General features: G+C 35.6%; 54 protein-coding genes, 1 tRNA gene, 1 other RNA gene and 1 pseudogene (2 of these 57 cut by a window edge). 41 read left to right on the top strand and 16 right to left on the bottom strand.

Annotated features, from left to right (window positions below; genetic code table 11):
- Nucleotides 1-286, bottom strand: the beginning of a protein-coding gene (gyrA, locus tag EGH73_RS00880; protein WP_123280248.1) for a DNA gyrase subunit A. The gene continues 2,342 nt to the left of window position 1, outside the view; the window shows 286 of its 2,628 coding nt (coding positions 1-286); the start codon lies at nt 284-286; the stop codon falls past the left edge of the window.
- A gap of 145 nt (nt 287-431) precedes the next feature.
- Here gyrA and EGH73_RS00870 point away from each other — a divergent pair, with 145 nt between their 5' ends.
- The 5 genes from EGH73_RS00870 (at nt 432) to EGH73_RS00855 (ending at nt 4,264) form a co-directional block, all read left to right on the top strand.
- Nucleotides 432-746, top strand: coding sequence for a DUF4286 family protein (locus EGH73_RS00870; RefSeq protein ID WP_123280247.1), 315 nt, complete (start codon nt 432-434; stop codon nt 744-746).
- 114 nt (nt 747-860) lie between these two features.
- The gene (locus tag EGH73_RS00865) at nt 861-3,128 is read left to right on the top strand and encodes a polyribonucleotide nucleotidyltransferase (RefSeq protein ID WP_123280246.1); all 2,268 of its coding nucleotides are present in this window, start codon (nt 861-863) and stop codon (nt 3,126-3,128) included.
- A gap of 305 nt (nt 3,129-3,433) precedes the next feature.
- A complete protein-coding gene (locus EGH73_RS00860) occupies nt 3,434-3,766 on the top strand; it encodes a HopJ type III effector protein (protein ID WP_123280245.1) in 333 nt (110 codons plus the stop codon).
- A gap of 44 nt (nt 3,767-3,810) precedes the next feature.
- Nucleotides 3,811-3,933: a hypothetical protein gene (locus EGH73_RS14255; protein ID WP_262605254.1), complete on the top strand. Its 123-nt coding sequence runs from the start codon at nt 3,811-3,813 to the stop codon at nt 3,931-3,933.
- A gap of 166 nt (nt 3,934-4,099) precedes the next feature.
- A complete protein-coding gene (locus EGH73_RS00855; protein WP_123280244.1) occupies nt 4,100-4,264 on the top strand; it encodes a phosphatidate cytidylyltransferase in 165 nt (54 codons plus the stop codon).
- Nucleotides 4,265-4,320: 56 nt separating this feature from the next.
- Here the strand turns inward: EGH73_RS00855 and EGH73_RS00850 are convergent, their stop codons facing one another.
- Both EGH73_RS00850 and EGH73_RS00845 read right to left on the bottom strand, forming a co-directional pair.
- The gene (locus EGH73_RS00850) at nt 4,321-5,538 is read right to left on the bottom strand and encodes an IS4 family transposase (protein ID WP_088263686.1); all 1,218 of its coding nucleotides are present in this window, start codon (nt 5,536-5,538) and stop codon (nt 4,321-4,323) included.
- Nucleotides 5,539-5,714: 176 nt separating this feature from the next.
- A complete protein-coding gene (locus EGH73_RS00845; protein ID WP_123280243.1) occupies nt 5,715-6,002 on the bottom strand; it encodes a rhodanese-like domain-containing protein in 288 nt (95 codons plus the stop codon).
- A 109-nt stretch (nt 6,003-6,111) separates the two neighbouring features.
- On the opposite strand from EGH73_RS00845, the gene queG reads away from it, so the two are divergent.
- The 5 genes from queG to EGH73_RS00815 all read left to right on the top strand — a co-directional run bounded on the left by queG (nt 6,112) and on the right by EGH73_RS00815 (nt 11,956).
- A complete protein-coding gene (queG, locus tag EGH73_RS00840; RefSeq protein ID WP_123280242.1) occupies nt 6,112-7,035 on the top strand; it encodes a tRNA epoxyqueuosine(34) reductase QueG in 924 nt (307 codons plus the stop codon).
- A 229-nt stretch (nt 7,036-7,264) separates the two neighbouring features.
- Nucleotides 7,265-7,945: a TIGR02117 family protein gene (locus EGH73_RS00835; protein WP_123280241.1), complete on the top strand. Its 681-nt coding sequence runs from the start codon at nt 7,265-7,267 to the stop codon at nt 7,943-7,945.
- Nucleotides 7,946-7,949: 4 nt separating this feature from the next.
- On the top strand, nt 7,950-8,420 hold the full coding sequence (locus tag EGH73_RS00830; RefSeq protein ID WP_123280240.1) for a hypothetical protein: 471 nt from the start codon (nt 7,950-7,952) through the stop codon (nt 8,418-8,420).
- A 246-nt stretch (nt 8,421-8,666) separates the two neighbouring features.
- A complete protein-coding gene (gene alaS / locus EGH73_RS00820) occupies nt 8,667-11,270 on the top strand; it encodes an alanine--tRNA ligase (RefSeq protein WP_123280238.1) in 2,604 nt (867 codons plus the stop codon).
- 191 nt (nt 11,271-11,461) lie between these two features.
- The gene (locus tag EGH73_RS00815) at nt 11,462-11,956 is read left to right on the top strand and encodes a SixA phosphatase family protein (RefSeq protein ID WP_123280237.1); all 495 of its coding nucleotides are present in this window, start codon (nt 11,462-11,464) and stop codon (nt 11,954-11,956) included.
- Here EGH73_RS00815 and EGH73_RS00810 read toward each other — a convergent pair.
- Nucleotides 11,953-12,759 carry an anti-sigma factor gene (locus EGH73_RS00810; protein WP_123280236.1) on the bottom strand — a complete coding sequence of 269 codons (807 nt, stop codon included), beginning with the start codon at nt 12,757-12,759 and terminating at the stop codon, nt 11,953-11,955. The genes EGH73_RS00815 and EGH73_RS00810 overlap by 4 nt on opposite strands.
- A 1-nt stretch (nt 12,760) precedes the next feature.
- Nucleotides 12,761-13,270, bottom strand: coding sequence for an RNA polymerase sigma factor (locus EGH73_RS00805; protein ID WP_245985352.1), 510 nt, complete (start codon nt 13,268-13,270; stop codon nt 12,761-12,763).
- A gap of 146 nt (nt 13,271-13,416) precedes the next feature.
- Here EGH73_RS00805 and msrB point away from each other — a divergent pair, with 146 nt between their 5' ends.
- From msrB to EGH73_RS00785, 4 genes are all read left to right on the top strand, one after another.
- Nucleotides 13,417-13,935 carry a peptide-methionine (R)-S-oxide reductase MsrB gene (gene msrB, locus EGH73_RS00800; RefSeq protein WP_123280255.1) on the top strand — a complete coding sequence of 173 codons (519 nt, stop codon included), beginning with the start codon at nt 13,417-13,419 and terminating at the stop codon, nt 13,933-13,935.
- 110 nt (nt 13,936-14,045) lie between these two features.
- The gene (locus EGH73_RS00795; protein WP_123280235.1) at nt 14,046-14,615 is read left to right on the top strand and encodes a fasciclin domain-containing protein; all 570 of its coding nucleotides are present in this window, start codon (nt 14,046-14,048) and stop codon (nt 14,613-14,615) included.
- 71 nt (nt 14,616-14,686) lie between these two features.
- Nucleotides 14,687-15,400: a ferritin-like domain-containing protein gene (locus EGH73_RS00790; protein ID WP_123280234.1), complete on the top strand. Its 714-nt coding sequence runs from the start codon at nt 14,687-14,689 to the stop codon at nt 15,398-15,400.
- Between the two features lie 24 nt (nt 15,401-15,424).
- Entirely contained in the window at nt 15,425-16,243 is an 819-nt protein-coding gene (locus tag EGH73_RS00785) for a ferritin-like domain-containing protein (RefSeq protein WP_123280233.1), read from the top strand.
- 314 nt (nt 16,244-16,557) lie between these two features.
- Here the strand turns inward: EGH73_RS00785 and EGH73_RS00780 are convergent, their stop codons facing one another.
- Nucleotides 16,558-16,863, bottom strand: coding sequence for a hypothetical protein (locus tag EGH73_RS00780; protein ID WP_123280232.1), 306 nt, complete (start codon nt 16,861-16,863; stop codon nt 16,558-16,560).
- A 169-nt stretch (nt 16,864-17,032) separates the two neighbouring features.
- On the opposite strand from EGH73_RS00780, the gene EGH73_RS00775 reads away from it, so the two are divergent.
- The gene (locus EGH73_RS00775; RefSeq protein ID WP_123280231.1) at nt 17,033-22,063 is read left to right on the top strand and encodes a translocation/assembly module TamB domain-containing protein; all 5,031 of its coding nucleotides are present in this window, start codon (nt 17,033-17,035) and stop codon (nt 22,061-22,063) included.
- A complete protein-coding gene (gene tamL, locus EGH73_RS00770) occupies nt 22,063-24,390 on the top strand; it encodes a translocation and assembly module lipoprotein TamL (protein ID WP_123280230.1) in 2,328 nt (775 codons plus the stop codon). The genes EGH73_RS00775 and tamL overlap by 1 nt, the downstream gene beginning before the upstream one ends.
- 52 nt (nt 24,391-24,442) lie before the next feature.
- Here the strand turns inward: tamL and EGH73_RS00765 are convergent, their stop codons facing one another.
- Together EGH73_RS00765 and dinB are read right to left on the bottom strand one after the other, a co-directional pair.
- Nucleotides 24,443-27,496 (bottom strand): DNA polymerase III subunit alpha, encoded by a 3,054-nt coding sequence (locus tag EGH73_RS00765; protein ID WP_123280229.1) that lies wholly within the window; start codon nt 27,494-27,496, stop codon nt 24,443-24,445.
- Nucleotides 27,497-27,508: 12 nt separating this feature from the next.
- Nucleotides 27,509-28,654 (bottom strand): DNA polymerase IV, encoded by a 1,146-nt coding sequence (gene dinB, locus EGH73_RS00760; protein ID WP_123280228.1) that lies wholly within the window; start codon nt 28,652-28,654, stop codon nt 27,509-27,511.
- A gap of 62 nt (nt 28,655-28,716) precedes the next feature.
- On the opposite strand from dinB, the gene EGH73_RS00755 reads away from it, so the two are divergent.
- Entirely contained in the window at nt 28,717-29,487 is a 771-nt protein-coding gene (locus EGH73_RS00755) for an XRE family transcriptional regulator (protein WP_123280227.1), read from the top strand.
- Between the two features lie 128 nt (nt 29,488-29,615).
- Here the strand turns inward: EGH73_RS00755 and EGH73_RS00750 are convergent, their stop codons facing one another.
- The 3 genes and pseudogenes from EGH73_RS00750 to EGH73_RS14065 all read right to left on the bottom strand — a co-directional run.
- On the bottom strand, nt 29,616-30,038 hold the full coding sequence (locus EGH73_RS00750; protein ID WP_148041665.1) for a hypothetical protein: 423 nt from the start codon (nt 30,036-30,038) through the stop codon (nt 29,616-29,618).
- Between the two features lie 86 nt (nt 30,039-30,124).
- Nucleotides 30,125-30,622 carry a hypothetical protein gene (locus EGH73_RS00745; RefSeq protein WP_123280225.1) on the bottom strand — a complete coding sequence of 166 codons (498 nt, stop codon included), beginning with the start codon at nt 30,620-30,622 and terminating at the stop codon, nt 30,125-30,127.
- 26 nt (nt 30,623-30,648) lie between these two features.
- Nucleotides 30,649-30,822 (bottom strand): annotated as a pseudogene (locus EGH73_RS14065) (peptidase domain-containing ABC transporter); the annotation flags it as partial.
- 166 nt (nt 30,823-30,988) lie between these two features.
- Here EGH73_RS14065 and EGH73_RS00740 point away from each other — a divergent pair.
- From EGH73_RS00740 to EGH73_RS00725, 4 genes are all read left to right on the top strand, one after another.
- On the top strand, nt 30,989-31,210 hold the full coding sequence (locus EGH73_RS00740; protein ID WP_123280224.1) for a hypothetical protein: 222 nt from the start codon (nt 30,989-30,991) through the stop codon (nt 31,208-31,210).
- A 634-nt stretch (nt 31,211-31,844) separates the two neighbouring features.
- On the top strand, nt 31,845-33,035 hold the full coding sequence (locus EGH73_RS00735; RefSeq protein ID WP_123280223.1) for a tetratricopeptide repeat protein: 1,191 nt from the start codon (nt 31,845-31,847) through the stop codon (nt 33,033-33,035).
- Nucleotides 33,036-33,080: 45 nt separating this feature from the next.
- Nucleotides 33,081-34,438, top strand: a protein-coding gene (locus EGH73_RS00730; protein ID WP_394338728.1) for an IS3 family transposase whose coding sequence is annotated in 2 segments (ribosomal slippage) — nt 33,081-33,416 and nt 33,419-34,438 — 1,356 coding nt in all. Because the reading frame shifts where the segments join, the coding sequence is not laid out codon by codon here.
- A 229-nt stretch (nt 34,439-34,667) separates the two neighbouring features.
- Nucleotides 34,668-35,159: a hypothetical protein gene (locus EGH73_RS00725; protein ID WP_148041664.1), complete on the top strand. Its 492-nt coding sequence runs from the start codon at nt 34,668-34,670 to the stop codon at nt 35,157-35,159.
- Nucleotides 35,160-35,528: 369 nt separating this feature from the next.
- Here EGH73_RS00725 and EGH73_RS00720 read toward each other — a convergent pair.
- A tRNA-Arg gene (locus EGH73_RS00720) sits at nt 35,529-35,602 on the bottom strand.
- Nucleotides 35,603-35,647: 45 nt separating this feature from the next.
- On the opposite strand from EGH73_RS00720, the gene EGH73_RS00715 reads away from it, so the two are divergent.
- The 5 genes from EGH73_RS00715 (at nt 35,648) to EGH73_RS00695 (ending at nt 42,102) form a co-directional block, all read left to right on the top strand.
- Nucleotides 35,648-36,700, top strand: a complete 1,053-nt coding sequence (locus tag EGH73_RS00715) for an ABC transporter substrate-binding protein (protein WP_123280221.1) — start codon at nt 35,648-35,650, stop codon at nt 36,698-36,700.
- Nucleotides 36,701-37,516, top strand: a complete 816-nt coding sequence (locus EGH73_RS00710) for a CPBP family intramembrane glutamic endopeptidase (RefSeq protein ID WP_123280220.1) — start codon at nt 36,701-36,703, stop codon at nt 37,514-37,516.
- A 171-nt stretch (nt 37,517-37,687) separates the two neighbouring features.
- Nucleotides 37,688-38,272, top strand: coding sequence for an RdgB/HAM1 family non-canonical purine NTP pyrophosphatase (rdgB, locus tag EGH73_RS00705; protein ID WP_376746206.1), 585 nt, complete (start codon nt 37,688-37,690; stop codon nt 38,270-38,272).
- A 54-nt stretch (nt 38,273-38,326) separates the two neighbouring features.
- Nucleotides 38,327-39,244 carry a ribonuclease Z gene (locus tag EGH73_RS00700; protein ID WP_089769433.1) on the top strand — a complete coding sequence of 306 codons (918 nt, stop codon included), beginning with the start codon at nt 38,327-38,329 and terminating at the stop codon, nt 39,242-39,244.
- 425 nt (nt 39,245-39,669) lie between these two features.
- A complete protein-coding gene (locus tag EGH73_RS00695; protein WP_123280219.1) occupies nt 39,670-42,102 on the top strand; it encodes an alpha-ketoacid dehydrogenase subunit alpha/beta in 2,433 nt (810 codons plus the stop codon).
- Nucleotides 42,103-42,109: 7 nt separating this feature from the next.
- Here the strand turns inward: EGH73_RS00695 and EGH73_RS00690 are convergent, their stop codons facing one another.
- Entirely contained in the window at nt 42,110-42,364 is a 255-nt protein-coding gene (locus EGH73_RS00690) for a hypothetical protein (protein WP_124802589.1), read from the bottom strand.
- Nucleotides 42,365-42,669: 305 nt separating this feature from the next.
- On the opposite strand from EGH73_RS00690, the gene EGH73_RS00685 reads away from it, so the two are divergent.
- The 4 genes from EGH73_RS00685 to EGH73_RS00670 all read left to right on the top strand — a co-directional run bounded on the left by EGH73_RS00685 (nt 42,670) and on the right by EGH73_RS00670 (nt 48,106).
- Nucleotides 42,670-43,179: an RNA polymerase sigma factor gene (locus EGH73_RS00685; RefSeq protein ID WP_123280218.1), complete on the top strand. Its 510-nt coding sequence runs from the start codon at nt 42,670-42,672 to the stop codon at nt 43,177-43,179.
- A gap of 25 nt (nt 43,180-43,204) precedes the next feature.
- Complete coding sequence (locus tag EGH73_RS00680; RefSeq protein WP_123280217.1) at nt 43,205-45,760, top strand: VWA domain-containing protein; 2,556 nt, start codon at nt 43,205-43,207, stop codon at nt 45,758-45,760.
- 84 nt (nt 45,761-45,844) lie between these two features.
- Nucleotides 45,845-47,236: a dihydrolipoyl dehydrogenase gene (gene lpdA, locus EGH73_RS00675; RefSeq protein ID WP_123280216.1), complete on the top strand. Its 1,392-nt coding sequence runs from the start codon at nt 45,845-45,847 to the stop codon at nt 47,234-47,236.
- 66 nt (nt 47,237-47,302) lie between these two features.
- On the top strand, nt 47,303-48,106 hold the full coding sequence (locus tag EGH73_RS00670; protein ID WP_123280215.1) for a patatin-like phospholipase family protein: 804 nt from the start codon (nt 47,303-47,305) through the stop codon (nt 48,104-48,106).
- Here the strand turns inward: EGH73_RS00670 and EGH73_RS00665 are convergent.
- Nucleotides 48,103-48,927 carry an ion transporter gene (locus tag EGH73_RS00665; RefSeq protein WP_123280214.1) on the bottom strand — a complete coding sequence of 275 codons (825 nt, stop codon included), beginning with the start codon at nt 48,925-48,927 and terminating at the stop codon, nt 48,103-48,105. The genes EGH73_RS00670 and EGH73_RS00665 overlap by 4 nt on opposite strands.
- 118 nt (nt 48,928-49,045) lie before the next feature.
- On the opposite strand from EGH73_RS00665, the gene parS reads away from it, so the two are divergent.
- Genes parS through EGH73_RS00645 form a run of 4 tightly spaced genes read left to right on the top strand, consistent with a single transcriptional unit; the run spans nt 49,046 to nt 51,852 of the window.
- Entirely contained in the window at nt 49,046-49,504 is a 459-nt protein-coding gene (gene parS, locus EGH73_RS00660) for a type II RES/Xre toxin-antitoxin system antitoxin (protein WP_089769448.1), read from the top strand.
- 5 nt (nt 49,505-49,509) lie between these two features.
- Nucleotides 49,510-49,962: an RES family NAD+ phosphorylase gene (locus tag EGH73_RS00655; protein ID WP_089769450.1), complete on the top strand. Its 453-nt coding sequence runs from the start codon at nt 49,510-49,512 to the stop codon at nt 49,960-49,962.
- A gap of 10 nt (nt 49,963-49,972) precedes the next feature.
- Nucleotides 49,973-51,070, top strand: a complete 1,098-nt coding sequence (locus tag EGH73_RS00650; RefSeq protein WP_123280254.1) for a Nif3-like dinuclear metal center hexameric protein — start codon at nt 49,973-49,975, stop codon at nt 51,068-51,070.
- Between the two features lie 2 nt (nt 51,071-51,072).
- Nucleotides 51,073-51,852 carry a zinc ribbon domain-containing protein gene (locus EGH73_RS00645; RefSeq protein WP_123280213.1) on the top strand — a complete coding sequence of 260 codons (780 nt, stop codon included), beginning with the start codon at nt 51,073-51,075 and terminating at the stop codon, nt 51,850-51,852.
- A 71-nt stretch (nt 51,853-51,923) separates the two neighbouring features.
- Here EGH73_RS00645 and EGH73_RS00640 read toward each other — a convergent pair whose 3' ends face one another.
- Nucleotides 51,924-52,739, bottom strand: a complete 816-nt coding sequence (locus EGH73_RS00640; protein ID WP_123280212.1) for a GIN domain-containing protein — start codon at nt 52,737-52,739, stop codon at nt 51,924-51,926.
- Nucleotides 52,740-52,873: 134 nt separating this feature from the next.
- On the opposite strand from EGH73_RS00640, the gene EGH73_RS00635 reads away from it, so the two are divergent.
- The 4 genes from EGH73_RS00635 (at nt 52,874) to EGH73_RS00620 (ending at nt 56,235) form a co-directional block, all read left to right on the top strand.
- Complete coding sequence (locus EGH73_RS00635) at nt 52,874-53,365, top strand: DUF4920 domain-containing protein (protein WP_123280211.1); 492 nt, start codon at nt 52,874-52,876, stop codon at nt 53,363-53,365.
- Between the two features lie 322 nt (nt 53,366-53,687).
- Complete coding sequence (locus EGH73_RS00630) at nt 53,688-54,524, top strand: 1,4-dihydroxy-2-naphthoyl-CoA synthase (RefSeq protein WP_089873884.1); 837 nt, start codon at nt 53,688-53,690, stop codon at nt 54,522-54,524.
- 77 nt (nt 54,525-54,601) lie between these two features.
- The gene (gene menA / locus EGH73_RS00625; RefSeq protein WP_123280210.1) at nt 54,602-55,537 is read left to right on the top strand and encodes a 1,4-dihydroxy-2-naphthoate octaprenyltransferase; all 936 of its coding nucleotides are present in this window, start codon (nt 54,602-54,604) and stop codon (nt 55,535-55,537) included.
- A gap of 14 nt (nt 55,538-55,551) precedes the next feature.
- Nucleotides 55,552-56,235 (top strand): metal-dependent hydrolase, encoded by a 684-nt coding sequence (locus tag EGH73_RS00620; protein ID WP_123280209.1) that lies wholly within the window; start codon nt 55,552-55,554, stop codon nt 56,233-56,235.
- A gap of 70 nt (nt 56,236-56,305) precedes the next feature.
- Here EGH73_RS00620 and ffs read toward each other — a convergent pair.
- Nucleotides 56,306-56,403: signal recognition particle sRNA small type (ffs, locus tag EGH73_RS00615), an RNA gene on the bottom strand.
- Between the two features lie 145 nt (nt 56,404-56,548).
- On the opposite strand from ffs, the gene EGH73_RS00610 reads away from it, so the two are divergent.
- The 3 genes in view from EGH73_RS00610 to EGH73_RS00600 are tightly spaced (at most 43 nt apart) and all read left to right on the top strand, a layout consistent with a single transcriptional unit that may run on beyond the window.
- On the top strand, nt 56,549-57,136 hold the full coding sequence (locus EGH73_RS00610) for a DUF4199 domain-containing protein (protein WP_123280208.1): 588 nt from the start codon (nt 56,549-56,551) through the stop codon (nt 57,134-57,136).
- A gap of 43 nt (nt 57,137-57,179) precedes the next feature.
- Nucleotides 57,180-57,425, top strand: a complete 246-nt coding sequence (locus EGH73_RS00605) for a DUF6364 family protein (protein WP_123280207.1) — start codon at nt 57,180-57,182, stop codon at nt 57,423-57,425.
- Nucleotides 57,425-57,671, top strand: the 5' portion of a protein-coding gene (locus tag EGH73_RS00600) for a type II toxin-antitoxin system VapC family toxin (protein WP_123280206.1). Its footprint extends 182 nt past the window's final position; only the first 247 of its 429 coding nucleotides appear in the window; its start codon is at nt 57,425-57,427; the stop codon falls past the right edge of the window. Before EGH73_RS00605 ends, EGH73_RS00600 begins: the two co-directional genes overlap by 1 nt.

Raw genomic sequence — 57,671 nt, 5'->3', positions numbered from 1 at the left:
AAGGTTGTGCCATTCTCACCATCGCGTCATAAACCGATCTGTCTCCATGAGGGTGATATTTACCCAAAACATCTCCAACGATTCTGGCAGATTTCAAATGTTTTCTGTTAGAAAATACATTAAGACCATACATACCGTACAGAACACGTCTGTGAACAGGTTTCAGTCCATCTCTTACATCGGGCAACGCTCTTGAAACAATGACCGACATCGAATAATCGATGTAAGAGGTTTTCATCTCGTCAACAATGTTGATTGGTATTAACCTTTCTCCTTCCTTTTGCATAAAAATTTTTAATTAATTGTAAATCAGAGGAATATACAAGCTTCTGATCTATTCAGTTTTTCTGATTTTTGTAACGGGCTAATTTACAAAAAAAATACGATTTTTGTGGTTCGAATTTATCAACAATAATCCTAAAAAATAAAAAATGAGCATACTAAGTATTACCTTCCATACTACCGAACATCAAATTGCGGACTGGGACATCTATCTTGAAAGTGAATTGCATCAAATGATTGAAAATCTTTTGGATGTAGATAAATATATATTATCAGATGTTCATTCGGAAATGCTGAATGAAGGAAAAAACACCAATCTTTTTTTGTGGTTTGATAACGATGAATTGCGCAGCCAGTTTATGGAAAGTGAACTGGTAAATCTGGCAGAGCGAATAGCAAAAAAATTTGGCAATGAGGTAATGGTTTTTCCTACATTTCTCAATCCGAAACAAAAGAGATTCTAGGAAGTTTTAATTCCTATTTATTATATCCCAAATAATTGCATTAAATTTGCACCTAAAATTTAGACGAAATACATTAATCAAAAGTACTCAATACGGAGTACAAACAAACAATTTATGAGTGCACCTCAAGCAATTACAGAGCTGATTACTCTTGCAGACGGCAGAGAAATCACAATCGAAACAGGGAAACTGGCAAAACAGGCTGACGGATCTGTTGTAGTAAAAATGGGCGGAACAATGCTTTTAGCAACAGTTGTAGCCAACAAAGAAGCCAATCCTGGTGTAGACTTTTTACCTTTAACGGTTGATTACAGAGAAAAATTCTATGCAGGCGGTAAAATTCCTGGAAACTTTTTCAGAAGAGAAGCTAGACCATCTGATCAGGAAATCCTGACAATGCGTTTGGTAGACAGAGTTTTGAGACCTTTGTTCCCTGAAGATTTCCACGCGGAAGTTCAGGTAATGATTTCATTAATTTCTTATGACGGACAGTCGATTCCTGATGATTTGGCAGGTTTGGCGGCGTCTTCAGCAATTGCAATTACCGATATTCCTTTCAACGGACCAATGTCTGAAGTGAGAGTAGTAAGAATCGATGGTCAACTTTCTATCAATCCAAAGTTCGAAGATCTTGCAAAATCTGACCTTGATATTATGGTTGGAGCGACAAAAGATTCTATCGTAATGGTGGAAGGTGAAATGAAAGAAATCACAGAAGCAGAAATGCTTGAAGCGATTACTTTTGCTCACGAAGAAATTAAAAAACAAGTAGAAGCTCAGGAAAGACTAGCACAAAAAGTTGGTAAATCTTTCCCTAAAAGAGAATACAACCACGAAAATCACGATGAAGCCATCCGTGAAAAAGTGTGGAAAGAAACTTATGATAAAGTTTACGAAGTAGCTAAAACGCCTTCTAGCAAAGAAGAAAGAGGCGAGAAATTCAAAGCGGTACGTGATGAATTCTTAGCTCAATATGTTGAAGATGCTGAAGAATTGGAAAGAGTAACACCTTTCGTAAAAGTATATTACCACGATGTGGAAAAAGAAGCGATGCGTCAGATGATTTTGAATGATAAAATCCGTCTTGATGGTCGTGATCCTGAAACAATTCGTCCAATCTGGAGCGAAATAGATTATTTACCAGGAGCGCACGGTTCTGCGATATTTACAAGAGGAGAGACTCAGTCTTTAACGGCTGTAACGCTTGGTTCTGTAAAAGATGGAAATATGGTGGACAGCGTAATGGTAAATTATGACGAAAGATTCTTCTTACATTATAACTTCCCTCCATTCTCAACAGGTGAAGCTCGTCCTTTAAGAGGAACTTCAAGAAGAGAAGTGGGTCACGGAAACCTCGCTCAAAGAGCTTTGGCTAATATGATTCCTGAAGAAAATCCTTACACGATCCGTGTTGTTTCTGATATCCTTGAATCTAACGGTTCATCATCTATGGCGACTGTTTGTGCAGGAACTTTAGCATTGATGGATGCAGGTGTTCAAATCAAAAAACCGGTTTCTGGTATTGCAATGGGATTGGTAACTGATGTTAAGTCAGGTAAATTCACTGTGCTTTCTGATATTTTAGGAGATGAAGATCACTTAGGTGATATGGACTTCAAAGTAACAGGAACTGAAGACGGAATCACAGCTTGTCAGATGGATATTAAAATCCAGGGATTATCTATGGATATTATGGAGAAAGCGCTTCTACAGGCTAGAGAAGGAAGACTTCATATCTTAGATAAAATCACGGAAACAATTGCTGAACCAAGAGAAGATGTGAAACCTCACGCTCCGAAAATGGTGATGATGGAAATTCCTAAAGATTTCATCGGAGCTGTAATCGGGCCTGGTGGAAAAATCATTCAGCAGATGCAGAAAGATACTGATACTGTTATTGCTATCGAAGAAGTTGGCGAAATCGGTAGAATCGAAATTTCTGGTGTTAGCAGAGAGAAGATCAACGAGGCGATTGCAAAAATAAACGAGATTACTTTTGTACCGGTTGTAGGTGAAGTTTACCAAGGTAAAGTAGTGAAAGTAATGGATTTCGGAGCTTTCGTCGCGATTGCCAAAGGTACTGAAGGTTTACTTCACATCTCTGAAATCGAGTGGGCTCGTCTTGATAAAGTTCCTTACAAAGAAGGCGACGAAGTGGAGGTGAAATTTATGGGTTATGATGACCGTAAGAAAATGAAACTTTCTAGAAAAGTTTTGTTGCCAAGACCACCAAGACCCGAGAAAAAAGAAGGTGAGCAAAGAGGTCCAAGACCGGAAGGGCAAAACAGATCTGATAGACCGGCGAGACCAGAAGGTAACAGAAGACCAGAGGGCGAAGGCGAGAAACCTGCCGGAGAACAAAATCCTTCTAACGAAGCTTAAGATTATTAATTAATCATATGAAAACCACCGAATTTCGGTGGTTTTTTTTATTACCGATGAATTTTAATTCTTTGGCAGCAGATTTTTTATTTTTTCTGAAAATATTCTGATAGTTTTTTATTCCTCAAACAGATGATAGAATAGATAATTGTTAATGAGTGTCATAAAAAATTATTACAAAATGATTGTTCACACTTATCGGATGAGTCTATTAATTTGGTACAGACCGATTCCCTCATTTTAATTCTTTATCACCATTGTCAGTTCTATTAACTGAAAAATGATATTTTTGACAAAAAATTGTAATGATATTAGAACAGCTAAAGAATTCTCCTGAAACGATTAATTTTAACGATGTTATTGTCTTTATAGACGAAAATTATAATTTCAAACCCGTAAGATTCGTCAATGGAACTATAGTGAATGAGGCCAATCAAAATAATGGCTCCTGTAAAATTTTCAGTTTTGCTAAAATAAACAATCTATCCGAAAAAGAAACCTTGGCTTTATTTGGCGATTTTTATAGAAATGACGTTCTCCTAAATCCTGAAGGAGAGGATCATCAAAATATCAGGAACTTTATAAAATATGGTTGGAATGGAATTCTCTTTACTGAGGATGCGTTGGAAAAGATCTAATACCTTTGGCTCACTTCTTGTAATTAAGTTCAAAATTTAAAATTATGAAATCAAGATTATTAAGAATGGCTTTGACCTGGGTAGCGCCAATTGTAATTGGTTATGTTGTTAAGAAGTTTGAAGAGCGAGTAAATACAAAACAAACTAAAAAAGCTATTAAACCATAACAATACCGCTGATTCCAGCGGTATTTTTTATAATTAATGGTGTTATATCAGCGTGAAATATTAACAAATGATTATTTTGGCTTAAATTTTGAAACTTAAAGAATAATCAATAATACAAGGTCATTATAATTATTCTTACATTTAATTAAACTATAAATTTTAACTTATGAAAAAATATTTCACTATTATTCCATTATTTTTAATTTTGGGATTACTAACAAGCTGTGAAGCAATAGAAACAATTTTCAAAGCCGGAATGTGGTGGGGAATTATCCTTGTGGTAGGTGTTATTGGCTTAGTGATGTGGTTGTTATCAAGGGGTAAAAACTAAGAAAAGCGGGAAGTTTCCTAGTCATGGTCGGAAGAAATTCCGGCCATTTTTTATGACTAAGTTTTGAATACCTTTCCGGGGTCTCCGCCTGCAAAAATGATAAGTATTTCGGTAATCATATCGCGAAGTTCCATGGCAATGCGCCTTTTTGCGGTTTTGTAGCCTAAAGCGTTGGCTTTTTTGTAAATCAGCAAAAGCATTGAGGCAATCATCGTCATGTATACCATCACTTCGATGCCATTTTTGTTGAGCGAGACCAAATGGCTCAGATTGAGTTCCTGCTTTAGGAATCTGAAGAAAACTTCAATATCCCAGCGTTTGCGGTAATAGTCAGCAATTTCCTTGCTGGTGAGTTCAAACTCGTTGGTTAAAAACCAAAACTCTTTCTTTGTTTTTTCGTTACGGATTACCACCAATCGAAAATCAGTTTCTACTTTTTCTTCGCGGTGATGCACGTTTCCACGCTTGTTTTGTACCGGGATTCCGGTGTAGAGTTTTACTTTACTGTCTTTCAAGACTCTCCAGTCATCCCATCTCTCCAAACCTTGCGAAGTGAGATAGGATTCGACTTCTTCAAACTTGCGGTTTTCTTTAGAACGGACAATGAATTTTACCGACTTTTCTTCAAATTCCTTCATCACCCTTACCGACTGCAAACCCCTGTCGATAACATAAATATTACCGTGATGTTCTTCCTTTTTTACCTGCTTTAGGATGGCTTCCGGCAGCGCATTGTCTTCTGCAGAATATTTCTGTCCGGTAAAAACCTCTGCTCCCGAAGGCAGAACACCATCAAAAGAAAAACTAAACTTCACCAATTTTTTACCGCTTTTCTGGTCGATGCCTTCCTTGAGTTTTGAGCAGGTATCGGCGACAATAGTACTGTCCACCCGGATAAGGTTGTATTTCTCTATCTCGGCTTTATCGTAGAGTTGCGAAAATCTTCCGTACATCTGCTCGTAGATTTCTTTGAAATAATTAGGGTCAATTTTGGAGAGCCTCTCCGAGATGGAGCTTCTGCGTACTTTTTCTTTCTCGCCCAAACCGAAAAGTGCTTTGAAGCCGCTGCTGTTAAATGTATCTTCAAGAGTTCTCTGGCTTAGTTTTTCATTGTCGAAGATACAGAAAAGCAAAAGGTAGAACATTTTCTTGCCATGAAGCACCTTGCTGTAATAGTCCACCTTCGTGGTTGCAGAAAGATGGCTCAAAAGAGCTTCGGGAATAAAATCCAAAACTTGTTTAAGAGAAATCTTGTGGTCTTTAAATACTGACATAAGTTATTGATTATCAGATATAAAGATACGAAATAAAACCCATTAATCCAAATTAAATCATTGAAAATCAACAAGTTAACCAAAAAAATCAAAAAATTTTAAATACAAAAAGTCGGAAGAAAAATCTTCCGACCATGACTAGGAGATTTCCCGCTTTATTTTTTTATAAATAAAAATTAGAGATTTTCAAATGTTTGGCTCAGATCATTATACCCGCCGCCATTATAAACATCGGTCATTCCTTCGGATTTGAAATAGTCCACTGCTTTTCCAGAGCGGTTTCCGGATCTGCAAAAGAAAATTTTTGTTCCGCTCAGGTTTATAATTTCCTGTTTTCTGTCTTCTAGTTCTCCCAAAGGTATATTTTGTGCTTCTTCTATATGCCCATCCATTTCTAGTTCTAGCGGCTCACGTACGTCTATAAGGTGATAATTGCCGGCTCTTAATACATCTTCTATTGCCATTTTTTTTAAATTTTAAGTTATAGAACAAAGCTAACTAATAATTTTGTTTAAAATCATATCCAAAATTAAAAATTGTTAAAAATTAAATGTCTTAATTTTGCGAATCGTAATGAATCCTAAAGAAAGATATACGCAACTTATAAAAACCAAAGCTTCTGCTTTTGGTTTTCAGTCTTGTGGGATTTCCAAAGCAACTTTCCTGGAAGAGGAAGCTAACAATCTGGAGAGATGGCTGAAAAAAAATTACCATGGCGAGATGAGGTACATGGAAAATCATTTTGATAAGCGACTCGATCCCAGGTTGCTGGTAGATGGTTCGAAGTCTGTGATTTCATTAAGCTATAATTATTTTCCGGATAAAATAATTGAAGCAGATTCGTTTAAACTATCCAAATATGCTTATGGTGAAGATTATCATAATGTTATAAAAGATAAACTCAGAAATCTTGTGGCAGAATTGCAGGAAGAAATAGGGGAGTTTTCATTCAGGGTGTTTGTAGATTCGGCGCCTGTATTGGAAAAAGCGTGGGCTAGAAAGTCTGGTATTGGCTGGGTTGGTAAGAATGCCAATCTCATTACAAAAAAAAATGGGTCATTCTATTTTCTGGCTGAGATTATCTGTGACTTGGAGCTTACTGAGGATTTTCCTGTGACGGATCATTGTGGGAGTTGCAGAAAGTGTATTGAATCCTGCCCAACACAAGCCATTATTTCTGATAAGATTATTGATGGAACCAAATGTATTTCATACGCAACTATTGAACTGAAAGAGCAGATTCCTGACTACTTTAAAGATAAAATGGATGATTGGATGTTCGGTTGCGATGTCTGCCAAGATGTTTGTCCTTGGAACCGATTTTCTGCTCCAACGCTGGAAGAAAAATTCCAGCCCAATTCTCAACTTCAAAACTTTACAAAACAAGACTGGAAAGATATTACCCAAGAGATTTTCTCCGAGGTTTTCAAAAAATCTGCAGTCAAAAGAACAAAATTCGCTGGACTGAAACGAAACCTCGATTTTTTATCTGACTAAATTTCCGTTACCGATTATCTTTTTTTCTGGATTCTTTTCGGGGCCACTTTGACTCTTAATTTTAATCGTTTGCGATATTGATGTTTTTTTGCCATATTTTGTTGATTTTATGCTAATAAAATTCAATAACTTTTCTGATAAAAACAAGAATTTTAATAATATTTAATATTTTGATTTTGTGTTCATATTTTTATTAATTTTATAGTTCGCACGTTGGGCAAATCATAAGATGAAAAAACCGTTATTATTTATCCTAAAAGTCATCGGCTTCTTACTGGGAGCCGTTTTTTTATACGTTATTTTGGGTCTGTTGATTCCTTGCATTCCTGTGCGCGCAGAAAAGACGGATGATGCAAAAACCATAGAACTCTATATTCTTACCAATGGTGTTCACACAGATTTGGTAGTTCCTGTCAAGTCAAAATACATCGATTGGAGCAGTAAGCTGCCCTTCGAAAATACCAAAGGACAAAAGACTGATTTTGATTATATTTCTTTTGGCTGGGGCGACAAAGGTTTTTATCTGGATACGCCAACCTGGGCAGAGCTAAAGTTTTCTACCGCATTCAAAGCGGCGTTCTGGCTTAGCGATTCCGCGATGCATTGCACTTATTACAAACAAATGAAAGTTGGAGATGATTGTAAAAAGATGATGCTCACTGAAAAACAATATCAGCAATTGATTCATTTCATCGATTCCAAATTTGATAAAGACGCTTCCGGAAAATATATTCTGATAAAAACAGATGCTGTCTACGGAAATGATGATGCTTTTTATGATGCGAAAGGAAGCTATAACTTTACTTACACCTGCAACACTTGGGCAAATAATGGGTTGAAAGCCGCAGGACAGAAAGCCGCACTTTGGACACCCACGGATTTTGGGATTTTTCAGCATTATAAAGATTAACTTAATGAGAAGGATTTATTATGTTCCCGGTATCCTAAGCGCTGTAATGATTCCCATTTTGTTTTGGTTTTACGGAAATCGAGAATTGCAAAAACCCATCCCTAATGTGATAGATTTAGGTTTACCACATAAAGTTCATTCGACAAGTTCAAAAGAAGAGAAAAATAGAATTTATCAAAATTCTTTTGAACCTTACAGAAGCTGGAACTACAAGAAAATCATTGTAAAACCTAATACTGCAAGACAAAATTCAAATTATTACGTTTCTGAATTAAAAAAATTACAACAAAGAAATCAAAAAGAAACAGGAATTGAGTTTATCATCAATGATGAAAATTCTTATGATGATTTTATTTCTATTTTGAATGATTGTCATATCTCAAAACAAGAAATGTACGGTGTAGATATGGATAAAACTTGGCATTTATTTGTACTTGTAAATTATAAAGACCCAAAAAAAATTGATAGAGGGTAGAGGGTATGATATCGTTTATGGAAATGATAATATAATTTATGACTATAAGGAGAGTGACTATTTTCAATGTATTCAAAAACTATCCTACCAAATTTCTCAACTTCCCAAACAAGCCTTCTATTTTATTTTTGGTTTCTTGATTTTCTTAAATATTTCAATGTTAAGTATCAAAGAATCTTTTCAAAAACATTAAATTTGCCCATCAAAAAGCTAAAAGCCAATCGCTATTAGCCAAAAGCAACAAATATGACTTCACAGCAAATAAGACAACAGTTTTTAGATTTTTTCAAAAGCAAAGAACATCTCATCGTTCCTTCGGCGCCTATTGTGCTGAAAGATGATCCTACGTTGATGTTTTCCAACTCGGGGATGACGCAGTTTAAAGATTATTTTTTAGGTTACAAAGAACCGAAAGCTTCAAGAATTGCCGATACACAAAAATGTCTGAGAGTTTCCGGGAAACATAATGATCTGGATGATGTGGGCAGAGATACTTATCACCACACGATGTTTGAAATGCTAGGGAACTGGTCTTTTGGCGATTATTTTAAAAAAGAAGCGATTTCGTGGGCTTGGGAACTACTGACCGAGGTTTATAGAATCCCGAAAGAAAATCTTTATGTGACCATTTTTGAAGGTGATGAAAAAGAAAACCTTGAAAGAGATACAGAAGCGTATGATCTGTGGAAACAATTCATCTCGGAAGACAGAATCATCAATGGTAATAAAAAAGATAATTTTTGGGAAATGGGAGCGAGTGGACCGTGCGGACCTTGTTCAGAAATCCACGTTGATCTGAGAAGTGAAGAAGAAAAATCCAAAGTTTCCGGACTTGATTTAGTCAATAACGATCATCCTCAGGTTGTTGAGATTTGGAATCTTGTTTTTATGCAGTTCAACAGAAAAGCAGACGGTTCTCTGGAAAATCTTCCTGCAAGACACATCGATACGGGAATGGGATTTGAGCGTCTTTGTATGGCTTTACAACAAAAAGAATCTAATTATGATACGGATGTTTTCACGCCTTTAATTGCTAAAGTTGAAGAACTTTCAGGTAAAAAATATACTGGAATTTTAACAGACGAAAAAGACATCGCAATCCGTGTAATTGTTGACCATATCAGAGCGGTTTCTTTTGCCATTGCAGACGGACAGTTGCCTTCCAATGGCGGTGCAGGTTACGTAATTCGCAGAATTTTGAGAAGAGGGATTTCTTATGCTTATCGATTTTTAGACAGGAAAGAACCTTTCCTATACCAATTGGTGGCCGTTCTTCAGGAACAAATGGGTAAATTTTTCCCGGAACTGGAAAAGCAGGGAACTTTGGTTACAGAAGTGATTAAAAGTGAAGAAGAATCTTTCCTGAGAACCATTGAAACAGGATTGATTAGAGTTGATAAATTAATTCAGCAGACGATTTCAGAAGGTAAAAAAGTATTGCCAACAGAAGAAGTTTTTGAATTATACGATACTTATGGTTTCCCGGATGATTTAACAAGAATTATTGCGGAAGAAAAAGGTTTAACGATTGATGAAGCGGGATTTGAACAAGCTCTTAACGAGCAAAAACAGCGTTCAAAAGCAGATTCTGCTCAGAAAGTTTATGATTGGGTTACTTTGGAAGAAAAACCGGAAAACTTTGTAGGTTATGATAAAACGGAGTCGGAAACTTACATCACAAGATATAGAAAAGTAGAAAATAAAGACGGAGAATTTTATCAGGTCGTCTTGAGCGAGTCGCCTTTTTATCCGGAAGGTGGTGGACAAATAGGTGATAAAGGCGTTCTTGAAAATGCCGTTGAAAGTTTCGAAGTTTTGGAAACTAAAAAAGAAAACGGACTGATTATCTCTTTAATCAATGGACTTCCGAAAGATGCCGGAGCTGTTTTCTATGCTAAAGTAAATGCTACAGACAGAAAAAATTCTCAAGCAAATCACTCGGTAACGCATTTGTTGCACGAAGCTTTAAGAGAAGTTTTGGGAACTCACGTTGAGCAGAAAGGTTCATTCGTGGGTCCGGACTATTTGAGATTTGATTTTTCTCATTTTTCTAAGATGACAGAAGATGAATTGGCTTTGGTTGAAGAAAAAGTGAACGCTAAAATCCAGGAAAGTATTGCATTGCAGGAATTCAGAAATATCCCGATTCAGGAAGCTTTGGACAGAGGTGCAATGGCTTTGTTCGGCGAGAAATATGGTGATAATGTAAGAATGATCCAGTTTGGAACATCAATGGAACTTTGTGGTGGGACACACGTAAAAAACACCAGCGAAATTGGACTTTTCAAAATTGTCTCCGAAAGTTCTGCAGCTGCTGGAATCAGAAGAATAGAAGCCATTTCTGGTGATAAATCGGCAGAATATTTCAAAAATCTTGAGAAACAGATCGCAGCACTTTCTCAATTACTAAAATCAAAAGATGTTGTAAGATCTATCGAGAAACTAATTGATGAAAACAGCACATTGAAATCTGAAGTGGAAGCTTTCAAAAAAGAAAAAGCAAAAGGTGAAATCGATGACTGGAAAGGAGCATACGAGCAAAAAGGTGATAAATTACTTTTGGTTAAAAAAACTTCTTTGGATGCAGGTTCGGTAAAAGACATCGTTTTCCAGCTGAAGAGAGAAATCCCAACTTCTATTACAATTATTCTTTCAGATGCGGACGATAAACCAATGATTACTGTTGGTGTTTCTGATGATCTTGCAGGTGTTTATCAAGCAGGAGCATTAATAAAAGAGCTTGCAAAAGAAATCCAGGGCGGTGGCGGCGGAAATCCGGGCTTCGCAACAGCGGGAGGGAAAAATCTTGATGGTTTGGAAAATGCGTATCAAAAAGCTTTAAATATTTAAAATCTATTAAGATTTACTTTAAAAGAGAATGTCATATTGATATTCTCTTTTTTATTTCAATTAAAATAAATGAGTGTATTGTCAAAATTATTGCATAATTTTAAACTATTGTAACCGCTATGTTATGCTTACGATAATTGGAAAGTAAGTGAAGATTACAAGAATATTCTAAAATTATTAAAAATTGCTAAATGAAAACACTTATTCTAGTGCGTCATGCTAAAAGTGACTGGCCGGAGAATGTTGATGATTTTGACCGCCCTCTTACAGAACTTGGAAAAATTAATGCACCAAAAATGGCTGAATTTCTTAAGTCCACAGGTGTAACAATAGATTCCTTCATCAGTAGTCCGGCAAAAAGAGCAAAACATACGTGCGAATTGTTTTCCACAGTTTTTAATAAGACATTTCAGACCAATGAAAAATTATACAGACCGTCTGAAAGTAATTGTCTTTCAGTAATTTTTGATGTAGATGATGCGGTCAATTCATTGGCGCTTTTCTCGCATAATAACGGAATTTCAAATTTTGCCAATTCTCTTTCGTCAGAATTAATCAATCTCCCTACCTGCGGTATAGTTGCTTATGAAATCGACTGCGACAGATGGTGTGATTTTGAAATGGCGGAGAAAAGATTTCTATATTTTTATTCTCCAAAAAAATGTCTGAACAACAATCTAGATTAGATATTGCCAATCACAAACATATTTTCCATAGTCGGAACAGCACTTCCTCCTTGTTTTTCTAGGGTAATTGCAAATGCTTGAGCATTAGGAATATTTGCTAAAGATATTTTGCTGTCCTTTTCTTCGCTATACATTCCTGCACTAACGGGTTTTCCATCGGCTATAGCCCAAAGTTGATACTGCATACCTTCAGGTGCCTTAGGAAGATCTTCAGCATTCAGGTAAACATCTTTTGTCTTTTTATCCCAGAAAACTACAGCTTTCGAATCTGCGTGTTTTTCAACACCTCTTAGAGAAACTATCATCATATCAGGATCCGTAAACATTTTTAGTTTTTGGTTCATTTTCTGATTAGCAGAATCGAGGTTATTTATCTCATTTTGTAAAGCCGTAAACCTATCTTTATTAACGGATTGATCATTCATCCAGAATAGATTTCCAGCAAGACTTACCAGAAAAAGCACTGACGCAGCGGCTGCAAAAAGTTTCCAGTTAGTGTTACCGATTACTCTGATTTCTTCCTGAGGTTTTTCCAAAGGAATTTCCGACTCAACTATTTTATTGACAATCTCTTGACGTTCATTTTGGATTTTATTCCAGACTTTTGACTTCAAATCATCAGGAGGCTTTATAGCCTGTGCGTCTGCCAGCTCTTCGAGAATCTTTTGCGCTTCCTCAAAAGCGGCTTTTACCTCTGCATTATTCTTCATAACACACTCCAAAATGCCTGCTTCCTCAGGAGAAGCAAAACCTAGAATATAAGATTCTATAATTCCGGATGATATGTATTCTTTAGTATTCAATTTATTGATAATCTTTTAATAGATTCTTTAATTTCATCAGTGCGTTTCTCATTTTAGTTTTTACAGTTCCAAGAGGTATTTTTAGCTTTTCAGAAATCTCGTTCTGAGTGTAACCTTGATAATAAGCTAATTCTATCAGCTCCTGTTTATCCGTTTCAAGACTTTTCAAGACATTCTTTATTCCTAAAAAATCAGAAGACTCATCACTTTCAGAAAGTTCTTTTGAGTTATATACGAAATCTGGAAGCGATTGGTTTTTAAGTTCGTTTTGAAAACCTTTGGATTTGAGATAATCAATGGCAGTATTCCTAGCAATGTTGATAATCCAGGTGTAGAATCTCCCTTTCATGGAATCATACTGGGCAATAGAATGCCATATTTTAACAAAAACATCCTGAATAATTTCTTCTGTATACTCTTTTGAATGAACAATCCTAAGGATAACGCCATATAACGCCCCGGAATAGTTGTCATACAAATGATGAAAACCATTTTCGTTTTTATCTTTCAACAGAACGATAAGTTGCTCCTCAGAATATTTTGTTTTAATAATAAATTTTTTTTCGATTCAAAAGTAGTAAAATAAATTTTATGACAAACCAAAACCAAATAAACTTTTGTTTCGTAGATAAATTAATAATCAATTTAATTAAAAAGATGAAAAAGTTAATCCTTGGAAGCATTTTTAATCTAACATTATCACTAGCGTCAGTTTGTTATTTTGCACAAAGCGGTAATTTCAAAATTAAAAATCCTCACTACTCCAGAACCGATACCAGAATACTGAAGGTTAGTAATTCCGAATGGAAAAAAATTCTGAAACCCAGTCTTTACAAAGTTGCAAGAGAAGCAGATACAGAAATGGCTTTCACGGGAAAATATTATGAGTTTGATGAAAAAGGAACTTATTACTGTGCTGTCTGCGGAAATTCACTCTTCCTTTCAACCTCAAAATTTGCTACAACCTGCGGCTGGCCTTCCTTTTATGAGCCTGTTCGCCGGAATAGTGTCAAATATAAAAAGGATACTTCATACAATATGGTAAGAACTGAAGTTCTTTGTGGTCGTTGTGATTCTCATCTTGGACATATTTTCGATGATGGGCCAAAACCAACTGGAAAAAGATTCTGTATGAACTCTGTTTGTCTGGATTTTGTGCCGTTAAAGAAAAAATAATAATCTGATTATCAGTTATTTATAATTTATTTTGAAAAAAATAAATCCAAAACAAATCCACTTGTCGTAGATGACTTTAAGAACAAAATATTAATTAAAAAATAAACGAAATGAACACACGTACAAAAATGGCAGCACTTGGAATGATCGCTTTATCATTCGCATTTAGCGGAAATGTCGCAGCTCAGTCTATGAAAGAAAAAACAGTAATGGTTGGAGGAGCACCAATGTATCCTTCAAAAAACATTATAGAAAATGCAGTTAATTCGAAAGATCACACCACACTTGTTGCCGCAGTAAAAGCTGCTGGTTTGGTAGAAACTCTTCAGGGTAAAGGACCATTCACAGTTCTTGCACCTACTGATGCCGCATTTAACAAATTACCACAAGGAACTGTTGAAAACCTTATTAAACCTGAAAATAAAAAAATGCTGACGAAGATTCTAACTTATCACGTATTGCCTGGGAAGTATAATGCAAAACAAATCTGGGCAGCAGTGAAAGCCGGTAACGGAAGCGCAATGATGAAAACAGTGGAAGGGAAAAGTGTTACTTTTTGGACAAAAGGTAACGACCTGTATGTGAGAGATGCCAAAGGTATGGATGCAAAGGTAACCATTGCAGATGTGAACCAGTCCAATGGTGTTATCCACGTGATTGATACAGTTCTTATGCCCTAAGTAGATGACAAAGCAGTGTAATTGTTTTATACTGCTTTTTTTTAAATAAACCAACACTAAAAAATATTATTATGAAAAAAACAATCAGCGTATCTAATCAGGGAGCAACCCTGGATACTGGCAGAAGAAACTTTTTGAAACTCAGCGGAGTTGGGCTTGCAATGGCCGGACTAGCGCTGGTTGGATGTAACGATGATGATTTGATAATGGATGATGGAAGCGGAAACGTATTTGATTTAGGAAAAGGCGATGTTGGTGTCTTAAATTATGCTTATGCTTTGGAACAGCTGGAAGCAGATTTTTACACCAAAGTTGTTAATAATTTTTACTCAGGCATTTCTAGTGTAGAGAAAGAACTTTTTACAGATCTTTATCACCATGAAGTGATACACAGGGATTTTTTCAAAGCAGCAATTAGCGGAGCTACTTCCAATGTATTGCCAACTCTGGAATTTCAATATCCGGGAGTGAATTTCAACGACAGAAACTCTGTTCTTGCGACAGCAAAAGCATTGGAAGATACAGGTGTTGCGGCATATAATGGTGCCGGAAGATATATCACAAATCCTGATTATCTTGTAATAGCTGGAAAAATAGTTTCTGTAGAAGCCAGACATGCGTCAGCAATAAGAAACATAATTAATCCAGGTTCAGCTGATTTTTCCGGAGATGATGTAATAAATGCTAGCGGATTGGATCTTGCAAAAGAACCGAAAGACATTGTAGCAGTAGCCTCAGGATTTATAAAAACACCTTTTACCTGGAAAGAAAGAGGTATCAGCTAATTATCAACATCAAAATCAATCATTATGAATATTCTTAAATTATTAGATAAACTTTCTGACGATAAATTTTTTACAAAAGAAGCGTCCAGATTAGAAACTATAACCAATCTTACAAGCTTCGGGAAAAAAGCAGCAGTTGCAGCAGTTCCACTTGGCTTGGGAGCGATGATGACTACTTCTGTGAAAGCAGAAACAACGAGCAACACCACAGCATCATCTGCTGTATTCAAAGATGCGCTTACCGATGCTTTACAGCTTGCGTTGGTATTAGAATATCTTGAAGATGAATACTACAGAATGGGATTAAGTAAGGCTAATCTTATTCCTTCTGCGGACAGAACCGTATTTATGCAGATTTCTAAACACGAAACAGCACACGTTGCTTTCCTTAAAAGTGCTTTAACTTCGTTAGGGCAAACTCCGGGAGCTAAACCAACATTTGATTTTACTGCAAAAGGAAATTTTTCCCCATTTACAGATTACAATCAGTTTCTTACGCTTGCGCAGGCATTTGAAGATACTGGTGTGAGAGCTTATAAAGGCCAGGCTGGAAATGTGATGTCGAATAAAGATGTCTTAACAGCTGCACTTCAGATTCACTCTGTAGAAGCAAGACATGCATCTCAAGTTAGAAGAATGAGAGCTAACAAAGGTTGGATAGAGCTATCCAACGGAGGAAATATGCCTTCTGCAACTAACGCTGTGTATGCAGGAGAAGAAAATACAAACCAAGCCGGATTCAATACTGCAAATGCTTTTGGAGCAGCGGCAGGTTCGGCTGCTTATGACGAAGTACTAAGCGGAAGTGATGCAGCTGCAATTGCATCATTATTTATAGCATAGCGCCCACCATAATAGTTTTTTTTGTGAATCATTTTCCGCCTCAGAACGGGAAATGATTTTTTTTGAATTAACCTTAAATTCTTTGTAAGAAATTTACAAGTTGATAATAAGCAATTCGTTGGATTTTCTGAATTGCATAGAGATGAAAGTGAGGTATATACTAACTCATAATCTGCTATAACCAAAATAGATGTTATATTTTGGAGTAAATCTATTTTTTTTTGAAATATTAAAATGGGTAAAGCCCATTGTTAAGAGGATGCAAATGGCTTATCAGCTATATATCAATTGTAAGTCTAATATTTAAAGAGAAATCAAGTAGAACTCAAATAGACTTCTGTAATAACGCCTTCGCCGATTTTGACAGTATTTAAGAAAAGTTCAAAGTCCAAACCTTTGTACAAGTCTTTAATGTTATCTAAAACAGAAATGTTTGTAGTAACATTCTCGCCGGGAAAAACAAGTTCGGTATCAATATAATTCTGAATACAAAAAAAATCTTTGTTAATAAAAGGAAATCTTAAAACACACCTGAAGCCAGACGAAAATGGTGTAGTCAGTCCGCTTTTGTAGCTGGAAAAATAGGTTATTTGCGCCTTAAAATCTGGTTTTCTTTCCATGTGGTGAATATATAAAATCTAACAAATACGAATAAAATATTCTTGATATTAATTATTAATTTTTTTAAAAATTTAAGTGATTATTAGTGATTATATAAAAGTTACCTTAATTTTAACCAATAGCATACTATTTGCTTATGGTAAAATTTAAACAAAACTACTATTAAAATTGAAACTCAACTGGCGTAAAATTCTTAGACGTACACTCATAACGCTTATTAGCATTTTTGTATTTGTTTTGTTGCTAATATTTAGTTTGCGTATACCCGTTGTTCAAAACTATGTGAAGGACAAACTAATTGTTTATCTGGAAGGAAAAATCCAAACCAAAGTAAGCCTAGAAAAAGTTTATATTGCTTTCCCAAATAGCCTTGTGATGGAAAACCTCTATCTAAAAGGGCAAAAAATCGACACGCTCCTTGCTGTGAAAAAGTTCGATGTAGGACTGGATATGTGGCAGCTGATGAAATCCAAAGCAGACTTGACATCCTTGGATCTAGAAGGTGTGAGAGCTAATGTTGTAAGAGATCCTCAGGGAAAATTCAACTTCGACTATATTATTGATGCTTTTGCAACATCTGACAAAGAGCAAGAGCAAAAACCTTCAAAACCATTTATTATTTCACTGGATAAAATTAATCTCAAAGATATTGGCATTACTTTTAAAGATCAGCAGTCCAGAAATGATATCAATGTTTACTTCAAATCCTTTGATACAAGGGTAAAGACTTTTGACCTTCAGAATAATTCTTACGCAGTAAATGATATCAATTTGGATGGTTTGAAACTAAAACTGAAACAAGATCTGATAGAAGAAGTTTCCAAAAATGTGGAACAGAAGGTTGATTCTTTGAACCAGAAAAAACCAATGCAAATAGGTCTCAACCGAATAAAGCTGACTAATTTTAATGTTGATTACGGTGATGACAACACCAAGACGTTTGCTAAAATTCTTTTCAATGAGTTAAGCACGAAAGTTAATAAATTGGATCTTCAGAATAATTATTATGATGTAGATAATGTGATTTTATCAGGTGCAAACATTAATGCCAACCTCTTCCTACCTGCTGCCAATGCTAACAGTAAAGATGAAGGAAAACTTTCAAATAAGAGTAATTCCACACAAAAGGCGATGCAACTTCTTTTAGGCAAGCTTAGCTTGGATGATGTAAAAGTGGTGTATAATAACACGGCTGTGACACCTACAAGAGCAGGAGTGGATTTTAATCATCTCAATTTTGGAAAGCTAAATGTAGATGTTCGTGATTTTGAAATGAAGAACGGAACTTTTGCTGGCAAGGTCAAATCAGCAGAAATACAGGAATCCAGAGGTCTTAATATTCAGAAATTTAATACAAATTTTGTTTATACAGAGAAGCAGGCTTACCTGAAAGATTTATATCTTCAGACACCTAAAACTATTTTGAGAGACGAAATAGTCCTCAATTATAATTCGATAGAACAACTCTCGGCCAATCCAGGCGCTGTAAAGTTATCTGCCAATATCAAAAATTCCAAAATTGGATTCGCTGATATATTGAATATTGTTCCGACACTTAGAAACACATCGCCTTTCAATAAATATCCTAATGCCATTCTGAATGTCAATCTTCAGGCTGAAGGTCTGGTAAATGACCTTTTGATACGAGATTTAAAGCTTTCCGGTCTGGACCAGTTACGAGTTGCAGCTTCCGGAAGAATTAAAAATGCAATGAATCCGGATCAGCTTTATTACGATCTTAGGATTGGTGAGGTGGCATCATCAGGCAAGACGGTATTCAATCTTGTGCCGAAAGGAACTATTCCTTCTAACATTGCTCTGCCTTCTCATTTTAGCATCAAAGGCTATGCGAAAGGAACAACTAAAGTGATTAACACAGATCTTAATCTTTATTCGACATTAGGCAATGCAGCAGTTGTGGCTAAAATGGATATGCGTAGAAAAAATCGTGAGTTGTTTGATATCAAAGCGAATTTACAGAATCTGAACGTGGGTAAACTGATTCAGAATAAAGATTTAGGAAGAATTTCAGCTATTATTAATGCAAAAGGCCAGGGTTTTGATCCAAAGATTATGTCTGCGCAAATTGTTGGTTCTGTGAGATCTGCAACTTATAAAAATTATACTTATCAGAATATGAATCTGAAAGGTAAAATTAATCGTGGTGCGTATAATGTTAATCTGGATTCAAAAGATCCGAATGCAAATTTGCATCTCGCAACTTCCGGTGTTTACAGAGATAAAAATCCAACGATTAAAATTAATGGTGATGTCAAAAAACTGGATATGAATAAGCTTGGTTTCTACAGCTCTCCGATGATTTTAGCTGGATCTATTGACGGAGATTTCAGAAGTCTGGATCCGGACAATCTCAATGGTTATCTTAATCTTCAGAATTTTGCAATCTCGGATACCAAAGAAGTTTACCCCGTTCAGGAAATAAAACTCAATGCGCTTTCTACAGCAGATTCTACGAAAATCAATTTCAATTCTCAGATTGCAGATTTGGAGCTAAAAGGGAAATATAAACTAACGCAGATCTTCGGTGCGTTGTCTCAGACAGTGAATCAATACTATCAATTTCAAAAACCAGGTAAATCAAATAAAATTGAGGCTGGTCAATATTTCACGCTCAATGCGACCATTAAAAATGATGATCTGATTAGGAAGTTTGTTCCTGAACTGAAAAGTTTTGAAACCATCAATGTTACAGGAAATTATAACGCCGATTCCCAGTTAATTGAATTGGACGCCAAAGTCCCTCAGGTTATCTACGGAACTAACACGCTAGAAAATACGAATCTTCAATTGACCAATCAGAATCAGGCTTTGCAATATAATTTAGACGTTGCAAGTCTGAAAAGCGAGAGCTTTGCTTTGAATAAAGTTAATATTAATGGCGATGTGGCCAATAATATCATCAATTATAACATCACAACGAAAGATGAAAAGGATCAAACGCAGTTCCTGATTGCTGGTGATGCCAAGTCAATGAACGACATCACCGAAATTTCTCTAAAACCAGACGGTTTGAAACTGAATTATTTGGATTGGAACGTGGCTGAAAATAATAAAATACAGATTTTCGGTCAGGGAATTGTGGCAGATAATTTCAGATTGTCTAATGCTGGTGCAGAAATTTCTTTACAGTCCGAAAGTAGTTCACCAAAAAGTCCGCTGAATGTCACTCTGAAAGATTTTAAAATTGAAACGATTACGGAGATCATCAAAAAAGATTCGCTTCTTGCCAAAGGAACCATTAATGGAACTGCCCAGTTAAAAAATCTTACCAAAAATATGACCTTCACTTCTGATATTGATGTGACTGATTTGTTCGTATTTGGAAGTCCTGTTGGTAATCTTGATATTAAGGTCAATAATCAGTCAGCTAACTTGCTGAATGCTGATATTGCATTGACAGGTAATGAGAATGATGTGAAAATTCTGGGTAATTACAATACCACTTCTAGCAGCTTTGACCTGAATCTGGCGATGAACCAGCTTCAGATGAAAACGCTTCAGGGCTTTACGATGAATGCGATTACCAATACGGAAGGTTATCTTTCCGGCGCTCTAAAAATTACAGGAACGACTGATGCGCCAAGAATTATTGGTGATGTCAAGATGAATAATGTAGGAATGATGATTGCCAAAACAGGCAGCGATTTTAGAAATATCAATGACAAAATAGGATTTACCAATCGAGGTATTGAGTTCGATAACTTCAAAATTAATGATAAGGATGGTAATTCGCTCAAAATAAACGGACAGGTTCTTACGCAGACTTACAAGGATTTTGCTTTCAATCTGGATATCAACGCCAAAGATTTCAAGGTGGTTAACTCAAAAAAATCAAACGATGCTTTGATGTATGGCATTTTGTCAATTGATGCGGCGCTGAAAGTCCGTGGTAATCTTGATCTGCCAAAAGTGGACGGCCGATTGGCTGTTGCGGATGATACAGATTTTACATTTGTTCTCCCACAGTCTACGCCATCATTACAGGAACGTGACGGCATTGTTGAGTTTATTGATCAGGATCAGATTGCACTTAACAAAACCATTACAGCGGATTCTTTAAACGCTCCAAGCAAAATCAAAGGAATGGATGTGAGCGTGAATATCGAAGTTAGTAAAGAAGCTAAGATGTCTTTGTTGATTGATAAAGCTAATGGCGATTTTGTTAAATTACAGGGAGAGGCCGAACTGACTGGCGGTATTGATCCGTCTGGAAAAACAACTTTAGTGGGTGTTTATGAAGTGGAATCCGGAAGTTATGAAATGACCGTAAGCGTTCTGAAACGTAAGTTCGATATCGAGAAAGGAAGTACAATTACGTGGACTGGCGAACCAACTACCGCACTACTGAACATTACCGCAGTTTACAAAACAGAAACAGCACCAATTGATCTGGTGGAACAGCAGCTGAGCGGAGAAAGTAACACGACATTGAATCAATTTAAACAAAGAATTCCGTTTAACACACTGCTGAAAATGAATGGTGAGCTTCTGAAACCTGAAATCAGTTTTGATATCACCACTGACGAAAAAAATAATTCGGTTTCATCCACTGTCACGGATATTGTAGACCAAAAGTTATCACAAATCAGAACGCAGGAGTCAGAATTGAATAAGCAAGTTTTTGCTTTACTTTTGCTGAACAGATTCATCGGCGAGAATCCTTTCGAATCCAGTGCTGGACTTTCTGCAGAAGCGATGGCGAGACAAAGTGTTAGTAAGATATTATCTCAGCAAATCAATAATCTGGCTTCAGATCTGATAAAAGGGGTAGATCTCAATTTTGACCTGGAATCTTCCGAAGATTACTCTTCCGGAGAAAAAAATACAAGAACTGATCTCAATGTGGACATTAGCAAAAAACTACTGAATGACCGTCTGAAAGTTTCTGTGGGCAGTAATTTTGGGCTGGAAGGAGATGCAAGACAAAATGAAAATATGACCAATATTGCTGGTGATGTTACAGTGGACTACAGCCTCTCACGTGACGGAAGGTATACCCTGAGAGCTTATCGTAAAAACGAATACCAAGTGGCGTTGCAAGGACAGATTGTAGAAACCGGAGTTGGTTTCATCATCACGCTGGATTTTGATAAATTCCGTGAGATTTTTCAGAAATCCAGAGAAAGATCTAGAAAAGAAAAGCAAAAAGAAAACAATAAAGCCGTAGAATTCAAATAATGAAAATTAGATTTCAACAACATATCAGTCAAGTTTTATTTTTCGGAACACTAGGTTTTGCCTTTTCCTGTAGTAATACAAAGTATTTGAAAGAAGGGGAAATGCTTTATACCGGCGCTGAAGTTAAAATCGAAAATGACAGTCTTTCCAAAAAAAGCAAGAAAGCTCTAAAATCTGAATTGGAAGATAATCTCACCCCAAAACCTAATTCCAGTTTCCTAGGACTGAGACCTAAATTATTCTTTTATAACATTGCCAAAGAGCCGAAAAAAGAAAAAGGTTTTAATTACTGGCTGAAGTATAAAATAGGAGAGAAGCCAGTTTTGCTCAGCGATGTAGACAGAGAGTTTAACAAAGATATTATTGTCAATTATTCTGAAAACAAAGGTTACTTCAATGCCAAGGCAACTTATGACACAGTTTCCAAAAATAAAAAAGCCCAGGTAATTTATACTTTGCGGCCAGGAAATCAGTATCTTATTAATAAGGTTAAATTTCAGAATGATTCTATTCCTGTGACAGAAGAGATCGTAAAAGTCTCGGACAAAACGTTATTGAAAGAAGGCAATCCTTTCGATTTGGGTGTAATCAAGTCGGAAAGAGAACGTATTGATAATCAGCTTAAACAAAAAGGGTTTTATTATTTCCATCCTGATAATCTGATTATTCAGGCTGACAGTACGGTGACCAAAAATCATAAAGTTGAGCTTAATGTCAAGCTTAAAGAAAACACGCCGGACTTAGCCAAGCAGCAATTTACGATTGATAAGGTTGTTGTTTTCCCGAACTATAACATCAGAGATGTGAAAGACGGTAAATACAATATTCCGATGGATAGTGACTCTCTTCGGAAGTATGCCCACGATGATATCTACGTTATAGATCCGGAACAGAAATTCAAACCGAAGATTTTTGATCGTGCTTTATATTTCAAAAAGGGTGATCTTTATAACAGAGCAGATCATAATCTCTCATTGAACCGATTGATCAATCTTGGCGTTTTTAAATTTGTGAAGAATGAATTTGTAATTTCAGACTCGCTGAACCATAAATTCGATGCCTATTATTTGCTAACGCCAAGGCAGATTCAGTCCCTGAGGCTGGAAGCTTTGGGAAGAACAAACTCCGCTAACTATGCTGGGAGCGAGATTAATCTGAACTGGACTCACAGAAATCTGTTCCGTGGAGCTGAACAGTTTAAAGCCTCTGTTTATGGAGCTTTTGATGTTCAGATTGGTGGCCCGAAGGATGCAAAAAATCTTTTCCGAGCTGGAGCCAATGCGCAACTTTCAATTCCAAGAATTGTGGCGCCATTCAGATTTAATTCTTCAAGTGCTTTCGTTCCGAGAACTAATATTTCTATTGGATACGAATTTCAAAACCGTACGGAATATTACACGCTTAACACATTCTCAGGCTCTTTCGGGTATCTGTGGAAAGAAAATGTAAGAAAAGAGCACGATCTGAAAATTATAGACATTACTTATATAACGCCTGCGAATGTCACACCACTGTATGATTCTATTTCCGCAAAAAGTCAGGCACTACAGCGTGTTGTGCAGAAGCAGTTGATTTTCGGACCTACTTATTCGTACACTTATACCAATACAATGCTCCCAAAAAAGAATACGATCTACTATAAAGGAACATTGGATTTGGCAGGGAATCTCACAGGACTTTTTTCTGGAGCCAATGTGAAAGATGGGAAGCAAAAATCGATATTCGGTGTACCGTTTAGTCAATATGCGAAGATGGAACACGATTTTCGTTTTTACCACAAGCTTGGTGACAAGTCTTCATTCGCTTCCAGATTTATTGGCGGTATTGCTTATCCTTATGGCAATTCGGATAATATTCCTTTTTCTAAGCAATTTTTTTCCGGTGGTAGCAATAGTATCCGCGCATTTCGGGCCAGAACGCTCGGTCCTGGAAGTTTTGATCCAAGAACGATTAAACAAGGTTATTACTTTGATCAGTCTGGTGATATCAAGCTGGAACTTAATGCAGAATATCGTGCTAATATCTATAAATTTCTGAATGTCGCATTCTTTGCAGATGCTGGAAATATCTGGTTGGTTAACGATGACATACAAAGACCTGGCGCCAAATTTTCAAGTGATTTTCTAAGTGAAATAGCTGTAGGAGCCGGGTTTGGTTTGCGACTGGACTTCTCAATTCTGATTCTCAGACTGGATCTGGCAATGCCCTTTCGCGTTCCTTATTATGAAAAAGGCGATCGCTGGACATTTGACAAGATTAACTTCGGAAATTCTTCTTGGAGACGGGATAATTTGATTCTTAATATTGCGATTGGTTATCCTTTTTAAATCATTTTGTAAAAACAGAGAAACGTAATGTTTATATTCTAAATCTCATTATTTAACTCATTTTCCTCCTAGGCAGTCCAATCTCGTGTTCCTGAGGATAAGGTTTTCTGAAGGTCATACTTACATCTTCCCGGATATTGTTATAAGCTTCGTAGGCTTTGTCTTTATCCAAAGTGTATCGAGGGTCAGGAATAAAGGGCATTTTTGCCATTTTTAATATCGTAAGGGTTGGAAAATGAAAATCGACTTCCACGGTACCTAATAGAAGATAGCATCCGCCACCCTGAAAAGGATATTGTGAAAGATTATCCGGAAAGTGGGCGGTATCAAAATATTCTCCTTCCGCATCAATCCATGTTCCGAAAAACATCGTCCCTTTTTTGGTGGGTACGTGTTTTCGGGATATCAGATAAGCCAGCATTTTGACTTGCTTCTTATGATATTTCGTAAGGTCTTTTGCCATCACACTTCCCCTATATTTAGTTTGCAATAAGTCGAATGGACTCACTGAAACCGGAAATCCTAAGATCTCGATTTCGTCAAATGCGTCCTCCAATGGATGTCTTTGAACCTTTGGGAGAGTATATTCTTTTTGTGGTTCTTCAAGTAATATTAAATGCTTAAAACTAGGTCTGTTTCCTGCCAAAAGAAAGCGGGCTTCAATTAATAATTCGTGCTTTTGCTTTCCAGTAAACCTGAATGCTCCTATGAATATCAAAGTTTGTAAAGTCTCAATACCAATAGGGATTCTTTTCACAAAGTTTTCCAGGGAGGTATAATCACCGTTATTTTTTCGTTCTTCAGGAATTAAAACGGCGATTTTACTTTCAAGCTTTTCAATGTGCATCAGCCCTAAATAAACATCTTTTTCGTAAACCGTAGTCTGGTATTCGCTTAGATTGACACAGGGATTTAATATGGTTGCACCGGACATTTTAGCTTCGTGGACATATACCTCGGTCCTGTAAAAACCGCCGCCATTATTGATCGCCGAAACCATAAACTCGATAGGATAATAAACTTTCAGGTAGAGACTTTGGTAGCTTTCTACCGCATAGGATGCAGAATGCGCTTTGCAGAAAGAATAGCCTGCAAAAGATTCTATCTGGCGATAAACCTCTTTGGAAAGCTGCTCCGGATGACCTAGGGATTTACAGGATTCAAAGAAATGATCTTTGACTTTCTGCAGGGCAGATAGCGAACGCCCTTTTCCGCTCATTGCCCGGCGTAGCACATCACCATCAGCTGGCGACAGGCCCCCAAAATGAAGGGCGATTTTGATAACGTCTTCCTGATAAACCATAATGCCATAAGTTTCTCCCAATTCTTTTTCAAAAACCGGATGAAAATATTCAAATTGATCCGGGTTATTGTGGCGAAATATATATTCCTTCATCATTCCGCTTTGCGCTACCCCTGGGCGTATGATGGATGATGCGGCTACCAATACTTTATAATTGTTGCATTTCAATCTTCGGAGCAGTCCCCGCATTGCCGGACTTTCAATATAGAAACAACCGATTGTTTTTCCCCTGCTCAGAAACTCATTGCATCTCTCTTCGTCTTTTGACAAGCTCACATCCCGGATATTGACTTTAATACCTCGTTTTTCTTCGATGAGCTTCACTGTATCGTTGATTGTGCCCAAGCCTCGCTGGGAGAGGATATCAAATTTTTCCAAACCGATTTCTTCGGCCACGTGCATATCGAACTGTACGATTGGAAATCCTTTCGGTGGCATTTCCAATGCGGAGTAATTGGTGATGGGTTCTTCAGAGATTAGAATTCCGCAAGAGTGCATACTTCGCTGGTTTGGAAATTTCTCTAAAAGCTTTCCATATTTGTGCACCATTGCTGACACCGAATTAATATCGTGCTGTTCAATCGATTTGGTGGCGAGTTCATCCAGTTCCTCTTTTGGCAAACCAAATGCTTTTCCTACCTCACGGAAAATCGATTTATACTTAAACTCAACGTTAGTTCCGCAAAATGCCACGTGCTCTTTTCCGTATTTGTCAAAGATGTATTGTAAAATCGTATCTCTGTTTTGCCAGCTCCAGTCGATATCGAAATCCGGCGGTGTTTTGCGGTTCAGATTCAGGAAGCGCTCGAAATATAGGTCCAGCTCCAGCGGGCATATATCTGTAATGCCAAGACAGTAGGCAACGATACTATTGGCACCACTTCCGCGACCGACGTGCATAAACCCCATCCGATTGCTGTACTTGATGATGTCCCAAGTGATCAAAAAATATGCACAGAAGTTCAGCTGATTAATTACATCCAATTCCTTATCCATCCGGGCTTTTGCCTTTCTGTCATCATCATGATATCGCCTGGAGAACCCCTTATAGGCAAGTTTTTTCAATAACTTTATATCGCTGTCTTTACTTTCTGTAAAGTTCTTTTTGTTTTTAGGAGTCTTATAGTCAAAATGAAAATAGCATTGTTCCAATAATTGCTGGGTATTTTCGATGATTTGCGGATAATGCTGGTAATTCTTTAAAAGCTCATCAATTGAGATTAGCTTCTCGTTTTGCCCGCATATATCATTTTCTTCAAGTTTAGTGACCAGCGTGTTTCGGTCAATTGCGCGCAGGATCTTATGAAGTTTATATTCTCTCTTTGTTGTAAAAGTTACCGGCTGTAAAATGACCATTCTTGGGATATACTTTTTCAGGGTGGAATTAATCAACAAATTAATTTCTTCGGGACGTATGCCGATGTATTCATTTCGATGAAGTTTTTCAGGGTAATTATTCAAAGGATAAACGACAAATACATCAGGCAGATTTGGGTGATGCAATGGCAAATCGTTTCCTTCGCAATGATGCTGTGTCAAAAGCCTGTTGATTTCTCCGATACCTGATTGATTTTTTGCCAAACAGATATAGTGCTGTTTATTGTCAGTTCTTATATCTACACCTACAACAGGTCGGATGTTATTCTTCTCACATAATCTGTGAAAATCATAAATGCCAGAGATACAATTGATGTCGGTCAAAGCAGCCACACCGATTCTCAGTTCAACACATTGCTGAACCAATTCTTTTACGGAGATGGTACCGTAACGCAAGCTGTGGAAAGAATGACAATTGATGAACATTGCAACGTCAATTTATTGGTTTAAAAATCCAGATGCCCGGCCCACGCTGTCTGAACCGAACCTTGTTTTAATTTTATCCATTGTTTGATAAAGACTGATGAGTTCTTCCGTATCTTCGAACAGATTCATCTGGTGACAGCCGTGTACCAGACCGGTGAACTTTACTCCGATAAGTCGGATTCGCATTCTGCGGTGATAGACTTTCTCAAATAATTCTAATGCGTATCTGAGTAGTGTATGGTCGGAGGAAGTGTAAGGAATTCTGTATTGCTTGGTTTCTGTATCGAAGTTGGAGTACCTAATTTTTACAACAACGGTAGAAGTAAGCCACTTCTCCTGACGGAGTTGGAAACACAACTGTTCCACCATTCCTGATAAAATGCTCTTTATGCCATTTATATCTATGGTATCCTGCGAAAATGTATTTTCCTTGGAGATGGATTTCCTTTCGGAATAAGGCACAACAGGCGTTTCATCGATACCGTTGGCTTTCTTCCAGAGTTCCTGACCATTTTTTCCGATCAGCCGATGCAGAACGTCAACAGGCATCTCTGACAGCGTTTGAATATTTCGTACACCCAGCCTGGACAGCAATTGAAAGGTCACATTGCCCACCATCGGAATTTTCTTAACTGAGAGCGGGTTCAGAAAAGCTCTTATTTTCTGCTCAGGAATTTCAAGTTTACCAATAGGTTTAGATTCTCCGGTACCGATTTTAGAAACGGTTTTATTGGTAGATAAGGCAAAGCTGATGGGCAGACCGGTATTTTTTCTGACAGCCTCTGCAATTTCGGTGGTCCATTGATAACAACCGAAAAATTTATCCATCCCGGAAAGATCAAGGTAGAATTCATCAATACTTGCCTTCTCAAGAACCGGAACTTTTTCCTGTATAATTTCGGTAACAGTATGCGACATATTGGAGTACATTTCCATATCTCCTCGGATGACCTTTGCTTCTGGGCAAAGTCTTAAAGCCATTTTTATGGGCATTGCACTTCGAACCCCAAAATATCTCGTTTCATAGGAGCAGGAAGCTACCACGCCTCTGTCTCCGCCACCAATGATAAGTGGTTTTCCAACAAGGTCAGAGTTTTTTAGTCTCTCACAAGAGACGAAAAAGGTGTCCAGATCCATATGCGAAATTGCTCGATTCATAGCGACAAAATTATTACGTTTTGTATCAAAAAATTGTATATTTGTTGCTATAAATTATAGCAATGTCAATTTTATCTGAAAATATAAGGTATCTGAGAGGTAAGCTCAATCTTTCTCAGCAAAGGGTGGCCGATGATCTTTTAATAACAAGAGGTAGATATGGTAAATATGAAGATGGTGCTACTGAGCCGCCACTTGATATCTTGGTCAGGATCTCAAAATATTATAATGTAAGTATAGATTTACTTGTAACCATAAATGTCAGCAAATATTCCATTGATGAGATTATGGAACTTCCGGATAATAGAATAGTTCTTCCCATAAGAGTTGACAGTAATGGTAATGATGAAATTGAAATCATTCCACAGAAAGCATCTATGGGATATCTGAACGGTTATGGTGATCCGGAATATATCGAAAGTCTTGATACGATATCTTTACCTTTCTTAAAAGGCGGGAAGTTTAGAGCTTTTCCGGCTGAAGGAGATTCTATGCCACCATATAAAAACGGAACCTATATTGTGGGAAAATATATTGAGAATCTTTCTGACCTTCGAACAGACAGAACATATGTTTTTATTACTACCAATGATGGTATAAGCTATAAGAGATTTCAGTTTCACGAAGCTGATGGTATTTGGGTTAAAGCTGACAATCAATTTTATGAGCCCTATAAAATTCCATTATCGGAAATAAAGGAGATCTGGGAATTTGCCTGCAGTATCACTACAAAAGAATATGGAGCAGATGAGTTTTCAGAACGTAATATTCAAAACTTCATTGCAGAGATCAAAACTGATATAAAACAGATCAAAGAAAAAATAGGAAATTAGAATTGGTAGAAAGGGAAAATATCAAATAATTATAGATTATGGAGCATTTAACCTTATTTAATTCTGAAGGAACTTGTTAAAAGAAATAATTATTTTTTAGTTTAACGAGGCTTAAGTCAAAAAAGTGATTAAATAAGTGTTAATAAATCCTGTTCAGAGGGTAAATCTTCCCATTCTTTAATGAGTTGATTTTGTTTATCAAACAAAAAATAAAATGCATCTTTATTTTGTCCTTTATATAAAATTAAAAACCTCTCTTTAAATGCATCAAAATTATCATACTGGTTTTCATTTATTTTAGCGACTTCAAGGCTTTTTCCTAAATTAAATTTGCTGTAAAAAAGATTATGAAAGTCGTCTCGATAATTCTTTGTACTAATCATTGCAATAGGAAGAATTACAATATTTTTAACTTGCTTTTGCAATGTTGAGGTATCATTATATTGTTGCTCTATTGTTTCGCATTTTGGAACCCAAAAGAAAATCAATTTATAATCTTTTCTTTGATTTGATAATATGTATTTCACATCCTCTGCTGCAATAGCTCTCACATTGTTTTGACTCAAGCAATAGACCGGAATCAAAAGTATTAAAGAATACAAATATTTCATGAGAAAATATTTCGTTGAAGCCAATATTATTCTTTTGCTATATCTAATGCAACATATCCTTTTTCGTAATTATCTGTTTTATAAGAATATGTTCCCGGCATAATAGTAATAGATTTATAACCAAGCTTTTCGGATAAATCATCAGGGAGTGCTATTCTCTCAGAAATATTGATTACTGTTGAAGTTTTTGCATGGACAGAATTAGCATTTATAATAATAAGCTGATTATCAGAAATAAAATAATTTACTTCCCATTTATTGCTTTCATCAAAATTTTTATCCGCAGTTTTACTACCAACAATTGCCCAATTGCACCCTCCTCTGTTTCTTCTACAGTTGTCACCATCTTCAGCATTATATCCGGCTACTTCTCCTATAATAAGCTTTTGGGGTTCAACCGTTTTCCCCATAATTTTTAATGGCATATTTCCCTTTGCCTGAAGATTATTCATATCTTCCTCTCCAGTTCTGTTACAAGAAATAGCAAGCATTGCTATTCCTAAGCATAAAATTTTGTTTTTCATGTTAAAAAAAATTTAAAAGTTGATATTTAATTTCCCAGTTCCAACTGGTTTTTCACAAGATTATAATAATCTGATTTATTTTGGACAAGCTCCTTATGGTTACCCTGTTCTACAATTTTTCCATTTTTCAAAACGATAATTTGATCAGCATTTTTTACAGTGCTCAACCTATGAGCAACAATGATTACAGTTTTTCCTCTTGTAGAAGCCTTTTATTGATGGAGATATTACTAATTGGAATTACAAATTTTTCCGGTAATAGTTACTTTAATACGTACTAATTTTGAGAAGTCCATCTTTCAGTATGAAATATTAAACAAAATCTAAAATATTTAGGTGGTTTTGTTTTGCACATTTAAAACATTTATGAAAATCAGACTGCTTTGTAAAAAAGTAATGTTACAAAATATTGTTTTAAGAATAGATTTATTGCTTATTGAAATGCGTGGGATTTTACAACTACGGGGAGAAGTTAGGAGCTCATTCGCAACTTTGAAGGTCGTACCTCTCAACAAAGTTTCTACTTCGCTCTGCGAGGCTTTTAAATTGGATAAATTAATGGCAGATTATATGATACATCTATTTTAAATCACAAAAGATATTCTAAAACCTGCTTTCAGAACCAAATAATTGAGCTGAGGATTAAAAAAATTATACACATCATTCTATAAGCTGTATAGTTTTTATGTACGTTTTAGAATAACATGTATAGAAAAGTGCAGTTTTTGAGAAACAGAATAAAATTTTAGAGAAAGTTGCAATAAAAATATAATCTTCCATTTTTTAAATTTATTACTTGCAAATATCTTTACAATTTAAGGTTTGAGAAAAGAAACGATTTTCAGTGAAAGTGATGATTTTGAAAATAATTGAAATACCAAAATGGAGATATTGGAGATATATTAATCTATTTTTTTCACAATTTGAAATAAATCCAATTAGTAACTCCAAGAAATATTAGAAGTAAATAGAGCTACATGAAGATTTTTTAAGCACATAATCGACATGATAAAAATCATATATCATTAAAACCCTTTATCAATAATCCATTTTTAAATCTCAATGTTACCTTTAATTGACATAAATTAACTTTTATTAACTGATTTGAAATAATTATATATCTTTGCAACGCAAGGGGAAGTTGAATTTTTGAATATATAACATTTACGGTAAAAAAAACAGGCCTAAATCCTTTCTTCCCCTTTTTTATAAAACCACCACCATGATTACGAGAAAAAATTTCCTAAAGCTAAGCTCTTTAGGTATAACTTCTATTTTAGTTCCTAATTTTCTTTTTTCAAAATCGTCATTTTTATCACCCGTTGAAGATATCACAATACTGCTAAAACAGGCAAGAAGATATCGCCGTCAGGGACGTTTTTCAAAAGCAAAAACTACTTATCAGCAGGTGTTATCTTTGGATGGCACAGAGATTCGCGCTTATAATGGCATCAGAAAGATTCTCTTAAAGGAAAAGCATAAGGAACTTGAGGTTATTCAACTTTATCAGCAGGCCTTATCAAATCTGCCTAATCACTTTAGATTTAAAAGAAGCCTGTATGGTGAATACCTTAGAGCTAGTATCGGTAATCAGAAACTTTTTAAGCAATTAAACCTTACATCTGGAAGACCACTATCATTTATAAAGCAACATTTCGATACTTTGCTTCAGGAACGCCCTGATAACAAAAATCTTCAAAAGCAGGTAGCAAAGATTAATAAGTACATTGCCATGAATGTGGATACGACTTATGCGCACAAAAATAAGGCAGTAAAACAATTCCGTAAGCATAACAAGAAAGCCCATAAGGCTAGATTTGCAACTTTAACTTCTTTAGAAACAACACAGAGATTGGCTGATCTAAATGCACTTCCAGTGAATCCTGATCGTCAACAACACATCAGGGAAATGAACCAGGTCAATGTAAAAGCTTTAAGGACAGATAAGAATTATTCAGCTGCACTTGCTGCGACTGAGTCATATTTAAACGACGTGAGTAATTCTGATGCATATTTTATCAAGCAATTTCGTGACCTATCAAAGCAGCTGAATCAATACGATAAGTTGATCAATTTTGAGATTCAAAATCATGCAGCTAAAAATACCTATTGGTCGGCTATAGCATTATTTGATGCCTATCAAAGAAAAGCTGAAGAAATGAACCAGCCGGCACCGGCTGTTATGGATACTCTTTTGACTTATATCAAAAAGAATTACAATAATCCAATGCAAAGGTTCGAGGCTGCAACCAGAAAGATAAAGCTGAGTTTACTAAGAAATGAATTAAGCATAGTCCGAGAACTTTTAATAGAGCAATGCAAAGAGAAAATCCTTGTGAATGATTCTCACTCAATTGATAGAATTAATATTCTTATTGCTGTAAATCGTCAGCAAAAAGTAGACACTATATAGTATAAAAGTTAAGGAGTGTTTTCAAAAAAAGAATTAGATTTGATTATGGAAACACCTAAAAAGAAAAGTTCCGAAAAATTCGTAAAAGACATCCGTAAAAATACAAGGAGGATCTTTACAGCCGAGCAGAAAATTTTAATCGTAATGGAAGGGCTTCGTGCAGAAACTTCTGTAGCAGAACTATGCCGACAGCATAATATTGCGCAATCTCAGTTTTATTCCTGGAACAAAGAATTTATGGAAGCCGGTAAAAAACGGCTCAATGGCGATGTTATTAGAGAAGCCACGAGTGATGAAGTGTCGGATTTGAAGAAAGAAAATGCCCGATTAAAAGAGATGGTTGCCGATTTGGTTCTGCGCTATGACATTGTAAAAAAAAGCTTAGACATGCTGGATTAACCCATAAATACAGAAAGTTTATGAGATTATCAGCAAGTGAGAAATACGAAATTATTCAAGAAGTTACTACGAGTGAAATTGGTGTAAAACGAACCCTGGAAAGCTTTGGGATTGCAAGAAGTACTTTCTACAAATGGTATCAGAAATACCTTGAAAACGGCTACGATGGCTTGGAAACGTCCAAAAGAACATCTAAAAGACAATGGAACAGCATTCCGGAAGAACAAAAAGATTTGGTCGTAGAAATCGCTTTGGAACATACGGAGCTTTCCTCAAGAGAACTGGCGCACAAAATTACCGATGAACAAGGTGTCTTTATCTCAGAATCCAGTGTTTACAGGATTTTGAAGCAGCGGGATTTAATTCCTGCACCGAATCATTTTCTTCTTTCAGCAGCAAATGAATTTAAGGATAAGACAGAATTTGTGCATCAAATGTGGCAGACAGACTTCACTTATTTTAAAGTGATTGGTTGGGGTTGGTACTATCTGAGCACTGTTTTAGACGACTACAGCAGGTATATCATCCATTGGGAACTCTGTGATTCGATGAAGGCCGAAGATGTGAAAAGAACAGTAAATACAGCGATTGAAAAAGCAAAGTTGAAGTCTAAAGCCAAACCGAAATTACTCTCAGACAATGGTTCCTGCTACATATCAAACGAACTCAGAACCTATCTGAAAGACGATTTGAAGATGAAGCAGGTTCACGGAAAGCCGATGCATCCGCAAACCCAAGGGAAAATAGAACGATACCATAGAACGATGAAAAATGTGGTAAAACTCAATCATTTTTATCATCCTGAAGAACATGTGGAAGCTTTAGAAAAATTCGTAGAAAACTACAACAACAAGCGATATCACGAATCTTTGAAAAACCTTCCTCCGGCAGATGTTTACTTCGGAAGATCTGAGCAGATTTTGGAAAAAAGAAGACAAATAAAATCGGATTCAATCCGAAAAAGAAGACAGTTGTATTTTCAACAGAAATTAATAAATTTATAAACCTAAATACTCCTTAAGGATTTATTACAAAATGTCCAATTTAGTTTGAAGACGTACACTAATTTTAATAATTATACAGAAGCTGCTGCTTCTATGTATACTTTTGCTTATCTTAAAGCATACGGAAGTAGGAATGGTGCCTCATTTTATTATAAAAATTTAAAAAATTATCCTCAGACGTATTCTTGGCGAAATTTACCAAACGTCATTAATCCAGGTATAAAGTAAAATGAAAAAAATACATATATATATTAGCTTAACAATATTATTAATGTTGTTTTCTTGTCAAAATGATAATTGCTCATCCATCAAATCATTGCGGATTTATGAAGATCAAATCTCTGAGTTTGATTTATTTGAAGGTAGATATATTGTACATTATATGGCTAAGAAAGATAGTGTAGTTGTTTTTCCAATTACGGAAATTGAGAAAAGAAAAATAAAAGATTTTTATATTAAAAATAATATTTGTTCTTACGGAACAGATGTGTTAATTCAGGAGGCTGACCCATTAATCATGCCGGCTACGGAATTTAAATATATTGTTGAGTTTGATAGTGGAAAAAAGCAAACTATTCGAATAGTTACAGATTTCAATAAAGACCCTCTCAAAAGAAAAGGTAATGAAAGAATGAAAAAATTTATCGATACTATCAATCAAATTTTGAATAAAAAATCTGAATTAAAAAATAAACCAAAGTCTGATATTTTCAGCATTTAAATAAAAGGACGAAAAATCGAAATCACTTAAATAAGTAATTAGTGATATGGATACTGATTTTATATAGGGAATAACTATTCCTAAATATCGGTATATAGTTTTTCAAAAACTCTCACTAATCTATCGACTTTATATTTATTTTGATAGTTCGTTAACACAGTTATTGCAAACTCTAGGTTTTAAAATAATCTGATGCCACTGATTCAATAGTCATTGATTATAGTTTTGGAATTGTAAATTTTATTATATCCCAAATTTTTGCGTAGTCCCCAACTTTTGATACTGATCCGAAACTAATCCGATTATTTTAGAATCAAAAACAAAAAAAATGGCTCAATTTAGATTAAATTGAAGCCATTTGGACGTTTGTGACCTCGACAGGATTCAAACCTGTAACCTTCTGAGCCGTAATCAGATGCGCTATTCAGTTGCGCCACGAGGCCGTTTTTCGGTTTGCAAATATAGTACTTTTTTGCTTTCTTTGGAACATGAAACGTGTTTTTTTATCACTTATTTTATTTCTTTTTTCACTTTCGTGTAAAAAAGAAAATACTAGATGGGCAGGCGAAACTGTAAAAATCTCATCTAGAGTAAATTACGCTGATGATTCCAAAAAATTAATTATCAACTCCGGAAAATTCCAAAATGCAATTTCTAAGGAAAAATTGCCGTTTAAGAAAGCTATGCTTCTCAGTTCAAGCTTGATTGGTTACTTTTTGGAACTTGGTATAGAGGATAAAATTAAAGGGGTTTCTAGTCCGGAATATGTTTTTTCGGAAAAAATCCATCAGCTCATCAATGAAAATAAGATTATTAACATAGGAAATGAACAGAAATATGATATCGAAAAAATAATTAGTAGTAAGCCTGATGTTATATTTACGAATTATGTGCCTAATTTTTCCAATACTTATGATATTCTGAAGAAAAACGGAATAGAAATTATCTTTTTAGACGAGTATTCGGAGCAGAATCCATTAGAAAAAACAAAATACTTGTTACTGTTTGGTAAACTGTTTGATGCGGAAGAAAAAGCCGAAAAATCATATAAGAATATTGAAAATAATTATCAGAAAATCAAACAGCTCTCAATGACAATGCCGCGTAAACCTAGAGTTATTTGTAACGAAATGTACGGAAGTCAGTGGTTCGTCCCCGGTGGTAAATCTTTTGTTTCGAAATTAATAGCCGATGCAGGTGGTAATTATTTTTTAAAAGACAATACAGAAACCGTTTCTGTGCCTCTTAGTTTTGAAGAAGTTTTTGTAAAATCTGAAAATGTCAGTTACTGGATCAACATCAGTCCCCATCGCAATAAAAAGGAGTTGCTGGTACTTAATCCCAATTATAGCAAAATGAAAGTGTTTAATTCAGGATCACTCTTTATGATTAATAATCGTGAAAAGGATAATGCTAATGATTATTTTGAATCAGGCGTTGTGCGCTGCGATTTGGTTTTGCGGGATTATTTTAAAATTTTTCATCCAGATGACAAAACATTTCAGAAAGAACCTTTAATTTACATGAAAGAACTCAAATAAATGGAAACACAGAATTATAAAGTCGATTTCTTTGCAGGAATATTGTTAATCATAGGATTATTTGTAGGAGCTTCAGTCGCGTACGCAGTCGGTCAGGGTTTATCTGCTTTGTTGACAAATGATATTCGGGAAACAGCTTGGTATCAGGCCTTGGCTTATCTTATTACGTTTGTCACCCCAATTTTATTTTTTGACTTTTTTGTGGTTAGAAAAGATGGCGCAAAACTCCGTTTCGATTTTTCTACGAAACCACTTAGAGTCTATTTGTTGATATTCCCAATGATGTTTGGGATGATGCTCATTGCAGATTATACGACACAGCTTATCCCGACAACCGGAGATTTACTGGGCCCACTTTATAAATTATATACAGAAGAATTTGCAAAATTGCAGAAGTCGCCTGTTGCGATGATCATAATGACCGTTATTCTCGCACCAATTCTTGAAGAGATATTATTTCGCGGTATTATTATGAAAGGAATGATAAATAACGGTACAAAACCACTTCTTGCTATTGCATTATCTGCTTTCATTTTTGGAGTAGTACATTTCAATCCCTGGCAATTTGCAGGCGCACTTTTATTGGGTTTGGTATTAGGTTTGGTGTACTACAAAACCAAATCATTGCTAATGTCTATCTTGCTGCACGCGTTTAACAATCTGATTTCTGCAATGCTGATGCTGTATTCAGATTCGGAAACATTCTCCCAATTATTTGGAATTAGCAATGGAATATTATTAATAATGGGCATCGTGATTTTCATCATTCCATTTTATTTTTTCGCCATTAAGAAAAATATCATTTATAAAGACTAATTTTATGGCAGCATTTCCGTCTTCCACTCCCAATCTTTGTTGCTTTTTGCAAAAAACAACAAAGGATTTCCGTTCAAGCCGGGCTGCAGATTTTGTCCTACAATGTCCTTTTATGATATTATTAAAAATTAATAAATAATCAATTATTATTATAAATTAACAATTATATTTATGGAAATTCTGGTAGCTACGCATAACCTTCATAAAAAAGAAGAGATTCAGCAGATTCTCGGAACAGAATATATTGTAACAAGTCTTTCAGACTATAATCTGAATGACGAAATCATAGAAGATGGCAGCACATTTCAGGAAAATGCACTAATAAAAGCAAAATATTGCTTCGAAAAAACAGGAAAAGAAAGTGTTGGTGATGACAGCGGACTAGTGGTAGAAGCGCTTGGCGGAAGGCCGGGTATTTTTTCTGCGCGCTATGCAGGAAATCATAATTTTAAAAAGAATATAGAAAAAGTATTGGACGAAATGAAGGATGAGCCTAACCGGAGAGCCTACTTCATAACAGTATTGTGTTACAAAGATGCAGATGGAGAACATTTCTTCGAAGGTCGTGTATATGGCAATCTTACCAATGAAGTTTTTGGAGCGGATGGTTTTGGTTATGATCCTATTTTTGTTCCAGATGATTATAATCAGACGTTTGCTGAAATGAAAACTGCAGAAAAAAATAAGATAAGCCACAGAAGTGAAGCTTTAAAAAAATTCTTAGATTTTCTTAATTCAAAAGGGGGTGTAATGTAAATTTTGTCATGTTTTCGTATATTTACCCTCTAATTTCCAATATAAATAATAAAATTGAGTACATATCTTACAATTTTAGGTTTTAATTCCGCTATTCCGACCATCAATTCATCGCCCACTTCTCAGTTTCTGGAAATGGAAGAGCGTCATTTTTTAATAGATTGCGGCGAAGGAACACAAGTCCAGATGCGAAAAGCCAAGGTAAGATTCTCAAAAATTAATCATATTTTTATATCACACCTGCACGGCGATCATTGTTTTGGATTGCCAGGATTGGTAGCATCCTTCAGATTATTAGGAAGAAAAACACCACTAAATATCTATGGTCCGAAGGGCATCAAAAAAATGCTAGAAACCATTTTTGAAATCACAGAGACGTACAAAGGATTTGAAGTGATTTACCACGAGCTGGAAGGTAAAGAATCTGTAAAAATCTATGAAGATAAAAGAGTAGAAGTCTATACTATTCCGCTCAGTCACAGAGTCTACTGTAATGGTTATCTCTTTAAGGAAAAGCCAAAAGAGCGTCATCTTAATATGAAAGAAATTTCTAAATATAAAGAAATAGAAATCTGCGATTTTCAGAACCTGAGACTCGGGAAAGATTTTGTTTTAGAAGATGGATCTATTATAGAAAATCAATTACTGACAACAGATCCTAGGGATTCTGTTTCTTATGCTTTTTGTAGCGATACCAAATATAAGGAAGACATAATCCCAATCATAGAAAAGGTAGATGTGCTATATCACGAATCTACTTTTCTTCATAATCTGAAAGAAATGGCAGATTATACAGGGCATTCCACCGCTTTGGAAGCGGCTACAATAGCAAAAAAAGCACAAGCTGGTAAGCTTATATTGGGACATTTTTCCAATCGTTACAGCGACTTGAGTGTTATGACTGCGGAAGCCCGACAGGTTTTTCCTAATTCTTTTCTTCCAAAAGCGCTTGAAACTGTAAAAATTGGTTAAACTTCATCGATACTTACGATGCAGATAGCTGAGGTAATACAAAGCAATGAGCAGAAAAAAAAGCACATCTGTAATGCTTTCCATCTTGCCTGAAAATTTTGCTTTATCGGTTTTTATGGCAAGAAAAGATAAAGTACATCTTGAAACCAGATAATAGCAAATACCGCAAGTTCATTTAGTGTAGGAGCTTGGCAAGTTCCAAGTAAGTCTTAATCAATACGCAACATCGCTAAAGATGGTACAAGCATTAAGAATGTGAGGTGCTGTTTTTTTCATAACTCAAGAGTGTTCAAATGTCGCATATCGTCTAACAATACTGGAAATTTCTAACGATTTTATATTTCATTAAAATATTCTTCAATCTTAAAAATATCATTTTCGTAAAAATTAGCGGAAAAATTTTATATTTGTCAAAACTCTAAGGTATGCAATCAACTTATATAGAAACCCAGCAGATTTCTTTTCAGGACTTCAAAAAAAGCGTCATCAATGATTATCGTTTAGGACGTATTTCCCGTGAAATGTCTTATCTTGGAAGACGTGAAGTGCTTACAGGAAAAGCCAAGTTTGGGATTTTTGGTGATGGTAAAGAATTGCCACAACTTGCAATGGCTAAGGTGTTCAGAAATGGTGATTTCCGCTCTGGTTATTACAGAGATCAGACTTTTGCGCTGGCAGTAGATGCTGTTTCTATAGAAAGTTTTTTTGCGCAACTCTATGCTGACACAAGTGTAGATAGAGATCCAGCGTCTGCAGGAAGACAGATGAACGGACATTATGCAACGAGAAGTTTAAATGCAGATGGAAGCTGGAAAAACCTGATGGAACAAAAAAACATTTCATCAGATATATCGCCAACTGCTGGGCAAATGCCTAGATTATTAGGTTTAGCCCTAGCATCTAAAGTTTATAAGTCAATAAAATTTGATGGTTCTGAGAAATTTTCAAATGGCGGAAATGAAGTTGCTTTTGGAACAATTGGAGATGCTTCTACTGCCGAAGGTCATTTCTGGGAAACCCTGAATGCCGCTTGTGCATTACAAGTTCCAATGATTGTTTCGATTTGGGATGATGGTTATGGAATCTCTGTTCCGACACAAAATCAAAGGGCAAAAGCTGATATTTCTGAAATGCTTTCTGGTTTTAAAAGAAATGAAGGTGAAAACCAAGGTTGCGAAATTATAAAAGTAAAGGCCTGGGATTATCCTGCACTGATGGAAGCTTATGCCAAAGCAGAACATTTTGCAAGACAGGAAAGTGTACCTGTGGTGATCCACGTAACCGAAGTGACGCAGCCTCAGGGACATTCTACCTCTGGATCGCACGAACGATATAAGTCTGAAGATAGGCTAAGCTGGGAATCTGAATTTGACGGATTAATAAAATTCCGTGAGTGGATACTTGATTATAATATTGATATTGATGGCAATGAAGAATTCCTCGCTACTTCGGAAGAATTAGATCTTATTGATGTCGAGGCCAAAAAATTGGTGAAAGAGGGTCAGAAAAGAGCTTGGGAAGCTTACCAAAAGACAATTTCGGATCTTGCTTTGGAAGTTTTGCCTTTGGTAGAAGCACTTGCTAAGAATAATTCAGAAATTAAAAATTTGATTGAAAATTTCAACAAAATTATATCCAAAAGCAAGAGAGATATCTTCCATTTAGTAAGAAAAACTTTGTTAATGACCAGAGATTATCATTCTCCCGAGAAAGCTGCGCTTACATCTAAATATCAAGATATTAAAATAGTTGAAAAAGATAATTACTCTTCGCATCTATATTCCCAATCGGAGTGGAAAGCGACCAATATTAAGGAAGTAAAACCGGTATTTTCCGAAGCTTCCAAAGAGGTGGATGGTAGAGTAGTAGTAAGAAATAATTTTGATAAGATATTTGAGAAATATCCGCAGGCATTGGTGTTTGGCGAAGATGCAGGGAATATCGGTGACGTAAATCAAGGTTTGGAAGGACTACAAGAAAAGTACGGTGATGTCAGAATTGCTGATACAGGAATTCGAGAAGCAACTATTCTTGGGCAAGGAATTGGAATGGCAATGAGAGGACTAAGACCAATTGCCGAAATCCAGTATTTAGACTATATTTTATACTGTCTCCAAGGAATGAGTGACGATCTTGCCACGGTTCAATACAGAACAAAAGGCGGACAAAAAGCGCCGGTAATTATCAGAACCAGAGGCCACAGACTGGAAGGTATCTGGCATTCTGGATCGCCTATGGCGGGCATACTGAATCTTTCGAAAGGTATCAATATTCTGGTTCCTAGAAACTTAACTAAAGCAGCAGGTTTTTATAACACGATGCTTCAAAGTGATGAGCCAGCGGTGATTGTAGAATGTTTGAATGGCTACAGATTGAAGGAAAAGCAACCCGATAATCTGGGCGAATTTACTGTTCCTGTCGGGAAAATCGAAATCACAAAAGAAGGTTCGGATGTAACTTTGGTAACTTATGGTTCTACGTGGAGAATTGTTTCCGAGGCTGCAAATGAGTTAGAAAAATTAGGAATTTCATCAGAAGTTATTGATATTCAATCGTTAATTCCTTTTGATTTGTCTGCCGAAATAGCTCAAAGTATTAAGAAGACAAACAGATTGGTGGTTATAGATGAAGATGTGGAGGGCGGAACATCAGCTTTTATACTTCAGCAGGTTTTGGAGAAGCAAAAAGCGTTCAGATATCTGGATTCTGATCCTCTGACCATTTCCGCAGAAAACCACAGGCCAGCTTATGCCAGCGATGGTGATTATTTTAGCAAGCCATCAGCAGATGATATTGTAGAAAAAGTATACCAACTTTTTAATGAACTAAATCCTGAAAAATATCCGCCTATTTACTAATCACAGTTTAAAATAAACCAAAAAGACCTTTTGAAGATTCTATTTTCAAAAGGTTATTTTTTTGTAAATCATTTACAAAATTTTGTTCATTGTCAAAACGGATTTCTAAACCCTCAAAAGTAGATTTACGTTTGGAATAACCTTTCATAAAATCTTGATTATTGGTCCATTGCTGAAGATCATTTTTTCTCATCCAGCTAACAAATTCGTGGTTTGAAGTAGTCCGTAGGCTTCTGTTTCGTCTGATTAATGTATACTTCATTGGGTTAGTTTGATGTAAAATTAATAATTATTATTTATAATTCATATATTAATTTTTTTATTAATCCTTTAAACAATTGTTTATAGTTTTTTATAAATCATCCAATTTGTTTTACTTATTTTATAAATAAGCATACTGATTATAATACAATTTGTTAATTGTCCTTTGAGAATGCAAGAATTTCATAATTTTTAAGCGATTCAATCAAAATCTTTCATTATAAACTTTCAAAGTTTTTTCATAAATTTTCAGAATATTTCCAACCTTTTTTAAACTTATGCATCTTTCTATATAAAAGCCATTCTATGGAAAACGACCTATACATTAGATGCAAAAATAAAGACCGAAATGCGCAGCGGGAGCTTTATGAGCAATACGCAGGTCGGTTTTTTGTGACTTGCAAACGCTATCTGAAAAATGATGAAGACGCCGAAGAAATATTGGCAGATTCTTTTTACCAGATTTTCACCAAACTTCATCAGCTCAATAATCATCTGGTTTTTGAAGCGTGGGCAAGGAAAATTGTCGTCAACCAATGCTTGCAGAAACTTCGCAAAAAGCAGCCTTTTTCTATTTCTATCGAAGAGCAATTTGTTGATTTGCCAGATTCTGAACCAGAAAATATATCGGAAGAAAAGAGCATTTTGCATCTTCTCAATTTTTTGCCAGAAGGTTGCAGGACGATTTTCAATCTCTTTGCAATGGAAGGCTATCCTCACAGAGAAATTGCGGAAATGCTATCTATCTCAGAAGGAACATCAAAATCTCAAGTCAGTTTTGCCCGCAAAAAATTGCAGGAATTGGTAAAACTGTAAACCGTTAATTCTTAAAGTTTAAAAAATGGAAAATCAAGATATCGATAAAATGTTTAACGACGCTGGAAAATCAGCGGAAGAAAACCCAAAGTTTCCAGCCTTCGAGAAAGTGTGGGAAAAAGTAGAAGAAAAACTCGACAAGAAAGAAAATAAAAAACGAATCATTCCGATTTGGCTGCCTTACGGAATTGCGGCTGGATTAGCATTTACATTTGGTGTTTTATATTTTATGAATGATAATAAAGTTAAAATTGAACCTCAAATTGTAGAAAATAAACAAGGAAAACCAACCAATCCAAATCTTTTGGAAACTTCAAAAAAAGTTGAAGAAATCAATGAAACTTTCAAAGAGAATCTGAGCAGAAATCCAATTAAACCTACTGAAGGAAAAGATATAATTGCTTATCACGAAGTTGAAACTAAAAAAGATGAATTCGATGATTTATATAAGGAACTAAGAGAGAAATATAAAACGGATGATATTTATGTCAAAAAAGACGAAAATGGAAAAATTATAGCTTCTGTGAATAATCAATCCGATTTTAGTATTACAAACAAAAGATTTCATGGGGTTGAATTAGAAAGAAAAAGTAATGACGCTATTTTTTCTCAGGAAAAATCAGAATCTACAAATGATGAAAAATACATAACTCGTGTTGATAAAGGAAAAACCATTATTGCAAAATCCGAATTACCTCCACCAGCAATTCCGAAACGTTTGGAAACTACAGATGGACTTGTCACTAATGAAGTTTTTGAATCTACATACACGCCACCACCACCGCCGCCTTCTACTGCCAAATCTTCCACGGTTGCAAAAGTTTCTGCATTGTATGCTGCAGAAAAAGCTAGAGAAATTTCTGAGTCCACCAAAAAAAAAATGTTGGCGTTAGGCGCTGGAAAATCATCATTAGAAGGGAAGGTCGCAGGTCTGAAAATGTCAGGTGGAGAAGCTGCAGGCGCTTCTAGTAAAATTATGCTGCGTGGAGCTGCTTCTGTTGATTCATCAAAAAAACCGTTGTACATTTTAGACGGAAAAGTGTCTTCTCTAGAATACATAAAGTCCATAAACCCAAAAATTATTGAATCTGTAAATGTTCTCAAAAAAGACGCAGCTACAAGTCTTTACGGAGCTCAAGCCGCAAATGGAGTCGTTGTCATCAAAACTAAAAATCTGTCAAGAAGAGAATTAAGAAAATTAAATAGAGAATACAAACTCGAAAATAAAAATAAAGAAGAAGAAATTATACTTCCAGATGCAGGAAAACTAACGGCAGGCGAAGTGAATGACTTTTCCAAATGGAATTATTGGCAAGATATTGCGGTCCCAATACTTGATCAATACAAAGAAACATGGAAATTTTTTCCGGACAAAAGAGTTTCGGTCCAATTAACCAATTTTGATAATAATCCTATTATTGGCAAAAAACTGAAATTGATAAATGATAATAATGAAACTGTTTGGGAAAGCGTAACAGATAACCGTGGAAATGTGGAGTTGTGGATTTCTTCTCTCACCACCCAAAAAAATGTGTTTGGGAATTACAGAATAGAAGATGAGTTTGGTAATGTTCTGTCACAAAATGCAAAAGAATTCCGAAATGGGCAAAATCTGATTAAAATCAACGAGAGTTGTACCAAAAAAAGAGCTTTGGATTTGGTTTTCGTGGTAGATGCTACAGGATCTATGGGCGATGAAATCAATTATCTGAAATCAGAATTGTTAGATGTTTTGAAAAAAGTAGAATCTAGCCTGAAAAATACAAATGTAAGGTACGGTTCGGTTTTTTACAGAGATCACGGTGATGATTATATAACTCGCAAATTCGATTTTTCTCACAATGCGGAAAATCTAATTGATTTTATCAAAAAACAAAGCGCAAAAGGCGGAGGTGACAGGCCTGAAGCCGTGGTAGAAGCGGTGGAATCTTCAGTTGATGAACTAAGCTGGAGTAACGAAAATACTACCAAGATAATGTTTCTTCTTCTGGATGCGCCACCGCATTTATCCGATGAAAACATTGAAAGGCTACATCAAAAAATTAAATTGGCGTCTAAAAAAGGAATCACCGTCATTCCGATTGCAGCCAGCGATACCGATAAACAAACGGAATATCTGATGCGTACTTTTGCATTGCTTACTAATGGAACCTATACTTTTCTTACCAATGACAGCGGCATCGGGAATAATCATATCAAACCAACTGCAAGTGAATATGAGGTTGAAAAATTGAATGATTTATTGTTAAGATTGATTCTACAGCGTTCCACAGTTCCGGATTGTAAAAACGGCGTCCTGAAAGAATTTATCAATAAAAAACTAGAAGTAGAAAGTCTGGATAAAAAGGATTATGCGACCAAAATCTATCCCAATCCTACAAAAGGTTTTTTCAAAGTTGAAACGAAACGGGATATCGAAGAATTTTTGATGTATGATTATACAGGCAAGATATTATTAAGGAAAAATAATTTAAGCAAAGGTTCTAATTCATTGGATATTTCCAGCTACCCTAATAGTGTTTATGTGATCCGGCTGAAATATGGAACTGAATCAGAAACTTTTAAACTCCTAAAGAATTAAATTTTAAGCAACTTTTAAAGTTGCTTTTTCTCATACTATGCTTCCAATAATTTTCCGTAAATTCGCATAAATTTTTTAATCACAATGAACTACGATATTATTGTTATAGGAAGTGGACCTGGCGGTTATGTGACTGCAATCAGAGCTGCTCAATTGGGTTTCAAAACAGCCATCATCGAAAAAGAAAACCTTGGAGGTATTTGTCTTAACTGGGGTTGCATCCCAACGAAAGCACTTCTGAAATCGGCTCACGTTTTCAATTATCTGAAACACGCAGAGGATTATGGTCTTAATAAAGTGGAAAATCCGGGATTCGATTTCACGAAAGTGATCCAAAGAAGTAGAGGCGTGGCTTCCAAAATGAGCGGCGGAATCCAGTTCTTGATGAAAAAAAATAAAATCGATGTGATAATGGGAACAGCCAAAGTGAAAGCTGGCAAAAAAGTTTCTGTTGTAGATACGGAAGGAAAAACAACTGAATATTCTGCAACTAATATTATCATCGCAACTGGCGCACGTTCTAGAGAATTGCCAAACTTGCCTCAAGATGGTAAAAAAGTAATTGGATATAGACAAGCATTGTCGCTTCCTGAGCAGCCAAAATCTATGATTGTTGTAGGTTCCGGCGCCATCGGAATTGAGTTCGCAGATTTCTACAACGCTATGGGAACCAAAGTGACTGTAGTAGAATTCTTGCCAAACATTGTTCCTTTGGAGGATGAAGAAGTTTCAAAACACGTAGAGAAGTCTCTGAAAAAATCTGGAATAGAAATTATGACCAATTCTTCTGTAGAATCTGTAGATACTTCTGGAAATGGCGTGAAAGCAAAAGTAAAAACAGCCAACGGAGAAATCACTTTGGAAGCAGATATTCTTCTTTCTGCTGTCGGAATTGCTGCAAATGTAGAAGGAATAGGCCTGGAAGAAGTAGGAATAAAAACAGATAAAGGAAGAGTTCTTGTCAATGAATGGTACGAAACTTCTGTTCCGGGATACTATGCCATCGGCGATATAATACCTACTCAAGCTTTGGCGCACGTTGCTTCTGCTGAAGGAATTACTTGTGTAGAGAAAATCAAAGGAATGCATGTTGAGAAAATCGATTATGGCAATATTCCTGGTTGTACTTATTGTCATCCGGAAATCGCTTCTGTTGGTTTAACGGAAAAGCAAGCCAAAGAAAAAGGTTATGAACTGAAAGTTGGTAAATTCCCTTTTTCAGCTTCTGGAAAAGCTACAGCTAACGGTGATGTAGACGGATTTATCAAAGTGATTTTTGATGCAAAATATGGCGAGTGGTTAGGATGTCATATGGTGGGCGATGGTGTCACGGATATGATTGCGGAAGCCGTTGTTGCCAGAAAACTAGAAACCACAGGACACGAAGTTCTTAAAGCGATTCACCCGCATCCAACAATCTCTGAAGCAGTGATGGAAGCTGTTGCGGCTGCTTATGGAGAAGTGATTCATATTTAATGAGATTAACATAATATTCATATTGTAAAACCACAGATTGTTCTGTGGTTTTTTTAATTTTACTTAATGGAAAATTCAAAATTAGGTCTGGTGTTGTCTGGAGGTGGAACCCGTGGATTGGCTCACGCTGGTGTATTAAAATTTCTCAATGAAAAAAATATCAAACCAAATATTCTTTCCTGTTGCAGTGCTGGGTCTATTGTAGGATCTCTTTACGCTTTTGGTAAATCACCGGAAGAGATTCTGGACTTTTTCCAGTCAATCTACTTTTTTAACTGGAAACATTTTACTTTTAATCAGCCAGGATTGGTTTCTTCCGCAATATTCTCCACTTATCTCAATCCTATTTTTGAGGATATGACAATTGGAGATCTGGACAAGGATATTAGAATTGTTGCTACAGAACTTATTACAGGGCAGCAAAAAGTATTCGAAAAAGATTATAAAGTGGTAGATGCAATTATCGCTTCTTCTTGTATTCCGGGGATATCCACACCTTATTTCATCGGAACAGAAATGTACAGTGACGGAGGTGTTTTGAATAATTTTCCTGCAGATGTTATTCATAATGAATGTGATAAATTGATAGGTGTATATGTTACTCCGCCGCAGGATGTGGAAGTTAGTGATCTGAAAAGTATCCGTTCGGTTACTACACGTGCCTATGAGCTGTTGTCTCATAGAACTGAGATATATAAATTTGCGTTTTGTGATTGGTTTATTACGTCAAAAAAGCTTTCTAAATATGGGACTTTTGAAAGAAAACCCAACAGATTGGAAGCTATTTTTCAAATTGGATATGATGAGGCGAAAAGAACATTTCACGAAAATCAACAGGAATTTGAGTTGATATTTTCTGAAAAAGATTAAACCATTTTCTCCCCACAGATTTTGCAATATCTGGCGCTGTCGCCGTGATCATCATTTCCGCATCTATCGCATTTTAAATCGCTTCTTCTTCTGCGGAACTCTGATGTTACAATGCCTGTGGGAACAGCTATTATACTATAACCGCACAGCATTACAATGATAGATAAAAGTTTTCCTAATGGTGTGGCGGGCGAAATATCTCCATAGCCAACTGTAGTTATGGTTACCACGGCCCAATAAACACTTTGTGGTATACTGCTGAATCCGTTTTTACCATCTTCTACAACATACATCATAGCGCCGATGATAACTATGAAAATAATCATAAACAGTAAGAAAATGTAAATTTTTCTGGAGCTGTGTTTCAGAGCCGAAACGATAAATCGCCCGTCGTGCATATAATCTGCCAGATTGAAAATCCTGAAAATCCTCAAAATTCTCAACATTCTGATAATCGCAACAAAATGCCATACAGGAAAAATCAAGCTGATATAAAATGGAATAATCGATAAAAAATCAATGATTCCTATCGGACTAAAAATATATTCTTTCCTGTCTTTGATACAGATAATTCTGAGTAAATATTCTATGGTGAATATAATTGTGATGAAAAATTCGGCATAATAAAACTCCTTGTAATATTGCAGTGTTACTATAGGAATTGTTTCTACCATTATCAAAACAGTACTGAAAACTATCAGAATCAATAGGGCAATGTCAAATGTTCTTCCGGCTTTTGTGTCTGATAGATAAATGATTTCGTAAATCTTCTTTCTCCAACCATCTTCTGGTATAAGATCAAATTCAGGCTTGATTTTCATAACTCAAAACTAAAATTAAAGTTATAAAAGTAATTAAAATAACTCTTTGTTTAAAACATTAGACAAAAGTCTTTTTTATTAAGACAAAAGTCGTATATTTGTAAAAGGAAATTACAAAATGAAAAAATATAAAACTTCAGAAACTTCTTCCAGTAGTGTTCAAGAGCCGTCTACGTCTTATGGTTATCAAAATTTTGATGATGTTGGCATTTTTAGTTTGATAGATATTGCCCAAAAAGGAATTTCTTTCAAAATCTTTGATGGTTTGTCAAAAAAATTTCCTTTTTCTATGCAAGATTGGGCAGATTTTCTTCACATTTCTGGAAAGACATTATCCCGTTATCAAAAAGAAGACAAGTCTTTTGATGTATTACAATCAGAAAAAATATTGCAAATAGAAATGCTTTATAAAAGAGGGGAAGATGTTTTTGGATCTTCCGAGAATTTCTTAATATGGTTGCAGTCGGAGAATATTGCTTTGGGCAAAACAAAACCTCAGGATTTATTGGGTAGTGTTTTTGGAATATCACTTCTTATGGATGAGCTAACTCGTATAGAACACGGTGTTTTAGCTTAATATTGATGATAGTTTACAGGCTTTCCAAAGAAATCTACGCTACAGACCTTTCTGGAAAAGGAGCGGAAATTACTGGTGCAAGATGGAATAGCAAAGGAAGACCTGCTCTTTATACAGGTCAGTCGATTGCTTTGTGTGTGACGGAAATTGCGGTTCATATTCCTTTGGGGATTTTGCCCAAGGATTATCGATTGGTCCAGATAGAGTTTCCAGATATTGATTTCCTTGAACCAAAAAGATTACCGAAAGACTGGAATACTTTTCCTCACCCAGATAGTACTCAGAAAATTGGAGATAAATTTTTACGTGAAAACAAATTCTTAGTAATGAAAGTTCCTTCGGCTGCAGTTCAAGGGGAATTCAATTATATAATCAATCCGAGACATATTAATTTTCCTGAGGTGAAAATTAAAATAATAGAAAAATTTACTTTTGATGATCGATTGTTCATCAGATAATATCGCAAATATGAAAATTAAAGAATTTATAAATGAATTTGAACAAATAATTCCGGTAAGACAAGCGGAAGATTTTGATAATGTTGGATTGCTTTGTGGGAATCCGGATAGGGAGATTACAGGTGTTCTTATTGCGCACGACGCTTTGGAAAACGTCATCGATGAAGCAATTGGAAAAAAATTGAACTTCGTGTTTTGTTTTCATCCCATTATTTTTTCTGGTCTCAAATCAATCACAGGAAAAAATTATGTAGAAAAGGCTGTACTGAAGGCTTTGGAAAATAAAATTGCAATATATGCCATCCATACGGCTTTTGATAATGATTATTTTGGTGTCAATTATAAAATCTGTGAAGTTCTCGGGTTGAAAAACCAACAAGTGCTGATGCCGAAAAAAAATCAATTAAAAAAGCTGGAAGTTTATGTGCCTACAGATTCTGCTGAAAAATTGAGAAATGCCCTTTTCGTAGCCGGCGCCGGAAATATTGGTTTCTATGACGAATGTAGTTTTACCATACAAGGCGATGGAACTTTCCGACCATTGGAAGGTTCTAACCCTGTGACCGGAACGCATAATGAAAGAGAGAACGCAAATGAGGTTTTGATCAATGTAATTTTTGAAGATTATAAAACAAATCAGATACTTTTTGCAATGAAAGAAAATCACCCTTACGAAGAGGTGGCTTATCAGTTGATTACGCTGGAAAATGACAATCAGTACACTGGCTTGGGAAGGTGTGGTAATTTGGAACAGGAGATGGATGAGCTTGATTTTCTTACGTTTATAAAACAAAAATTTAATATTGACATTATCAGGCACAGTTCTTTAAATAACAAAAAAATCAGAACAATAGGTGTTCTTGGTGGGAGCGGAGCAAGCGGAATTAAGGCAGCGATGTCTGCAAAGTGTGACGCTTACATTACCGGTGATGTCAAGTATCATGATTTCTTTTTTGCAGAAGGCAAAATGCTGATTTGTGATATCGGGCATTTTGAATCGGAACAATTTGTGGTTCAACAATTATTTGAAATTTTGTCCGAAAAATTTACTACATTTGCAATCGCTAAAACGACACAAAAAACAAATCCTGTTAATTATTTTTTATAGATATGGCTAAAGTAAACGAAATTTCTGTTGAAGAAAAACTAAGAGCACTTTATGATCTTCAGATCATTGACTCACGTTTGGACGAGATCCGTAATACAAGAGGTGAATTGCCGATTGAGGTTGAAGATCTGGAAATAGAAATTGAAGGTCTTGAAAAAAGAGCCCAAAAATTTGAAAACGAAATTGCTGAGCAAAATGCTGAAATCAATGCGAAAAAAGACTTGATGAAACAGGCTCAGAATCTTATTGACAAATATAAAACCCAGCAAGATAACGTTAGAAATAACAAGGAGTTCGAAGCATTAGCAAAAGAAGTAGAATATCAGGAGTTGGAAATTCAATTGGCTGAAAAGAGAATCAAAGAATTCGGTGGGAAAATCGATCACAAAAAAGAAACTTTGTCTGATTTGAACGCTAAAATCGAGGAGTTGAAAAACCACTTGAAGCATAAGAAAAGCGAATTGGATAATTTGATTTCTGAAACTCAGAAAGAAGAAGATTATCTATTAGAAAAATCTAAGGAATTTGCTGAGAAAATCGATGACAGATTATTAGCTTCTTACCAAAGAATCCGTCAGGGTTCATCCACAGGTCTTGCTGTTGTAGGATTGGAAAGGGGAGCGCCAAAAGGATCTTTCTTCACAATCCCGCCTCAGAAACAAATGGAAATTGCTCAGAGAAAGAAAATCATTATAGATGAACACTCTGGTAAAATCCTTGTTGATGATGAATTGGTGAATGAAGAAACCGCAAAAATGCAGGATATTATCAAATTCAACTAAAATAGTTTGTTATTCAAATAAATAGAGCCTTGATTTTTCAGGGCTCTTCTCGTTTTTGTAAGAAAGTATAATTACCGGATATTAATAGTTCCAGAACTGCTTTCGTTTTTAGAAACTTTACTCAGGTCACCTCTTTTCACAACATCGATATCTCCGCTGGAAGAAGCACTTGCAGTAAGGCTGGTACGGACACCAATCGTAATGTCCGCCGAAGAAGAAGTCGTAAGAACAGCGTTGTCTGCCGTCAGGTTTTCAGCTTTGATATCTCCGCTTGAAGATGCTTGAGCACTTACGCGTTCTACTTTTCCTTTGATATTGATTCCGCCTGATGAAGAAGTTTGCATATTCAGATTTTTTGCATTGACTTCACCGTAAAACGCACCACTGCTGGAAGCTTGAATATTAATATTGTTTCCGTTGATATTTCCTTTGATGTTCCCAGAGCTAGAAACTTTCACATCAAGGTCAGAAAATTTAAAATCGTCTTTCAAAGTAATACTTCCGCTCGAATTGGCTACCAATCCGTCAAAATCCTTAGCATAGACTTTAATTTTGATTCTGTCTGTTGATATGTTCAGTTTACCTTCAGATTGGATTTTTACCTTCACTTTTCTTCCTTCCTGCTTTACAACCACATACTTCATTAGGTCAGAAGGTGCGTAAACAACTATTTTTTCTACATTGGATTTAAAAACTTCTGCACTCAGAGAACTTGAAATCTGCAACTCATCAAAGTCAACAGAGTAAGATTTTTCAATCACGTCGCCTTTTCCGGAATCTGATAATAGGTGGGAAAACATCACATCATTTGACCCGTTTTTGGTTTGTATGCAAGAAAAATTGGTAACCGATGCCAAAAGAATCAGGGATAAAAGTTTTATTTTCATAAGTATGATTTTTGATAATTTTGATTTGTTAATTAATATGACAATTGAACAGTTGTTTTCGTTACATCAAAAAATAAAATTTTTTATTTTAATTAATTTTCTAAATTTACAGCATTAAAAATAATTCATTGATTATGAAGAATATATTATTCGCCTTTGTTTTGATAGGTTTGTCTGTTTCCGCATTTGCACAATCTGGGCCTCCGGCTGGCGATGCGAAGGTAGGTGAGTTTTACGGTCAGGATGTTTCTGCAAAAGCTGTTAAGAAAGCTATTTCTGCAGACGAACTGAACAAAGAATTAAAATCTACACCAAAAATCGCTAAAACTTCTGTAAAAGGAAAAGTAACTGCTGTTTGCCCTAAAAAAGGATGTTGGGTAAGTTTGGCAACAGATTCCGGAGAAACATTTTTCGTTAAGATGAAAGATTATGCATTCTTTGTTCCAACGGCTCTGGAAGGAAAAACTGTTGTGATGGAAGGTAGTGCAGAAAGCAAAACTACTTCTGTAAAAGAATTGCAACATTACGCAGAAGATGCTAAAAAACCGCAAGCAGAAATAGATGCGATTACAGAACCAAAAACCGAAACAAGATTTTTGGCAAGCGCCATCAAAGTTGTAGAATAATTATTTCAAAATATAATTTATAAGCTTCAGATTTTTCTGAGGCTTTTTTATTTGGGCGTAAGATTCATACTTTAAAAGAGATTGTTTTTCGAAATTTGAACCAATTAATTTCTTTGTTGAGTTTGAAGTTTATACTGAGCTTGTCGAAGTACCTTTGCGAACCTTGTAATATTCTCAATAATTTCAAAGAATCTTTGCGGACTTTGTGTTTTTAAAAGAAATAGAGATATAGATTATGAAAATAATTATCCTATTCTCATTTGCATAATTCTTTTGAAACCCCGTCAATTCTACTTATATTTACACTCTAAATTTTCAAAAAATGGCAGACTGGAAAATCGTCAAAGAATACGAAGATATTACCTATAAAAAATCAAATGGCGTAGCAAGAATCGCTATCAACAGACCAGAAGTCAGAAATGCTTTTCGTCCAAAAACAACCTCAGAACTTTACGATGCTTTTTATGACGCTTATGAAGATTCTTCAATCGGTGTTGTGCTGTTGACAGGAGAAGGTCCAAGTCCAAAAGACGGCGGACACGCATTCTGTAGCGGTGGCGACCAAAAAGCACGTGGACATCAAGGTTACGTTGGCGAAGACGGAAGACATCGTTTGAATATTTTGGAAGTTCAGCGTTTGATTCGTTTTATGCCAAAGGCTGTGATTGCTGTAGTTAATGGTTGGGCAGTTGGCGGTGGACATTCGCTTCACGTGGTTTGCGATTTGACTTTGGCGAGCGAAGAACACGCTATTTTCAAACAGACTGATGCCGATGTAACAAGCTTTGACGGAGGTTACGGTTCTGCTTATTTAGCGAAAATGGTGGGTCAGAAAAAAGCCAGAGAAATCTTCTTCTTAGGAAGAAATTATTCTGCTCAGGAAGCTGCTGATATGGGAATGGTAAACGCTGTAATTCCTCACGCAGAATTGGAAGATACGGCTTACGAATGGGCGCAGGAAATTCTTGCTAAATCTCCAACATCAATCAGAATGCTAAAATTTGCAATGAATTTAACAGACGACGGAATGGTTGGACAACAGATTTTTGCAGGCGAAGCAACACGTTTGGCTTATATGACAGAAGAAGCAAAAGAGGGTAGAAATGCGTTCCTAGAGAAGCGTAAACCTAATTTTGGTGATGACCAGTGGATTTCGTAACATAATTGATAATCGATGAATGATAATAGATATCATTGTCATCATTTATCATTTATAATTTACCACTTATAATTAATATGAAACATTGGATACAAGCCGCAAGGCTTAGAACTTTACCGCTTTCTTTGAGTGGAATTATTATGGGAGCTTTCATTGCCAAATGGAGACTTTCTCAAGAAGGCGGAGTTTGGGATTGGAGAATTTTTGCTTTGGCGCTTTTAGTAACTTTATTATATCAAATTCTTTCCAATTTTGCCAACGATTATGGCGATGGTGTAAAAGGAACTGACAAAAATAGAATTGGTGAAGCAGAAAGTAGAGCAGTAGCTTCAGGAAAAATTACAGCAACTCAAATGCGAAATGCTGTTATTTTGCTTTCTATTTTATCATTTGTAGCAACAGTTGCTTTATTATACGTTGCTTTTTATCCTATAAATATTAGAGAATTCTGGATTTTCATCGGGTTGGGAATTGCTTGTATTTTGGCCGCAATTGGATATACTGTTGGTAAAAAACCTTATGGCTACTTGGGATTAGGAGATATTTTCGTGTTCATCTTTTTCGGATTGGTTTCGGTTTGCGGAAGTTATTTCCTGTTTACAAAAACCTTCGATTGCGATATTCTGATTCCGGCTTCTGCTATCGGAATGTTAAGTATGGCGGTTCTTAATCTCAATAATATGAGAGATATTGTGAATGACGAATTATCTGGAAAGAAAACGTTTGCATTGAGATTAGGCTACAAAAAAGCAATGATTTATGAAATCATTTTATTGCAACTTCCGATTTTATTAATGCTTACTTTTCTGATGATTAATTTCGCTAACAGCAATCAAGGAGTTGTCTATTATCCATTTATCGTGATGATTCTAATGTTCCCATTTATGAAATTGAGGAGAACAATTATGAAAATCCAAGAACCAAAACTACTTGACCCATTCCTAAAACAAGTCGGAATCTTAACTTTTATGATGGCTGTTTTGACGGCTGTCGGGCTTAATTTTGTTAATTAATAAATCAAATAAAAATGAAAATAAAATTCTTAGGACAAAACTGTTTTTTGTTCACATACAACGGAAAAACGATTCTTGCTGACCCTTTTTACAACTATCAGAAAGAGCAATCTGGTTTTGATATCAAAGCTCAGAAAATCGATTATATTTTGATTACACACGCACACGGCGATCATACTGGAGATGTGAAAGAAGTTCTTGAAAATCATCCAGATGCAACCGTTATTGGTCAGCCAGAGATTTGCGGATACTTTGGACATTCTAATAATATTGATATCAACTTTGGAGGTTCTGCAAAAATCGTTGATTTGAAGATTTCTATGGTTCCTGCTTTGCACACCAGTTCTTTCCCAGACGGAAGTTACGGAGGTTTAGCAGCTGGATATATTTTCAGATTTGCGGATAGAAGAAATCTTTATCTAGCTGGAGATACTGGTGTAAGTTCGGAAATGAGCTTGTTTCCGCAGGTTTTCGGGACTTTAGACTTGTCTATCCTTCCAGTTGGGAAACATTATACAATGTGCCCTAGAAAAGCGGCTTTTGCAGCATCAGAATTATTGAAAACACCAAAAGTGATTGGTTGTCATTTCGATACTTTTCCACCAATCGAGATCAATCACGAAGAAGCCAAAAAGCATTTCACTGATAAGAACATCGAATTCACTTTACCAAAACTAGGAGAGGAGTTCGAATTCTAACAAAAAATTAAGAGATTAAGTCAATTCAAAATCTTGAATATGGCTTAATCTCGTAACCTATAGAAATAAAAAATGGCAAGCTACCTAAATCACACCGCTACAACCGATTACCTTTGCTGCGTTCCCACCCTGGAGGATTCTCAGGAGCTGGTTGTTTAGGACTTGCCGGTGCAAAGATAGAAAAATATTGCAATTTCAAAAAAAGAATTAATGAAAAATCCTTTAACTATCGATATAATTGAGGTTAATAAATTGATTATTAAGGACAAAATTTTTCATTTTTTTTATTAATTAAGTATCAAAATTTAGATTTATGACAAAAAACCCGATAGCCTTTGGCTTTGGTTTGTACGCAATCACTATGTTTTTATTCTTCGTAGTGTATTATTTTTTCGCAGGACCAGATTATTTTAACATATCAATTAATGTGAATGCGTTTGGATTAACTTTCATTTATAGTTTAATGGGGTTTCTTTCTGTTTATTATCTGAGAAAGAATATTGGAGAAATCACTTATCCTCAGGCCTTTAAACAGATTTTTATAACATTATTTGTTGGCGGTTTTCTATCTTTTATGTCGATTTTTTTGTTTCTTAATTATGTTGATACAGATGCCAGAGATATGCTGAATCATCAACATATTGAATCAGAATTGACAAAGTTGGACGAGTCTTACAATAAGCAAATCAAAGAGATAAACCCAAAAGACACGGAAAAAATTAAAAGCTTGAATGATGAGTATAAAAAAATGAGCATTGGTATTAATGGTGCTAAAAAGCAAAATATTAATTATTTTTCATTCAGTTTTTTATCTGCTATTTTTGGAGGCGTTTTACTATTTTATTTACTTTTGTCTATCGTAATTGCAGGATTTTTGAAAAACAAAAAACGCTACGAATAGTTTGGTATCAATTTTATACGTATCTTTACTAAAATAATACGTGATGACGACAAAATTGACTTTGACTGTGGAAAAATCAGTTATAGAAAAAGCAAAAAAATACGCTAAAGGAACACAGAGAAGCCTTTCTGAGATGGTTCAGAAATATTTGGAATCTTTGGTTGAAGAATCCGATAAAAGTGAACTTTCGCCCAAAATCAAAAATCTAGCCGGTAGTTTGAAACTTCCTGAAAATTTTGATTATGATAAAGCATTAGATGATTATTATAAAGAAAAATATGATTTATAATGAATTTCTTTATAGATACCAATCTGATTTTAGACTTCTTATCAGAACGCAAACCATTTGCCGAGAATGCCAATCAGATATTCAATTTGGCTTATAACAAACATATTTTTCTTTATACATCATCACAATCGGTATTAACCTCACATTATATTTTAAAAAAAGCTTTTGCAGAAGAAAAAGTGAGAAAATCTCTGTCAGAAATTCTTGAAATAATAGAGATTATTTCTGTAGATAAAATAATTTTGC

Origin of the sequence: Epilithonimonas hominis (assembly GCF_003730015.1) — a bacterium.
GTDB classification, from domain to species: domain Bacteria; phylum Bacteroidota; class Bacteroidia; order Flavobacteriales; family Weeksellaceae; genus Epilithonimonas; species Epilithonimonas hominis.
The sequence above is the reverse complement of the archived record's forward strand: the minus strand, read 5'-3'. Positions and strand labels throughout refer to the sequence as shown.

Excerpts from the sequence above, each read along its gene's own strand:
- EGH73_RS00870 (WP_123280247.1), top strand. The coding sequence starts at position 432 with ATGAGCATACTAAGTATTACCTTCCATACTACCGAACATCAAATTGCG.
- EGH73_RS00865 (WP_123280246.1), top strand. The coding sequence starts at position 861 with ATGAGTGCACCTCAAGCAATTACAGAGCTGATTACTCTTGCAGACGGC.
- EGH73_RS00860 (WP_123280245.1), top strand. The coding sequence starts at position 3,434 with ATGATATTAGAACAGCTAAAGAATTCTCCTGAAACGATTAATTTTAAC.
- EGH73_RS14255 (WP_262605254.1), top strand. The coding sequence starts at position 3,811 with ATGAAATCAAGATTATTAAGAATGGCTTTGACCTGGGTAGCGCCAATT.
- EGH73_RS00855 (WP_123280244.1), top strand. The coding sequence starts at position 4,100 with ATGAAAAAATATTTCACTATTATTCCATTATTTTTAATTTTGGGATTA.
- EGH73_RS00850 (WP_088263686.1), bottom strand. The coding sequence starts at position 5,538 with ATGTCAGTATTTAAAGACCACAAGATTTCTCTTAAACAAGTTTTGGAT.
- EGH73_RS00845 (WP_123280243.1), bottom strand. The coding sequence starts at position 6,002 with ATGGCAATAGAAGATGTATTAAGAGCCGGCAATTATCACCTTATAGAC.
- queG (WP_123280242.1), top strand. The coding sequence starts at position 6,112 with ATGAATCCTAAAGAAAGATATACGCAACTTATAAAAACCAAAGCTTCT.
- EGH73_RS00835 (WP_123280241.1), top strand. The coding sequence starts at position 7,265 with ATGAAAAAACCGTTATTATTTATCCTAAAAGTCATCGGCTTCTTACTG.
- EGH73_RS00830 (WP_123280240.1), top strand. The coding sequence starts at position 7,950 with ATGAGAAGGATTTATTATGTTCCCGGTATCCTAAGCGCTGTAATGATT.
- alaS (WP_123280238.1), top strand. The coding sequence starts at position 8,667 with ATGACTTCACAGCAAATAAGACAACAGTTTTTAGATTTTTTCAAAAGC.
- EGH73_RS00815 (WP_123280237.1), top strand. The coding sequence starts at position 11,462 with ATGAAAACACTTATTCTAGTGCGTCATGCTAAAAGTGACTGGCCGGAG.
- msrB (WP_123280255.1), top strand. The coding sequence starts at position 13,417 with ATGAAAAAGTTAATCCTTGGAAGCATTTTTAATCTAACATTATCACTA.
- EGH73_RS00795 (WP_123280235.1), top strand. The coding sequence starts at position 14,046 with ATGAACACACGTACAAAAATGGCAGCACTTGGAATGATCGCTTTATCA.
- EGH73_RS00790 (WP_123280234.1), top strand. The coding sequence starts at position 14,687 with ATGAAAAAAACAATCAGCGTATCTAATCAGGGAGCAACCCTGGATACT.
- EGH73_RS00785 (WP_123280233.1), top strand. The coding sequence starts at position 15,425 with ATGAATATTCTTAAATTATTAGATAAACTTTCTGACGATAAATTTTTT.
- EGH73_RS00780 (WP_123280232.1), bottom strand. The coding sequence starts at position 16,863 with ATGGAAAGAAAACCAGATTTTAAGGCGCAAATAACCTATTTTTCCAGC.
- tamL (WP_123280230.1), top strand. The coding sequence starts at position 22,063 with ATGAAAATTAGATTTCAACAACATATCAGTCAAGTTTTATTTTTCGGA.
- EGH73_RS00765 (WP_123280229.1), bottom strand. The coding sequence starts at position 27,496 with ATGTTCATCAATTGTCATTCTTTCCACAGCTTGCGTTACGGTACCATC.
- dinB (WP_123280228.1), bottom strand. The coding sequence starts at position 28,654 with ATGAATCGAGCAATTTCGCATATGGATCTGGACACCTTTTTCGTCTCT.
- EGH73_RS00755 (WP_123280227.1), top strand. The coding sequence starts at position 28,717 with ATGTCAATTTTATCTGAAAATATAAGGTATCTGAGAGGTAAGCTCAAT.
- EGH73_RS00745 (WP_123280225.1), bottom strand. The coding sequence starts at position 30,622 with ATGAAAAACAAAATTTTATGCTTAGGAATAGCAATGCTTGCTATTTCT.
- EGH73_RS00740 (WP_123280224.1), top strand. The coding sequence starts at position 30,989 with ATGAAAATCAGACTGCTTTGTAAAAAAGTAATGTTACAAAATATTGTT.
- EGH73_RS00735 (WP_123280223.1), top strand. The coding sequence starts at position 31,845 with ATGATTACGAGAAAAAATTTCCTAAAGCTAAGCTCTTTAGGTATAACT.
- EGH73_RS00725 (WP_148041664.1), top strand. The coding sequence starts at position 34,668 with ATGAAAAAAATACATATATATATTAGCTTAACAATATTATTAATGTTG.
- EGH73_RS00715 (WP_123280221.1), top strand. The coding sequence starts at position 35,648 with ATGAAACGTGTTTTTTTATCACTTATTTTATTTCTTTTTTCACTTTCG.
- EGH73_RS00710 (WP_123280220.1), top strand. The coding sequence starts at position 36,701 with ATGGAAACACAGAATTATAAAGTCGATTTCTTTGCAGGAATATTGTTA.
- rdgB (WP_376746206.1), top strand. The coding sequence starts at position 37,688 with ATGGAAATTCTGGTAGCTACGCATAACCTTCATAAAAAAGAAGAGATT.
- EGH73_RS00695 (WP_123280219.1), top strand. The coding sequence starts at position 39,670 with ATGCAATCAACTTATATAGAAACCCAGCAGATTTCTTTTCAGGACTTC.
- EGH73_RS00690 (WP_124802589.1), bottom strand. The coding sequence starts at position 42,364 with ATGAAGTATACATTAATCAGACGAAACAGAAGCCTACGGACTACTTCA.
- EGH73_RS00685 (WP_123280218.1), top strand. The coding sequence starts at position 42,670 with ATGGAAAACGACCTATACATTAGATGCAAAAATAAAGACCGAAATGCG.
- EGH73_RS00680 (WP_123280217.1), top strand. The coding sequence starts at position 43,205 with ATGGAAAATCAAGATATCGATAAAATGTTTAACGACGCTGGAAAATCA.
- lpdA (WP_123280216.1), top strand. The coding sequence starts at position 45,845 with ATGAACTACGATATTATTGTTATAGGAAGTGGACCTGGCGGTTATGTG.
- EGH73_RS00670 (WP_123280215.1), top strand. The coding sequence starts at position 47,303 with ATGGAAAATTCAAAATTAGGTCTGGTGTTGTCTGGAGGTGGAACCCGT.
- EGH73_RS00665 (WP_123280214.1), bottom strand. The coding sequence starts at position 48,927 with ATGAAAATCAAGCCTGAATTTGATCTTATACCAGAAGATGGTTGGAGA.
- parS (WP_089769448.1), top strand. The coding sequence starts at position 49,046 with ATGAAAAAATATAAAACTTCAGAAACTTCTTCCAGTAGTGTTCAAGAG.
- EGH73_RS00655 (WP_089769450.1), top strand. The coding sequence starts at position 49,510 with ATGATAGTTTACAGGCTTTCCAAAGAAATCTACGCTACAGACCTTTCT.
- EGH73_RS00650 (WP_123280254.1), top strand. The coding sequence starts at position 49,973 with ATGAAAATTAAAGAATTTATAAATGAATTTGAACAAATAATTCCGGTA.
- EGH73_RS00645 (WP_123280213.1), top strand. The coding sequence starts at position 51,073 with ATGGCTAAAGTAAACGAAATTTCTGTTGAAGAAAAACTAAGAGCACTT.
- EGH73_RS00640 (WP_123280212.1), bottom strand. The coding sequence starts at position 52,739 with ATGAAAATAAAACTTTTATCCCTGATTCTTTTGGCATCGGTTACCAAT.
- EGH73_RS00635 (WP_123280211.1), top strand. The coding sequence starts at position 52,874 with ATGAAGAATATATTATTCGCCTTTGTTTTGATAGGTTTGTCTGTTTCC.
- EGH73_RS00630 (WP_089873884.1), top strand. The coding sequence starts at position 53,688 with ATGGCAGACTGGAAAATCGTCAAAGAATACGAAGATATTACCTATAAA.
- menA (WP_123280210.1), top strand. The coding sequence starts at position 54,602 with ATGAAACATTGGATACAAGCCGCAAGGCTTAGAACTTTACCGCTTTCT.
- EGH73_RS00620 (WP_123280209.1), top strand. The coding sequence starts at position 55,552 with ATGAAAATAAAATTCTTAGGACAAAACTGTTTTTTGTTCACATACAAC.
- EGH73_RS00610 (WP_123280208.1), top strand. The coding sequence starts at position 56,549 with ATGACAAAAAACCCGATAGCCTTTGGCTTTGGTTTGTACGCAATCACT.
- EGH73_RS00605 (WP_123280207.1), top strand. The coding sequence starts at position 57,180 with ATGACGACAAAATTGACTTTGACTGTGGAAAAATCAGTTATAGAAAAA.